The organism is Pseudomonas sp. (assembly GCF_035497915.1).
In the GTDB taxonomy this organism is placed as follows: Bacteria; Pseudomonadota; Gammaproteobacteria; order Pseudomonadales; family Pseudomonadaceae; genus Serpens.
In genome coordinates, this window is sequence record NZ_DATJCS010000011.1 from 54,899 (window position 1) to 109,752 (window position 54,854).

56 protein-coding genes and 2 pseudogenes (1 of these 58 cut by a window edge) are annotated in these 54,854 nt (G+C 65.6%); 30 read left to right on the forward strand and 28 right to left on the reverse strand.

The features are described from left to right. Positions 1–231 precede the first annotated feature (231 nt). Positions 232–831, forward strand: a complete 600-nt coding sequence (locus tag VL129_RS03465) for a response regulator transcription factor (RefSeq protein WP_325410107.1) — start codon at positions 232–234, stop codon at positions 829–831. 100 nt (positions 832–931) lie between these two features. After that, positions 932–1,447, forward strand: coding sequence for a hypothetical protein (locus VL129_RS03470; protein WP_325410109.1), 516 nt, complete (start codon positions 932–934; stop codon positions 1,445–1,447). A 51-nt stretch (positions 1,448–1,498) separates the two neighbouring features. Here VL129_RS03470 and VL129_RS03475 read toward each other — a convergent pair whose 3' ends face one another. Continuing rightward, positions 1,499–1,939 (reverse strand): Z-ring associated ZapG family protein, encoded by a 441-nt coding sequence (locus tag VL129_RS03475; RefSeq protein WP_325410111.1) that lies wholly within the window; start codon positions 1,937–1,939, stop codon positions 1,499–1,501. Positions 1,940–2,144: 205 nt separating this feature from the next. Here VL129_RS03475 and VL129_RS03480 point away from each other — a divergent pair, with 205 nt between their 5' ends. The 6 genes from VL129_RS03480 (at position 2,145) to VL129_RS03505 (ending at position 8,258) form a co-directional block, all read left to right on the forward strand. Continuing rightward, positions 2,145–2,774 (forward strand): alpha/beta hydrolase, encoded by a 630-nt coding sequence (locus VL129_RS03480; protein WP_325410113.1) that lies wholly within the window; start codon positions 2,145–2,147, stop codon positions 2,772–2,774. Positions 2,775–2,806: 32 nt separating this feature from the next. Next, the gene (locus VL129_RS03485) at positions 2,807–4,168 is read left to right on the forward strand and encodes a tryptophan--tRNA ligase (RefSeq protein WP_325410115.1); all 1,362 of its coding nucleotides are present in this window, start codon (positions 2,807–2,809) and stop codon (positions 4,166–4,168) included. A gap of 228 nt (positions 4,169–4,396) precedes the next feature. Continuing rightward, complete coding sequence (zapE, locus tag VL129_RS03490; protein WP_325410117.1) at positions 4,397–5,491, forward strand: cell division protein ZapE; 1,095 nt, start codon at positions 4,397–4,399, stop codon at positions 5,489–5,491. 329 nt (positions 5,492–5,820) lie between these two features. Continuing rightward, a complete protein-coding gene (locus VL129_RS03495; protein WP_325410119.1) occupies positions 5,821–6,012 on the forward strand; it encodes a CsbD family protein in 192 nt (63 codons plus the stop codon). 259 nt (positions 6,013–6,271) lie between these two features. Next, positions 6,272–7,897: a methyl-accepting chemotaxis protein gene (locus VL129_RS03500; protein ID WP_325410121.1), complete on the forward strand. Its 1,626-nt coding sequence runs from the start codon at positions 6,272–6,274 to the stop codon at positions 7,895–7,897. 106 nt (positions 7,898–8,003) lie between these two features. After that, positions 8,004–8,258, forward strand: coding sequence for a hypothetical protein (locus VL129_RS03505; RefSeq protein WP_325410123.1), 255 nt, complete (start codon positions 8,004–8,006; stop codon positions 8,256–8,258). A 43-nt stretch (positions 8,259–8,301) separates the two neighbouring features. On the opposite strand, the gene VL129_RS03510 is transcribed toward VL129_RS03505, so the two are convergent. The 3 genes from VL129_RS03510 to VL129_RS03520 all read right to left on the reverse strand — a co-directional run bounded on the left by VL129_RS03510 (position 8,302) and on the right by VL129_RS03520 (position 9,995). Then, the gene (locus VL129_RS03510) at positions 8,302–8,742 is read right to left on the reverse strand and encodes a DUF3597 domain-containing protein (RefSeq protein WP_325410125.1); all 441 of its coding nucleotides are present in this window, start codon (positions 8,740–8,742) and stop codon (positions 8,302–8,304) included. Positions 8,743–8,920: 178 nt separating this feature from the next. Beyond that, complete coding sequence (locus tag VL129_RS03515; RefSeq protein ID WP_325410127.1) at positions 8,921–9,289, reverse strand: SpoIIAA family protein; 369 nt, start codon at positions 9,287–9,289, stop codon at positions 8,921–8,923. An 82-nt stretch (positions 9,290–9,371) separates the two neighbouring features. Then, complete coding sequence (locus VL129_RS03520; RefSeq protein WP_325410129.1) at positions 9,372–9,995, reverse strand: hypothetical protein; 624 nt, start codon at positions 9,993–9,995, stop codon at positions 9,372–9,374. A gap of 442 nt (positions 9,996–10,437) precedes the next feature. On the opposite strand from VL129_RS03520, the gene VL129_RS03525 reads away from it, so the two are divergent. Continuing rightward, positions 10,438–11,634, forward strand: coding sequence for a sugar transporter (locus tag VL129_RS03525; protein WP_325410131.1), 1,197 nt, complete (start codon positions 10,438–10,440; stop codon positions 11,632–11,634). A gap of 100 nt (positions 11,635–11,734) precedes the next feature. Here the strand turns inward: VL129_RS03525 and VL129_RS03530 are convergent, their stop codons facing one another. The 5 genes from VL129_RS03530 to VL129_RS03550 form a co-directional block, all read right to left on the reverse strand. Next, positions 11,735–12,778 (reverse strand): hypothetical protein, encoded by a 1,044-nt coding sequence (locus tag VL129_RS03530; protein ID WP_325410133.1) that lies wholly within the window; start codon positions 12,776–12,778, stop codon positions 11,735–11,737. A 33-nt stretch (positions 12,779–12,811) separates the two neighbouring features. Then, complete coding sequence (locus VL129_RS03535) at positions 12,812–14,815, reverse strand: peptidase U32 family protein (protein ID WP_325410135.1); 2,004 nt, start codon at positions 14,813–14,815, stop codon at positions 12,812–12,814. An 86-nt stretch (positions 14,816–14,901) separates the two neighbouring features. Further along, entirely contained in the window at positions 14,902–15,783 is an 882-nt protein-coding gene (locus VL129_RS03540) for a nuclease-related domain-containing protein (protein ID WP_325410137.1), read from the reverse strand. Positions 15,784–15,849: 66 nt separating this feature from the next. Then, positions 15,850–16,176, reverse strand: coding sequence for a hypothetical protein (locus VL129_RS03545; RefSeq protein WP_325410139.1), 327 nt, complete (start codon positions 16,174–16,176; stop codon positions 15,850–15,852). 70 nt (positions 16,177–16,246) lie between these two features. Then, entirely contained in the window at positions 16,247–17,038 is a 792-nt protein-coding gene (locus tag VL129_RS03550; RefSeq protein ID WP_325410142.1) for a dienelactone hydrolase family protein, read from the reverse strand. A gap of 122 nt (positions 17,039–17,160) precedes the next feature. Here VL129_RS03550 and VL129_RS03555 point away from each other — a divergent pair, with 122 nt between their 5' ends. After that, positions 17,161–17,505: a hypothetical protein gene (locus VL129_RS03555; RefSeq protein WP_325410143.1), complete on the forward strand. Its 345-nt coding sequence runs from the start codon at positions 17,161–17,163 to the stop codon at positions 17,503–17,505. Positions 17,506–17,543: 38 nt separating this feature from the next. On the opposite strand, the gene VL129_RS03560 is transcribed toward VL129_RS03555, so the two are convergent. The 7 genes from VL129_RS03560 to VL129_RS03590 form a co-directional block, all read right to left on the reverse strand. Next, the gene (locus tag VL129_RS03560) at positions 17,544–17,876 is read right to left on the reverse strand and encodes a DUF3325 domain-containing protein (RefSeq protein ID WP_325410144.1); all 333 of its coding nucleotides are present in this window, start codon (positions 17,874–17,876) and stop codon (positions 17,544–17,546) included. Further along, complete coding sequence (locus VL129_RS03565; RefSeq protein WP_325410146.1) at positions 17,873–19,456, reverse strand: PepSY-associated TM helix domain-containing protein; 1,584 nt, start codon at positions 19,454–19,456, stop codon at positions 17,873–17,875. Before VL129_RS03565 ends, VL129_RS03560 begins: the two co-directional genes overlap by 4 nt. Beyond that, entirely contained in the window at positions 19,453–19,740 is a 288-nt protein-coding gene (locus tag VL129_RS03570; RefSeq protein WP_325410148.1) for an iron transporter, read from the reverse strand. The genes VL129_RS03565 and VL129_RS03570 overlap by 4 nt, the downstream gene beginning before the upstream one ends. A 10-nt stretch (positions 19,741–19,750) precedes the next feature. Beyond that, the gene (locus tag VL129_RS03575) at positions 19,751–21,055 is read right to left on the reverse strand and encodes a class I SAM-dependent methyltransferase (RefSeq protein WP_325410149.1); all 1,305 of its coding nucleotides are present in this window, start codon (positions 21,053–21,055) and stop codon (positions 19,751–19,753) included. A gap of 85 nt (positions 21,056–21,140) precedes the next feature. Then, a complete protein-coding gene (locus VL129_RS03580; protein WP_325410151.1) occupies positions 21,141–23,204 on the reverse strand; it encodes a TonB-dependent receptor domain-containing protein in 2,064 nt (687 codons plus the stop codon). Positions 23,205–23,446: 242 nt separating this feature from the next. Further along, positions 23,447–24,793: an ATP-binding protein gene (locus VL129_RS03585; RefSeq protein WP_325410153.1), complete on the reverse strand. Its 1,347-nt coding sequence runs from the start codon at positions 24,791–24,793 to the stop codon at positions 23,447–23,449. After that, complete coding sequence (locus VL129_RS03590; protein ID WP_325410155.1) at positions 24,793–25,497, reverse strand: response regulator transcription factor; 705 nt, start codon at positions 25,495–25,497, stop codon at positions 24,793–24,795. Before VL129_RS03590 ends, VL129_RS03585 begins: the two co-directional genes overlap by 1 nt. A 335-nt stretch (positions 25,498–25,832) precedes the next feature. Between VL129_RS03590 and ccoN the strand changes: the two genes are divergently transcribed. Both ccoN and VL129_RS03600 read left to right on the forward strand, forming a co-directional pair. Then, on the forward strand, positions 25,833–27,272 hold the full coding sequence (gene ccoN / locus VL129_RS03595; protein WP_325410157.1) for a cytochrome-c oxidase, cbb3-type subunit I: 1,440 nt from the start codon (positions 25,833–25,835) through the stop codon (positions 27,270–27,272). Continuing rightward, a complete protein-coding gene (locus VL129_RS03600) occupies positions 27,272–27,481 on the forward strand; it encodes a hypothetical protein (RefSeq protein WP_037009630.1) in 210 nt (69 codons plus the stop codon). The genes ccoN and VL129_RS03600 overlap by 1 nt, the downstream gene beginning before the upstream one ends. Positions 27,482–27,542: 61 nt before the next feature. On the opposite strand, the gene VL129_RS03605 is transcribed toward VL129_RS03600, so the two are convergent. Further along, positions 27,543–28,394, reverse strand: coding sequence for a LysR family transcriptional regulator (locus tag VL129_RS03605; protein WP_027591521.1), 852 nt, complete (start codon positions 28,392–28,394; stop codon positions 27,543–27,545). Positions 28,395–28,607: 213 nt separating this feature from the next. On the opposite strand from VL129_RS03605, the gene VL129_RS03610 reads away from it, so the two are divergent. Next, positions 28,608–29,015 carry a hypothetical protein gene (locus VL129_RS03610; RefSeq protein WP_325410163.1) on the forward strand — a complete coding sequence of 136 codons (408 nt, stop codon included), beginning with the start codon at positions 28,608–28,610 and terminating at the stop codon, positions 29,013–29,015. Positions 29,016–29,505: 490 nt separating this feature from the next. Continuing rightward, on the forward strand, positions 29,506–30,057 hold the full coding sequence (locus tag VL129_RS03615) for a porin family protein (RefSeq protein ID WP_027591522.1): 552 nt from the start codon (positions 29,506–29,508) through the stop codon (positions 30,055–30,057). A 74-nt stretch (positions 30,058–30,131) separates the two neighbouring features. Here the strand turns inward: VL129_RS03615 and VL129_RS03620 are convergent, their stop codons facing one another. Further along, the gene (locus VL129_RS03620; RefSeq protein WP_325410165.1) at positions 30,132–30,824 is read right to left on the reverse strand and encodes a GNAT family N-acetyltransferase; all 693 of its coding nucleotides are present in this window, start codon (positions 30,822–30,824) and stop codon (positions 30,132–30,134) included. A gap of 216 nt (positions 30,825–31,040) precedes the next feature. On the opposite strand from VL129_RS03620, the gene VL129_RS03625 reads away from it, so the two are divergent. Together VL129_RS03625 and VL129_RS03630 are read left to right on the forward strand one after the other, a co-directional pair. Beyond that, positions 31,041–31,517 carry a cytochrome P460 family protein gene (locus VL129_RS03625; RefSeq protein ID WP_325410167.1) on the forward strand — a complete coding sequence of 159 codons (477 nt, stop codon included), beginning with the start codon at positions 31,041–31,043 and terminating at the stop codon, positions 31,515–31,517. A gap of 111 nt (positions 31,518–31,628) precedes the next feature. Next, positions 31,629–31,880 carry an FmdB family zinc ribbon protein gene (locus VL129_RS03630; protein ID WP_325410169.1) on the forward strand — a complete coding sequence of 84 codons (252 nt, stop codon included), beginning with the start codon at positions 31,629–31,631 and terminating at the stop codon, positions 31,878–31,880. 73 nt (positions 31,881–31,953) lie between these two features. On the opposite strand, the gene VL129_RS03635 is transcribed toward VL129_RS03630, so the two are convergent. Both VL129_RS03635 and VL129_RS03640 read right to left on the reverse strand, forming a co-directional pair. Beyond that, positions 31,954–32,238: an addiction module antidote protein gene (locus tag VL129_RS03635; RefSeq protein WP_325410171.1), complete on the reverse strand. Its 285-nt coding sequence runs from the start codon at positions 32,236–32,238 to the stop codon at positions 31,954–31,956. After that, positions 32,235–32,537: a type II toxin-antitoxin system RelE/ParE family toxin gene (locus VL129_RS03640; protein ID WP_325410173.1), complete on the reverse strand. Its 303-nt coding sequence runs from the start codon at positions 32,535–32,537 to the stop codon at positions 32,235–32,237. The genes VL129_RS03635 and VL129_RS03640 overlap by 4 nt, the downstream gene beginning before the upstream one ends. Before the next feature lie 129 nt (positions 32,538–32,666). Between VL129_RS03640 and VL129_RS03645 the strand changes: the two genes are divergently transcribed. The 7 genes and pseudogenes from VL129_RS03645 (at position 32,667) to VL129_RS03675 (ending at position 36,422) form a co-directional block, all read left to right on the forward strand. Then, the gene (locus tag VL129_RS03645; protein ID WP_325410175.1) at positions 32,667–33,506 is read left to right on the forward strand and encodes a CAP domain-containing protein; all 840 of its coding nucleotides are present in this window, start codon (positions 32,667–32,669) and stop codon (positions 33,504–33,506) included. A 107-nt stretch (positions 33,507–33,613) separates the two neighbouring features. Next, a complete protein-coding gene (locus tag VL129_RS03650) occupies positions 33,614–33,877 on the forward strand; it encodes a type II toxin-antitoxin system Phd/YefM family antitoxin (RefSeq protein WP_325410177.1) in 264 nt (87 codons plus the stop codon). Next, positions 33,874–34,218 carry a type II toxin-antitoxin system RelE/ParE family toxin gene (locus tag VL129_RS03655; RefSeq protein ID WP_325410179.1) on the forward strand — a complete coding sequence of 115 codons (345 nt, stop codon included), beginning with the start codon at positions 33,874–33,876 and terminating at the stop codon, positions 34,216–34,218. Before VL129_RS03650 ends, VL129_RS03655 begins: the two co-directional genes overlap by 4 nt. A 176-nt stretch (positions 34,219–34,394) precedes the next feature. Continuing rightward, positions 34,395–35,138, forward strand: coding sequence for a class I SAM-dependent DNA methyltransferase (locus VL129_RS03660; RefSeq protein WP_325410181.1), 744 nt, complete (start codon positions 34,395–34,397; stop codon positions 35,136–35,138). 175 nt (positions 35,139–35,313) lie between these two features. Continuing rightward, a pseudogene (locus VL129_RS03665) lies at positions 35,314–35,478 on the forward strand (type II toxin-antitoxin system RelE family toxin); the annotation flags it as partial. Continuing rightward, positions 35,462–35,788, forward strand: a complete 327-nt coding sequence (locus VL129_RS03670) for a helix-turn-helix domain-containing protein (RefSeq protein WP_325410183.1) — start codon at positions 35,462–35,464, stop codon at positions 35,786–35,788. The pseudogene VL129_RS03665 and the gene VL129_RS03670, both read left to right, overlap by 17 nt. A gap of 67 nt (positions 35,789–35,855) precedes the next feature. Continuing rightward, positions 35,856–36,422, forward strand: coding sequence for a plasmid pRiA4b ORF-3 family protein (locus VL129_RS03675; RefSeq protein WP_325410185.1), 567 nt, complete (start codon positions 35,856–35,858; stop codon positions 36,420–36,422). Positions 36,423–36,610: 188 nt separating this feature from the next. On the opposite strand, the gene VL129_RS03680 is transcribed toward VL129_RS03675, so the two are convergent. The 5 genes from VL129_RS03680 to VL129_RS03700 form a co-directional block, all read right to left on the reverse strand. After that, positions 36,611–36,916 carry a hypothetical protein gene (locus tag VL129_RS03680; protein WP_325410187.1) on the reverse strand — a complete coding sequence of 102 codons (306 nt, stop codon included), beginning with the start codon at positions 36,914–36,916 and terminating at the stop codon, positions 36,611–36,613. Between the two features lie 222 nt (positions 36,917–37,138). Beyond that, entirely contained in the window at positions 37,139–37,363 is a 225-nt protein-coding gene (locus VL129_RS03685; protein WP_325410189.1) for a hypothetical protein, read from the reverse strand. 74 nt (positions 37,364–37,437) lie between these two features. After that, positions 37,438–38,304 (reverse strand): hypothetical protein, encoded by an 867-nt coding sequence (locus VL129_RS03690; protein ID WP_325410191.1) that lies wholly within the window; start codon positions 38,302–38,304, stop codon positions 37,438–37,440. Between the two features lie 348 nt (positions 38,305–38,652). Continuing rightward, a complete protein-coding gene (locus VL129_RS03695) occupies positions 38,653–39,885 on the reverse strand; it encodes a ribonucleotide-diphosphate reductase subunit beta (RefSeq protein ID WP_325410193.1) in 1,233 nt (410 codons plus the stop codon). A gap of 277 nt (positions 39,886–40,162) precedes the next feature. After that, positions 40,163–43,012, reverse strand: a complete 2,850-nt coding sequence (locus VL129_RS03700; RefSeq protein ID WP_325410194.1) for a ribonucleoside-diphosphate reductase subunit alpha — start codon at positions 43,010–43,012, stop codon at positions 40,163–40,165. Between the two features lie 671 nt (positions 43,013–43,683). Here VL129_RS03700 and VL129_RS03705 point away from each other — a divergent pair. The 4 genes and pseudogenes from VL129_RS03705 to VL129_RS17265 all read left to right on the forward strand — a co-directional run bounded on the left by VL129_RS03705 (position 43,684) and on the right by VL129_RS17265 (position 48,617). After that, the gene (locus VL129_RS03705) at positions 43,684–44,391 is read left to right on the forward strand and encodes a response regulator (protein WP_325410196.1); all 708 of its coding nucleotides are present in this window, start codon (positions 43,684–43,686) and stop codon (positions 44,389–44,391) included. A 340-nt stretch (positions 44,392–44,731) separates the two neighbouring features. Continuing rightward, positions 44,732–46,327 carry an ATP-binding protein gene (locus VL129_RS03710; RefSeq protein ID WP_325410198.1) on the forward strand — a complete coding sequence of 532 codons (1,596 nt, stop codon included), beginning with the start codon at positions 44,732–44,734 and terminating at the stop codon, positions 46,325–46,327. Positions 46,328–46,769: 442 nt separating this feature from the next. Beyond that, positions 46,770–47,759, forward strand: a pseudogene (locus VL129_RS17260) (methyl-accepting chemotaxis protein); the annotation flags it as partial. 129 nt (positions 47,760–47,888) lie between these two features. Beyond that, positions 47,889–48,617: a methyl-accepting chemotaxis protein gene (locus VL129_RS17265; protein ID WP_475491197.1), complete on the forward strand. Its 729-nt coding sequence runs from the start codon at positions 47,889–47,891 to the stop codon at positions 48,615–48,617. Positions 48,618–48,845: 228 nt separating this feature from the next. On the opposite strand, the gene dgt is transcribed toward VL129_RS17265, so the two are convergent. Continuing rightward, positions 48,846–50,312: a dGTPase gene (gene dgt / locus VL129_RS03720; RefSeq protein ID WP_325410202.1), complete on the reverse strand. Its 1,467-nt coding sequence runs from the start codon at positions 50,310–50,312 to the stop codon at positions 48,846–48,848. Positions 50,313–50,428: 116 nt separating this feature from the next. Continuing rightward, positions 50,429–50,860: a universal stress protein gene (locus tag VL129_RS03725; RefSeq protein WP_325410204.1), complete on the reverse strand. Its 432-nt coding sequence runs from the start codon at positions 50,858–50,860 to the stop codon at positions 50,429–50,431. Between the two features lie 129 nt (positions 50,861–50,989). Between VL129_RS03725 and VL129_RS03730 the strand changes: the two genes are divergently transcribed. From VL129_RS03730 to metE, 3 genes are all read left to right on the forward strand, one after another. Beyond that, entirely contained in the window at positions 50,990–51,544 is a 555-nt protein-coding gene (locus tag VL129_RS03730) for a magnesium transporter (protein WP_325410206.1), read from the forward strand. Positions 51,545–51,634: 90 nt separating this feature from the next. Next, complete coding sequence (locus tag VL129_RS03735; RefSeq protein ID WP_325410208.1) at positions 51,635–51,970, forward strand: YajD family HNH nuclease; 336 nt, start codon at positions 51,635–51,637, stop codon at positions 51,968–51,970. 292 nt (positions 51,971–52,262) lie between these two features. Beyond that, complete coding sequence (gene metE / locus VL129_RS03740; RefSeq protein ID WP_325410210.1) at positions 52,263–54,557, forward strand: 5-methyltetrahydropteroyltriglutamate--homocysteine S-methyltransferase; 2,295 nt, start codon at positions 52,263–52,265, stop codon at positions 54,555–54,557. Between the two features lie 172 nt (positions 54,558–54,729). Here metE and glpD read toward each other — a convergent pair whose 3' ends face one another. Continuing rightward, positions 54,730–54,854, reverse strand: partial view of a glycerol-3-phosphate dehydrogenase gene (glpD, locus tag VL129_RS03745; RefSeq protein ID WP_325410212.1) — the 3' end only. It continues 1,375 nt past the right edge of the window; only the last 125 of its 1,500 coding nucleotides appear in the window; its start codon lies off the right edge, out of view; it ends in the stop codon at positions 54,730–54,732.

The following is a 54,854-nucleotide window of genomic DNA, read 5'->3' on the forward strand; positions in this document are numbered from 1 at the left end:
GAAGGGGCTGCGATTGTAGCCTCGGTTCTGTCCGAAAAGTGCCTGCGCTCGGCCATGCTGCGTTGAAAGTCGGCTCGGAATGCTCATTTACGACCAGTAAACTTCGCTTCCTCGCCGCTTTCGCCTTGCCTGGCCTTCGCTCGGCTGACTTTTCGTACAGACCGAAGTTCAAGTTCGGGCCGGTCTGTTTGTGGATAGAATGACCCGCCTGCCTTATCCAGGGACTGTTCGATGTCCTCCAGATCCTGCGTCTATCTGATCGACGACGACGAACTCATTCTTGACCTGCATGCCGAGCTGCTGAGTGCGTCCGGCCTGAAGGTCCGCCGTTTCTCGTCGTCGCGCGCCTTTCTGTCGAGCTATGCCGCGACGGGCGACTCCGAGTGCATCCTTTCCGACCTGCGCATGCCCGAACTCGGTGGCCTGGAGCTGCAGGCCGAGCTGCTGGCCCGCGGTGTCGAGACGCCGCTGATCTTCATCACCGGCCATGCCGATGTCGCCACCGCCGTTGAGGCGATGCGCCGTGGCGCCTTCGACTATGTGGAGAAACCGGTGGACGGCCGCCATCTGCTGGCGCGGGTGCAGGCCGCGCTGGCGCGCTGCGCCGAGCTGCGCCAGGCCGGGCAGGCCCGTCGCGAACGCGAGCAGCGGCTGGAGCTGCTCACCGCGCAGGAACGGCGTATCGCCGAGTGGGTGGTGCAGGGCAAGTCCAGCCGGGAGATCTCCGAACTGGCATCGATCAGCGTGCGAACGGTGGAGAATCACCGGGCGCGGATCATGGACAAGCTGCAGGTCGGTTCGGTGGTGGAAATGGTCCGCGCCCTGTTGTAGACGCTGTTTCGGTGGTCGCTGGGGTGGAACTGTTGCCGCTCTCGTGGGTCGCTTTTTCAGAGCGAATGCTCCATGTGTGTTCCCATGAAGAGGCTTACCCATGAAAAGACTTATGAGCTTGTCCGTACTGGCCGCTGCGTTGTTGCCGGTTGCCGTTCTGGCCGCGCCGACGGCGGGAACCCAGGAAATCACGCTCAGTGGCGCTGGCAGCAGCGACAAGGACTTTGATAGCACGCTGCTGAATGTCCAGGGCAGCTGGGGGCAATACCTGAACGAATCGTCCCTGTGGGGCATTCGCCAGTTCGTCGGCATCTTCGATACGGAAGGTGAAAGCACCAAGTTCCAGGGTGCGACCCGGGTGTTCTACGACTACCACTTCGGCACCGGCAACACTCGGCCGTTCATTGGCGCCAGCATTGGCGGCATTTATGGCGACAACGTCGATGACACCTTCATGGCCGGCCCGGAAATCGGCCTCAAGCACTGGGTAAACGACAGTACCTTCATCACCGGTATGGTCGAGTACCAGTTTCTGTTCGACAGCGGCAGCGAGGCCGAAGATACCTACGACGACGGCACGCTCTTCTACAGCCTGGGTGTGGGTTACAACTTCTGAGCCCGGCCCTGAAACGAAAACCGGAACCCTTGGGTTCCGGTTTTCTTCGGGTCAGGGGCGCAGCCCGTAGTGTTCATCCAGCGTGCCCGGCGCGCCGGCCGGCTTGGGCGCATAGTCCTTGGGCGCACGGGAATCGAGCAGGTCCGATTCCGGGGCCTGCAGCCGCTCGCGCTTCTCCTGCTCGCTGTGCAGGGCTGACAGCAGTCGCTGGCGGGTCACTTCATCCAGCGCCAGGCGATCGATGCCCTCGGTGAGGTGTTCCTGCACATCCTGGTAGCTCTGGGTGAGCTTGCGCACCAGTGCGGCGGTGGTGTTGAAGTGGGTCACCACTTCACTCTGGTAGGTTTCGAAACGTTCCTGCAGTTCGTCGAGCTGACTCTGGGTGCGGCTCGGCGCGACACCGGGTGCCAGGCGGGAAATCAGAAAACCGATGACGACCCCGACAAGCAGGGCAATGGCCGGCACCAACCAGACCATGAGCGACTGTTCCACGAGTCCTTCCTCTATTTGCGGGTTTGTTTTACGTTAGCGACCCCAGTCTGCCCCCGAACGCCGCTCCGTACAATGCTACGAAACGCCGGGAAACACTGGTGGCGCGGCCGTCTGTCCGGCGGCGCGCCCTGTGCCGGTGGTGCCTGCACCGCCCGGACCTGAACCAAGACGAGTCGACCCCCAACCGGGTCACGGAGTTCCTGCCTTGCTCACCCGCGAAACCCCTCTGCAGCTCGACGGCCCCAGCGGCGCGCTCGAAGCCCTCTACCTGCCGGTGCCCGACGCGCGCGGCCTGGCGCTGATCTGCCATCCCAACCCGGTCAAGGGCGGCACCATGCTCAACAAGGTGGTTTCCACCCTGCAGCGCACCGCCCGCGACGCCGGCTACAGCACCCTGCGCTTCAACTACCGGGGCGTGGGCGCCAGCGCCGGCAGCCACGACATGCACATGGGCGAGGTGGACGATGCCGAGGCCGCCTGCGACTGGCTGCGCGCGCAGCATCCCGAGCTGCCGCTGAGCCTGCTGGGCTTCTCCTTCGGCGGTTTCGTCGCCGCCGCGCTGGGCGGTCGCCTGGAAGCGCGCGGTCAGCAGCTGGAGCACATTTTCATGGTCGCCCCGGCGGTGATGCGCCTGGACGAAAACGTAGCGCTGCCGCAGAGCGGCACACTGACCCTGATCCAGCCCGAGGACGACGAAGTGGTGCCGCCGGCGGCGGTCTACGCCTGGTCCGAAGCCCTGGCGCGTCCCCATGAGCTGCTGAAAGTGGCAGAATGCGGCCACTTCTTCCATGGCAGGCTGACCGACCTCAAAGAGCTGGTCAGCACCCGTCTCTGAACGGCCTGCCACACGTTCGACGGATTTGACACATGACCACGCGCATCCTTACCGGCATCACCACCACCGGCACCCCGCACCTGGGCAACTACGCCGGCGCCATCCGCCCGGCGATCGTCGCCAGCCGTGCCGCCGACGTGGATTCCTTCTACTTCCTGGCCGACTACCACGCGCTGATCAAGTGCGACGACCCGGCACGCATCCAGCGCTCGCGCCTGGAAATTGCCGCCACCTGGCTGGCCGGCGGCCTGGATGCCGATCGCGCGACCTTCTATCGCCAGTCGGACATTCCGGAAATCCCCGAGCTGACCTGGCTGCTCACCTGCGTGGCGGGCAAGGGCCTGCTCAACCGCGCCCACGCCTACAAGGCGGCGGTGGACAAGAACGTCGAGGCCGGCGAAGACCCGGACGCCGGCGTGACCATGGGCCTGTTCAGCTACCCGGTGCTGATGGCCGCCGACATCCTGATGTTCAACGCCCACAAGGTGCCGGTCGGCCGTGACCAGATCCAGCACGTGGAAATGGCCCGCGACATCGGCCAGCGCTTCAATCACCTGTTCGGTCAGGGGCGCGAGCTGTTCACCCTGCCGGAGGCGGTGATCGAGGAGGATGTGGCGACCCTGCCGGGCCTGGACGGGCGCAAGATGTCCAAGAGCTACGACAACACCATCCCGCTGTTCGGCAGCGCCAAGCAGCTCAAGGACACCATCGCCCGCATCGTCACCGACTCGAAGCTGCCGGGCGAGGCCAAGGATCCGGACAACTCCCATCTGTTCACCCTCTACCAGGCCTTTGCCACGGCTGAACAGCAGGCCGCGTTCCGCGCCGATCTGCTGGGCGGACTGGGCTGGGGCGAGGCCAAGCAGCGCCTGTTCGAACTGCTCGACAACGAGCTGGGCGAAGCGCGCGAACGCTACCATGCGCTAATCGCCAAGCCGGCCGATCTGGAGGACATTCTGCTCGCCGGCGCCGCCAAGGCGCGCCGCATCGCCACGCCGTTCCTCGGCGAACTGCGCGAGGCGGTGGGCCTGCGTTCCTTCCGCGAGCAGGTGCAGGTGGCCGGCGCGAGCAAGAAGAAGGCCGCCAAGGTCGCGCGCTTCGTCAGCTTCCGCGAGCCGGACGGCAGCTTCCGCTTCCGCTTCCTGGCCGCCGACGGCGAGGAACTGCTGCTATCGCGGCCGTTCGGCGACCCGAAGAAGACCGGCCAGATCAGCCAGCGGTTGATCGCCCAGGGACCGGATGCGCTGGAGCTGCGCGAGGACGAGGGCACCCAGTTCACCCTGTGGCTGGACGATGAATGCATCGCCGACAGCCCGAGCTTCGCCGATCCCGAGGCGCTCGACGCCGCCATGCTGCGGGTGCGCGACGCCATCGCCGGGCTGGCCGAAGGCTGACTTCGTTGTTGGTTCGGCGCCGAGCCGCTGGGGGTGGGAGCGGACTTGTCCGCGAGCTTTGGGTATGGCCTGGAAAAGAGCTCGCGAATGAATTCGCTCCTACGGGCACGCGCCGGTCGCCACTTTTCATGACCTGAGGAAAGAGCTGTCTTGAACGATCTGAGCAAATTGCCAAGCACCGAGGGCGCCGTTAAAGTGTCGGCCCCCTCCACCAACCCCCACGCTGCCATGACTCCACTCCAGCGCTATCAGGCCGATCTGCAACGCCCCGACTTTTTCCATGACGCCGCCCAGGAAAACGCCGTGCGTCACCTGCAGCGCCTGTACGACGACCTGGTCGCCGCGCAGCAGCAATCGAGTGGTCTGCTCGGCAAGCTGTTCGCCAAGAAGCCGCAGGGTCCGATCAAGGGCATCTACTTCTGGGGTGGCGTGGGTCGCGGCAAGACCTATCTGGTGGACACCTTCTTCGATGCGCTGCCCTTCGAGCAGAAGATGCGCACGCACTTCCACCGCTTCATGAAGCGCGTGCACGAAGAGCTGAAGACCCTCAAGGGCGAGAAGAACCCGCTGCCGCTCATTGCCAAGCGTTTCGCCAACGAAGCCCGGGTGATCTGCTTCGACGAATTCTTCGTCTCCGACATTACCGACGCGATGATCCTTGCCACCCTGCTGGAGGAGCTGTTCAAGAACGGCGTCTCACTGGTGGCCACCTCCAACATCGTGCCGGACGGCCTGTACAAGGACGGCCTGCAACGCGCGCGTTTCCTGCCGGCCATTGCCCTGCTCAAGCAGCACACCGAGATCGTCAACGTCGACAGCGGCATCGACTACCGCCTGCGCGCCCTGGAACAGGCCGAGCTGTATCACTGGCCGCTGGACGCCGAGGCCGAGCAGAGCCTGGAAAAGAGCTTCAAGAGCCTGCTCACCGAGAACTGCACGGTGCTGGAAAACGAGGCGCTGATCATCGAAAACCGCGAGATTCGCGCGCGCAAGGTGGCCAACGACATCGCCTGGTTCGACTTCCGCGCCATTTGCGACGGCCCACGCAGCCAGAACGACTACATCGAGCTGGGCAAGATCTTCGAGGCGGTGCTGATCTCCAACATCGAGCAGATGAACGCCCAGAAGGACGACATGGCGCGGCGCTTCATCAACCTGGTGGACGAGTTCTACGACCGCAACGTCAAGCTGATCCTCTCCGCCGAAGTGGAACTCAAGGACCTCTACACCGGCGGCCGCCTGGAGTTCGAGTTCCAGCGCACCCTCAGCCGCCTGCTGGAGATGCAGTCCCACGAGTTCCTGGCCCGTCCGCACAAGCCCTGAGTTTCGTCGCGGTCCTGTAGGGCCGGGTTTATCCCGGCCGATGTGTGGGTGGGACCGAGACCTGGCGAAGGCCCCGGCTCCGCTGGCCGGCATAAAGCCGGCCCTACAGGTGACACCCGGGCCTCTGGTGACGGGTTGCTTTTCCGTAGGGCCGCTCAGCGGAGCTGAAAATCCGCACCTCGTGTCTCGATCCCCGCCCCCGTCGGCCGGCGTAAAGCCGGCCCCACAGGGATCTGCGCGCACGCCGTCCCGCCCTTCGCCGGGTGGATGAAACCTTTCCCGACCCCGCCACTCCACTGCTGCGAACCCACCAGTGTTGGAGATTTGCCATGAGCAGTGCAGGCGACAAGGCCCGCGGTATGGGCAACGAAGCGGCAGGGAAGATCAAGCAGGGCGTCGGTGAGGCTACCGGCAACCAGGGCATGCGCCAGGAAGGCAAGATCCAGGAGCGCAAGGGCGAAGCCCAGCAGATCAAGGGCGACGTCAAGGACACCCTGAAGAAGGGCATCGACAAGGCCTGATCTTCCTTTCTTCCTCTGTCGATGGGCTTCTGGCCCATCGGCATTCCTCGTGATCCTTATTGATAGAACGGGCTGGATAGCGTTCTTGCTTTCCGGGAGTAGCGTTCGTCATATCCGAACGCTGGCGCCATTTTATTATCATTTTCCTAATGATCGCCGCGCTGTTGCCGATGAAGAACTGAGCGGCAGGCTGGCCTGCGGACCCGCTGCCCAGAAAAGAGACGAAAAAAAAGAACAACTCAGCGGAAGGCTTCTCACCATGCTTCTCAGGCGTTTCAAGGTTGGCCATCGGGCCATTGTCGGTTTTTCCATCGTGGCCCTGCTGGTCGTGCTGCTCGGCGTCTTTGCCAAGAGCCAGATGCAGGTCATCCGCAGCGCCACCGTCACCATGCAGGACAACACGCTGCCCAGCTATCGGGCCTTGGGCTGGATCAGCGAGCAGATGCTGCGCCTGCGCATCATGTCCTTCCGTCTTTACGTGGACCGCGAGGACGCCAAGCTCAAGGCCAGCCTGGCGCGTGCCGACGAGATCGCCAACGACCTCGCCAAGGCGGTGAACGACTACGAGACGCTGATCGTCAGCGAGGCCGAGCGCAGCCAGTTCCGCCTGGTGCGCCAGGCCATGCAGGACTACGTGAACATCCACAAAAGCCTGGTGGCCGCTTCCGCCCGGGGTCAGGTGGAGGAGATGAAAACCCTGCTGGGCGGCGACTACAACCGCCTGTCCATCGAGCTGGGCAAGCAGCTCAACCGCCTCATCGAGATCAAGGGCCAGATCGCCGGCGACTTCGCCCAGCAGGCCCACGACCAGTACGAACTGGCCGATATCGGCGTGCTGGTGTTCATGGGTCTCGCCGCGTTGCTGACCATCGTGCTGGCCAGCGTGCTGACCCGCAGCATTGTCGCGCCGCTGTCCGAGGCCGTGCGCATGGCCGAAGTGGTCGCCGACGGCGATCTGACCCATCCCATCCGCGTGGAAGGGCGTGACGAGCCGGCACAGTTGCTGGCCGCGCTGGAGCGCATGCAGCGCAATCTGCGCGAAACCCTGCAGCGCATCGTCGACTCCTCGACCCAGCTGTCCTCGTCCGCCGAGGAGCTGAATGCGGTCACCGAAAACTCCAGCCGGGTGCTGCAGCAGCAGAATCAGGAAATCGAGCAGGCCGCCACCGCGGTCAACGAAATGACCACCGCCGTTGACGAAGTGGCGCGCAACGCCACCGGCACCTCTGAGGCGTCCCAGGCCTCCGACCGCACCGCGCGGGAAGGGCGCGGCCAGGTGGAGCGCACCATCGAGTCCATCAACCAGATGACCCGCGAGGCCAGCAGCAGTGCCCGGGAAGTGGACCACCTGGCGGGCCAGGTGCGCAGCATCAGCACCGTGCTGGACGTGATCCGTTCCATCGCCGAGCAGACCAACCTGCTGGCGCTCAACGCGGCCATCGAGGCGGCCCGGGCCGGCGACGCGGGACGCGGCTTCGCCGTGGTGGCCGACGAGGTGCGCGCGCTGGCGCATCGCACCCAGCAGTCCACCCAGGAGATCGAACAGATGATCCAGGCGGTGCAGCAGAGCACCGACCAGGCCATGACGGCGATGCAGACCAGCAACCAGCGCGCGCAGAGCACCCTGGAAATCGCCCATGCGGCGGGCGAGGCGCTGCGACAGATCACCGAATCGATCGGTCACATCACCGAGCGCAACCTGATCATTGCCAGTGCCTCGGAAGAACAGGCCCAGGTGGCCCGCGAAGTGGACCACAACCTGGTCAACATCCGCGACCTGGCCATGCAGACCTCGGCCGGCGCCAACCAGACCAGCGCCGCCAGCCACGAACTGGCGCGTCTGGCGGTACGCCTGAACGAGCTGGTGAAGGGGTTCCGCCTGTAACACGCGGCTGGTGCCGGGCCTCGCCGCTTTCGTCGGAAGACATTTGCGGGGAGTGCCAGGCTGGGCCAGCCTCCCAGGACCACGGGCTATCCGCGAGGGCCTGGCCATGCAACGCCTGCATTGCACCTACCGAGACCACACCATCGTCGCCGACGTCGTGCAGTACGAAGGTAGTCCGCTGCCCTGGGCGGCGGGTTGCCGGATCACCGCGCCGGACGGGCGCAGCACCCGGCGCCTGCCGTTGCCCCACGACCGGGCGCTGATGGCCGAGCTGGACAAGGCCGAGCAGGTTTCCCTGGCCCATGGCAAATGGCTGGTCGACCAGCACCTGGACAACGCCCACGCGCTGTTTGCCTCCTGAGTCCGGAGGCAGCGGGCTGCGGCCACTGCAGCCCGCTGTCAGGTCACAGCAGTTCCGGCGGGATGGTGCCGCCGTGCTCGGCCAGGCGCTTCATGACTTCCTTGTGCAGCCACAGGTTCATCTGCGCCGAGTCGGCCATCTTGTCCGGCGGGCAGCCCAGTTCGGTGGCCATTTCCTTGCGGGCTTCCAGGCTGCTGTCCAGGCCGAGCAGCTTGAGCAGGTCGACAATCGAGGTGCGCCAGTTCAACTGCTCTGCATGCGTGGCCGCCATGCTTTCCAGCTTGGCGGCCACGTCGACCTGGCTGACCGGCGCGGCTGTGGCGCCGGGTGCGGCTGTCGGGCTGGGCGGCACCACGCCGGAGTCGACGGTGGTGCCGCCCGCCGCAGTGGTGGTGCCGGATGGCGGCGCGCCCGCCGGACGCTCCGCCGCGTGTGCGTCGCGGCCGATGCCGAGTTTTTCCTTGATCAGATCGAATAGGCCCATGGGTGGATCCTCCGTGGTGGTGGTTCAGATGCGACCACGGATTCGTGCGGGCATTCACTGGCTGGGTTGATATCGGTGTGCGCCACCGTAATGCATTTTGTAGGAGCGGCTTCAGCCGCGATGCTGCGCCTCAATCGCGGCTGAAGCCGCTCCTACAAAAGAGCCGGTTCGGCGCGGCTCAGGCTTCATTGAGCCAGTCTTCGGCGTCCAGCTCCTGGTCGCTGCGGAAGGCGCGAACCTGCAGGCCCGGGATCAGCGCGCCTTCCACTTCGCTGGCGGTGCGCAGCCAGGCGGTGTCAGTGAGCACGGCGCAGCGCTGGAAGCGATGGACCAGCCGGAACAGCTGCGGCAGGCGCGCCAGCTCGACGGCGAAGGCGCCCAGCGTGGGCAGGTCGAAGGCGTCCAGGCGGAAGAGCAGCCGGCCATGGCGCAGGTCGGTGGAGGCGTTGTACAGGTTGTCGAGCAGCTGGCCCATGGCCTCGCCGTCGAGCTTGCCGTAGATCTCCAGATCGACGCGGCTCTCGCCGCTGCGCTTGACCTTGAACATGATTTTCTCCCGGCTGCGTGCTACCCGGCAGGCTAGCCCATTGCGAGCAGCCTGCGGGTGCGGCCCGACCGGAGCGCGGTATTCAGCGCAGGCGGATTTCCTTGCTCTTGGCGCCGGCCGGCGGAGCAGCTTCGACGGGCGGCGGAATGTCGATATGGCGGGTGGTCGGCAGGCGCTTGAGGCGGTTCAGCACGGAAACGACCGAGTCCAGGGAGCGCAGTGTGTTGATCTCCACGTGGGGCTTTTCCAGCGGCCGGCGCGTATGAATCTGGTACTGGCGCCACCAGACCACCGTCTTGCCGGCCTGGGCAGGCAGGTCCAGGGTCAGGATGCGAGTCATCTCCGCGTAGGGAATGAAGCTGTCACCCAGGGTCACCACCTCGGCGGGCAGGTGCAGGCCGTCCTCGTCGAAGAAGGCGTCGAGTTCCGCGCGCGGTTCGACCTGCCGCTTGGCTGGCAGCAGCGCCAGCACCAGCAGGATCACCCCCAGCGCCAGGCAGGCGATGCCCGCCGCCAGTTGGCCGAACAGAAACGCCGGCACGCACGCCACCAGCAGGGGAAGCCACAACCATTTCCAGAGCTGCGTGAAGGCGTTCGGCGCGGCGCTCGGCGCGGGCAGCTCCGCAGGGTTGCGGGCAAAGCTGCCGATCGTCTCGGGAAAGATCTTGATGATGGTTTTCGGGACGGTGTCTGCGGGGGTCGTCATGCGTCGATATCCTTGAATGTCCGATGCCTGGCCCAAGGCTGCATCGGTCCTGGCCCGGCGGCGCCGGGGTCCGCCCACAGCCCGGCGTTGGCGGGATCCGTCAACGCTAATGGCTAAGTGGCAGCAAGCGAGAGTACAGGGTTGCCGAATCGGCGCAAAGACCCGGTTTTCAGAAAAATCGTGACGTTGATGCCGCACCGGGAACGCGGCTCTGCGCGGCGCTCCGGCAGGCCCGTCCGGGGGTGGAGAGTGCCCCGAAATGGGGCGTTCCTGCGCCCCGCAGGACGTGGCATCCAGGCCTCGGATCGGCACGCCTGGCGTCCCCTTGACCGTTGGGACGGCGCGGTTTGCACCGGCCTGGCCGGGCTCTTAGAATGCGCGCCTTCCCCCGCCTGCGTCCGCAGGCATTTCGGCCCTCTCTGCCGCCTGGTTTTACCCATCCATGATGACTTCGAATCCCGCCCAGCCGGGCAGTTGGCTCGGTGTGGCTGCGCTGGCCCTGGCCGCCTTCATCTTCAACACCACCGAGTTCGTGCCGGTGGCGCTGCTCACCGACATCGGCGCCAGCTTCGGCCTGCCGCCGGCGCGGGTCGGGTTGATGCTCACCCTCTATGCCTGGCTGGTGGCGCTGACCTCGCTGCCGCTGATGCTGCTGACCCGCCACCTGGAGCGGCGCCGCCTGCTGATGGGCGTGTTCGGGCTGTTCATTCTCAGCCACCTGCTGTCCAGCGTGGCCTGGAGCTACCCAGCGCTGGTGGCCAGCCGCATCGGCATCGCCTTTTCGCACGCGGTGTTCTGGTCGATCACCGCCTCGCTGGCCCTGCGCGTCGCGCCGGCAGGCCGTGAGGCGCAGGCGCTGGGCCTGCTGGCCACCGGCACCACCCTGGCCATGGTGCTGGGCGTTCCGCTCGGGCGCATGGTCGGCGAATGGCTGGGCTGGCGCATGAGTTTCCTGGGCATCGGCGGGCTGGCGCTGCTCACCGCGCTCGTGCTGGCGCGTACGCTGCCGCTGCTGCCGAGCCAGAACGCCGGTTCGCTGAGCAGCCTGCCGATCCTCTTCAAACGCCCGGCGCTGGTGGTGGTGTATGGGCTGACCGTGCTGGTGGTGACTGCGCAGTTCACCGCCTACAGCTACATCGAGCCGTTCGCCCGCGAGATCGCCGGCTTCGTCGGCAACCAGATCACCCTGTTGCTGCTGCTGTTCGGTGCCGCCGGGCTGGTGGGCTCGCTGCTGTTCAGTCGCTACAGCCCGCGCTACTCGCGGCCGTTCCTGCTCGGCGCCATCGGCGCCCTGGCATTTAGCCTGCTGCTGCTCAAGCCGCTGTCCGGCAGCCTGGGCCTGCTGGGTCTGCTGTGCTTCGTCTGGGGCATCGCCATCCTGTGCTTCACCCTGGCGCTGCAGTCGCGGGTGCTGAAATTCGCCGCGGACGCCACCGACGTGGCCATGTCGCTGTTCTCCGGGCTGTACAACCTGGGCATCGGCGCCGGCGCGCTGCTGGGCAGCCTGGTCACCCGCCAGGTCGGCCTGGACAGCATCGGCTGGGTCGGCGGCCTGCTGGCCCTGGGCGGGCTGCTGATCTGCGCGGTGGCCATGCTGCGCATTGCGCCGCCGAACCTGGGGGCGGCGCAGACGGGCTGACCGTAGGGTGGTCAACGCACCGCGTTGGCCACCGGACGTGGCATCGGTGCACTCCGTGCTGGCGGTCAAAAAAACGTCGTCGACCCCCTACCGAACGTGGTTATAGGCAGGCAGCGCAATAATCCTTACGCAGCGGGGGCAGCAGCTGGTCAAAACGCTCCAGGCAGCGCTGGTAGTGGGCCTCGGGTGATTCCCTCAGCAGGGGCTCCCAGGCGGGGTCGTCGGCCAGTTCGGGCCGCATGCCGCCGCGCAGGACCAGCAGCCACTGCTCCTCCTGCTCCCAGTCCCAGCGGCTGATGACCTCAACCTGACGGCTGATCCATTCGGGAAACAGCGGCTGCGGGGTCGGCATTTTTTCCGAGCCGATCCGCAGCAGAAACAGCAGACTCAGTCTGTTGTGCAGGTGGGCCCGTTCCAGGGCTACCGAGGGCTCCACGGCGTAGTCGCAGGCGGGGTAGCTGTGGCAGGTCCTGCCGCCGAGGCGGAAGTCCCGCAGCTCCACTCGGGGCCGTTGCCCATCCCACGCGGTGGTGTAGGGATAGGAATTGCCGTCGATGGTCACCCAGGAGTACGGCGTCTCATAGACCTCGCTGGGCGCGTGGGCGTGCAGGTCTACCCGCACATGGAAGGGGTGCAGCTCGGGTGTGGAAACGATGGGAATGCTGTGCCAGTTGCGCTCGTTACTGCCGGGCCGATGGCAGTTGTACAGCTCTTCCATGGCATTGAACGGGCGCGGGATGGGTCGCCGATGGCATTCGACGCTGAACTCGGTGGCCTGCGGCTCCGGGTGTTCGGGATTGATGCTGAAACCGAACACGTCCAGGGGGCGGTCGACGCCGGGCGGGGTGCTGAACAGCGTCAGCCCGCGCAGCATGCGGATGCAGGTGCCGTGACGGACCTCATAGGGGACGACCAGGGTGCCGGGAGCCGAGGTCGACGCGTGGAATTCCTTGGTGATCTTCTCGGGGTACAGGAGGCTCAGCAGGTCCCTCGGGGTGTGAATGGGACGGTCGCAGGCTTCCAGGTAATGCGCCACGGCGCTGGCGCGGTGGCCGGGCGGCTGGTCGATGGTGATTCGCTGGCTCTGGGTACAGGCTGCCAACGCCAGAAGGGCTGGCAGGAGCAGCAGTGCTGAACGGCGCATGGGACTTCCTTGTGCGGCGTGGGTCGGGGCGGGTCAACGCCCAGGTCTGTTGCGGATGGTTTTCTTCAGGTCTTCCGGGGTGATGCTGGCCACCACCTGGGTGGCCTGGCTGCCCGGTTGCGGCAGGTTGAGGATATGGCCCTTGATCTTGCCGATCACGTGCATCTCGCACGGTTTGCAGTCGAACTTCAGGGTCAGCACCTCGTCGCCGTGCACCAGCTGCATCGGCGCGACCTTGGTGCGCACGCCGGTCACGCCCTTGGCCTGTTTCGGGCACAGGTTGAAGGAGAAGCGCAGGCAGTGCTTGGTGATCATCACCGGCACCTCGCCGGTTTCCTCGTGGGCCTCGTAGGCCGCGTCGATCAGCTCCACGCCGAAACGCTTGTAGAACGCGCGGGCCTTGTCGTTGTAGACGTTGGCCAGGAAGGTCAGGTGCGACTCCGGGTACACCGGCGGCGGCACCGCCACCGACTTGCGCAAGCCGCGCGGATGCCGCGGCACGCGGGCGGCGGTCAGCGCTTCCACGGTGTCGCGGCGCAGGCCCTTGAGCTGCGAGGCGGGCACGAAGGGCACGAAGGGCGCCTCGATCTCCACGGCGTCGGCGTGGTAGATGGTGGTGCCCAGCTGGCCGAGCAGATCGCGCAGTTGCTCCAGCGCCTGCTCCGGCTTGTTGGCCGCGCCGAACGGGCCTTCCAGGGTCTGGGTGACGCGCACGCCGTCCTCGCTGGTGGCGGTCAGCGTCAGGCGCCGCTCGCTCAGTTCGGCCTTCCAGGTCAGGCCGATGCGCCGCTCGGACGAAGTCTTCTGCAGCGCCTGCTGCCAGTTGTGGTCCAGGTTGCGGCTCAGCGGGTGATGCGGGCGCAACTGGCGCAGGGCCGCCGGCAGCTCGTTGGGCTCCACGCGGTACTGCCAGCGCTGGGCGCCGTCCTCGATGAATTGCTGCTGCAGCTCCACCACGCTGGCGCGAAAGCCCACCACCTCGCGCTTGACCAGCACGTTCAGGCCGTCGCCGTTGGACAGCGGCTCGTGGGTCACGGCCACGAAGTCCTGCTTGCCGACCTTGAGCACCTCGCCCACCGGCAGGCCGGTGAAGGTCGGCGAGTCGAAGGCGCCGATGTCTTCCTTGCGGTCGGTGACGAAGTAGTCGGTGCTGCCGCGGTGGAAGGTCTTGTCCGGATCCGGGACGAAGAAGTGCTCGGTGCGGCCATGGGAGGCGCGCTCCAGGTCCGGGCGTTCGAGGAGGATGTCGTCCAGGCGCTGGCGGTAATAGGCGGTGATGTTCTTCACGTAGCCCATGTCCTTGTAGCGGCCTTCGATCTTGAAGGAACGCACGCCGGCCTCGACCAGCGCGCGCAGGTTGGCGCTCTGGTTGTTGTCCTTCATCGAGAGCAGATGCTTGTCGTAGGCCACCACGCGGCCCTGGTCGTCCTTCAGGGTGTAGGGCAGGCGGCAGGCCTGCGAGCAGTCGCCGCGGTTGGCGCTGCGGCCCGTCTGCGCATGGGAGATGTAGCACTGCCCCGAGAAGGCCACGCACAGCGCACCGTGGATGAAGAATTCCAGGGTGGTGTCCACCGCCGCGTGGATGGCGCGGATTTCCGTGAGGTTCAGCTCGCGGGCCAGCACCAGCTGGCTGAAACCGGCGTCGCCGAGGAAGCGCGCCTTCTCCAGGGTGCGGATGTCGCACTGGGTGCTGGCATGGATCTCGATGGGCGGGATGTCCAGCTCCATGATGCCCATGTCCTGGATGATCAGCGCGTCCACGCCGGCGTCGTACAGCTGGTGGATCAGCGCGCGCGCCGGCTCCAGCTCGTCGTCGTGCAGGATGGTGTTGAGGGTGACGAACACCCGCGCATGGAACAGGTGGGCGAATTCCACCAGCTTGGCGATGTCCTCGACGCTGTTCTCGGCGTTGTGCCGCGCCCCGAAGCTCGGCCCGCCGATGTACACGGCATCCGCCCCGTGCAGAATCGCCTCGCGGGCGATGGCCGTGTCGCGGGCGGGGCTGAGCAGTTCGAGGTGGTGCTTGGGCAGGGACATGGCGATCAGGCTTCGGGGGGCACGAAAAAGGGCGGCCATTGTAGCGGCAAAGCGTCGCGGGGGCTGACTGGGATTCGCCCGGCGGCTCAGCGAACTTCTTCGGCCTTAAGGCTGACCATTTTGCCGAGTTGGAAGGCGATGCGTTCCTGCGCCTTGGGATCGAGGCTCTGCTGATACTTGAACAGGCCGTGGCTTTTCGGATTGATCACCGCCACCGACGGACGCGCCTTGGTGGTTTGCGACACGAACCAACCCGGCAGTGCGACCACGGGATTGACGGAGACCGGTTCGCCCAGCCGGCCGGACAATTCCTTTGCGAGCGCCTGGCTGACGGCTTGCGCCTGCTCGATGGGCAGACGCTCCTTCGCACCGCCGGCGAACTGAATCGCTTGCCCGTCGTAGAGGGCTCGGGCGCTGTCCTTTCCCTTGGTGTCGGTGGGCTTGGAGCGGTACTTGGTTTCCACGGCGAACACGCCCCCGGGGCCGAGCAGCACGTGGTCGATGTTGCCGCGCGGCAGCGGAATATCGTGAAAGAGCTGCCAGCCCTCGGCCAGTAACGGGCCGAGCAGTTGCGCGGTAGCCAATTCCCCCTCGTAGCCCTTGCGGGTGGCGGACAGCTGTTTGGCCAGTCGCAGGGTGCGAATGACCGACCAGCACAGGGTTCCCGCCATACAGACGAGGAAAAAGATCGAAGAGTTGTTGAACCGTATCTGCTGCGGATCGATCCAGGATTGCAGCTGCACGCTGACCGCGAAACCACCCACCAGTACCGCGATTGCGATGGTCGACAACAGATCGAACGCCAGATCCAGGCGCTTTTCGCTCAGGGAGTGAGCGGGGTTGCGTAGCAGATCTTCCGTCAGCGGTGAGCGCCGACGGGCTGAGCGTTCACGCTGGATATGGATGAACAGGGTGGCGACAGGAGCCATCAGGCACAGCAGGAACAGGAGCAACACTGCCAGCGACATGGTGCGTACTCAGGTGGGGGTGGTTCGGCGGGATGCTAGCTCTTTGCTGCTATCCATGCCGAGCCCTCAATGCAGATAAACCACCGCCATCACCACCCCGCCCGCCAGGCTCACCAGCAACAGCAGGGCGTTGGCGATGCGTTGCCGCCCGGCGCGCAGCCCTGCGAAGGCGCAGGCAAATGCGCTCAGCAGCAGCAAGGGCGCGCACACCAGCATCACGCCGAACAGGATGTTCAGCGGCAGGCGCCAGTCGGTGTTGCCCTGGCCCTCCAGTTCCAGCAGGAAGCCGACCAGATGCACCGTGGCCAGCAGGATCAGCGGCACCAGGCAGAGCTGGATAAACGCGAGCAGCGCGAAAGGGGTGGGTTTCTTTTCCCGGAGACTGAGCGGCATGGGTAGTCCTGCAGGCGAAAACGGCGACGCCGCTAGTGTCGCCGATCCCGCCGGTAATGCCAAAGTGCAACTACTGACGGGCCTGGTTCTCGAACGCCTGATCCAACCAATCATTCATCGCCTTGAACGCCCGCTCGGCCACCACCGGGTGGTACTCGTTGCGCCCCGGCACGCTGGCGTAGGGGTCGGTGAAGGAGTGCACGGCGTTGCCGTAGCTGACCAGTTGCCAGTCCACCTCGGTCTGCCGCATCGCGGCGACGAAATCGTCCACCTGCTGCTTGGGCACCGCCGGGTCGTCGGCGCCGTGCAGCACCAGCACGCGGCCCTGGATGTTGCCGTTGTCGGCGGGATTCGGCGTGTCGAGATTGCCGTGGAAGGACACGAAGGCCTTCAGCGGCGCGCCGCTGCGGGCCAGTTCCAGGATCGCGCCGCCGCCGAAGCAGAAGCCGATGGCGCCGACCTGCTGCGTGTTCACCCGGTCGGTGCGCTTAAGCAGCTCGTCCAGCGAGGCCTGCACGCGCTTGCGCATCAGCGGGCGATCCGCGCGCAGCGGGCCGACCGCCTTGCCGGCCTCATCCGGGCCGCTGGGCCGTACGTCCTTGCCATACAGGTCGGCGATGAACACCACGTACTTGTCACTGGCGGCGCGGGCGGCCTTCTCCGCGGCGCGCTCGGTGGCGCCCAGCCAGTTGGGCACCATCAGCAGGCCGGGGCGCGGGGTGGTCACCGCGTCGTCGTAGACCAGCAGGCCTTGATAGGGCTGGCCGTCGATCCGGTAGTCGATGCGCTCCACCCGGGTCTCGGCGTGCGCCAGGCCGAGGGGTGACGTCAGCAGCAGGGCAATCAGCGTGTTCCTGTTCATGGGTGGGTCTCCGTGCGGGGCTGACAGAAACCCTAGCAGTGCAGCCCGGAGCCGCGCGGGAACTGGCCGGGGGTGGCGCGGCCTATGTTCAACAGGCCGTCATCGAAAGGAAGGGTTTCGCCATGAGCGCATACGACATCGAAAGCTGGTGCAAACCAGGCCCGCAAGAGCAATCCGAACCCATGGGGCAGATGCACTTCTTCATCAGCGAAACCGACCACCTGAACCTGGAGCAGGCCGAGGAGCGCCTGCGGCAAAGCGGCGAGAAGGAAGCCTGGATCGATGTCGATCCGCACTCCTTCGACCTCAAGCCCCCGCCCGAATGCGGGCCGCTCGCCGACTACCGCCTGCGCGTCTACCTGCGCGACGACGACCAGCGCGGGCAGTTCCACATCGTCGGCCACCGGGCCAGCGACGGGGCGACGGTGTACACCAACGCGCTGATGATCGACATGCTGATGGAATGAGGCCGCCGTGGCGAGCGGCGGCCGGACGGTTGTCCGTCCTACAGCGCCAGCACCGCGCAGGCGGCGGCGCCCAGCACCGGCAGGCCGAGGGCCACGCGCGGCGCATAGGGCAGGAGCAGCAGCAGCGCCAGACCGGCCAGCGAGATCATGCCGAACCCGGCCACCCAGGCCATGCCCGCCGGCCAGATCAGGCCGCAGCCGGACACGGCCAGGGCCAGCAGCGCCCCGCCCAGCGGGGTGCAGGCCCGGCGCAGTCGGGCGGGCAGGCGCGGGCTGGCGAGCTGCTTCCAGTGACGTTCCATGCCCAGGCACAGCAGCAGCATGCCGGCATAGGCCAGGGTCAGGCTTAGCGCTAGGGCGAGGGCGCTCATGGTTGGGCTCCGGCAAGGCGTGTGGCACGTGGTTTGGCCACAGGTTCGGTGCTGGCCAGTGCGGGGATCTTCCACGCCAGCCAGCCCAGCGACAGGCCGAGGAGCACGCTGGTGACCTCCACGCCGAGGCGCAGGCTGTCGCTCGGCAAGGACGTCAGCAGGCCCGGCAACGGCAGGGCGATGCACAGCGCGGCCGCCAGGTAGACCTGTTCGCGCCAGGCCGGGAACACCGGGCGCAGGGCGGCATGCAGCAGCGCGAGCAGCCACACCCCGAAGAACACCCGTACCTCCCAGTCGCCGCGCGCGGCCAGTTCCGCCGGCAGCAGGCGGTTGGCCCACAGCAGCGCCACGCAGGCCACGCACAGGCCGGCCACGCTGGCGATGTTCAGGCGTTCGGCGATGCTCAGGAAGGTGCGTGAACCCTTGGCCTGCTTGCGCTGCTTGACGGTGTACAGCACCAGGCCGCTGGCGATCATCACGCAGCTCACCAGCCCGCAGAGGAAGTACAGCCAGCGCATCGGATAGCCGCCGAACTGCGCGAAGTGCAGGCCGGCCATCACCCGCTGGGTGAGCTGGCTGGCGCGCGACGGCGCCGGCGCCTGCAGCAGCTTGCCGCTCACGCCGTGGAACACCAGGCCTTCGCCCTTGGTCAGCTCGATGCGGCTGCCCAGCAGCGGGCGCACGGTCACGCGGGCATCGGCCTGGCCGGGGTTGCTGACCGACAGCGCCGAGAGCATGCCGGCGCCGTAGTGCGCCTCCCCCTTGGCGATGAACTCCGCCAGCGGCAGCAGCGGCGCGTCCGCGAGCGGGCGCGCGCCACGGCCTTCGCCCCGCAGGGCGCCCTCCGGACGACCTTCTCCACGGCGCTCGCCGGCTTCCTGCTGGCTCACGCCGCGCGCCTCGCGCTGCATGGCCTGGCGGTCGCCGTCGTACAGGGCGTCCATGGCGGCCGGCATGTAGATCAGGAAGAAGATGACCAGGCCGGTGTAGGTGATCATCAGGTGGAACGGCAGCAACAGCACGGCGCTGGCGTTGTGGCCGTCCAGCCAGGAGCGCTGGCCCTTGGCCGGGCGGAAGGTGAAGAAGTCCTTGAAGATCTTCTTGTGGATGACGATGCCGCTGATGATCGCCACCAGCATGGCCATGGCCGCGAAACCCACCAGCCAGATGCCGAGGTTGCGCGGCATGTGCAGCGTGAAGTGGAAGCGGAAGAAGAAGCTGCCGCCGGCGGTCTGCCGGGCGTCGAGCGCCTCGCCGGTGTGCGCGTCGAGCAGGGTGCGCTCGCCGCGGCGCTGGTCGCCATGGCTGACGCTCAGCACCGGTGAACGCTCGGTCGGCAGGCCGATGTTCCAGGTGGCGGCGTCCGGATGCTCGCGCTCCAGCCAGCGCTGGGCGGTTTCCGCCGCGGCGCTCTGCGTGGCCGGGCTGGCGGGCAGCTCCGGCTGCATCCACCAGTTCAGCTCGCGGTCGAACACCGCCAGGGTGCCGGTCAGGAAGATGGCGAACAGCACCCAGCCCAGCAGCAGGCCGCACCAGGTGTGCAGCCAGGACATGGATTGCGTCAGGCTGCGCGGCTTCATGCCAGCACCTCCAGCAGGTGCGGCCAGAAGCCGATCAGCGCCAGCGGCAGGCTCAGCGCCACGCCCAGGGCCAGCCGGCGCGGCGAGTGCACCGCGAAGGCCCAGAGGATGAACGCCGTGTAGAGGGCGAACGACAGCAGGGTCGTGGCCATGACCGCGTCATAGCGCCCGAGCGGCAGCAGGCGCGCCAGCGCGGCGGTGGCGGTGTAGGTGAACAGGTAGCCGCCGGGGATGGCGGCCAGGCACCGCCAGAGGATGGGCCACGCGGGATGGGACAGGCGCATCGGAATGTCCTTAGTCATGGGAAAAGGAAAGGGGACGGTGAACCGCCGTGGCGCAGGCATTCACCACGTCGATCCGCAGATCCTGCCGGTCGAGCCAGCGCTGCAGGGCCTGCGCGGTGGCGGCGCTGTCATGGGCGTCTTGCCGCAGGGGGTGGGCGTAGCCTTGCCACATCAGCATCTGCAGCGACTGCATCAGCAGCGCCGGTTTGCCGCTGTAGATGGGAAGCTGGCTCAGCGCGTCGACGCGGGCCGGGCCCTGCGCCAGGCGCTCCAGCAGCGGACTGAACAGCTCGCTCGGGCCGTTGATGGCGCCGATCGGCGTGCGGAACTCGACCGCGCCGCTGCCGGGCGCCTGGGGCAGTCGCGCCAGGCGCAGTGCGCCCAACGCGGCCAGGTGCGCCTCGGCCGACAGGGCCACGGGCTGCTTCTGGAACAGGTCGCGCCGCTGGTGCTGATGGCGCGCCAGGTCCTTCACCAGCTCGCGCACCGACGGGATGCGGATGCCGGCCAGCACCGGCTGAATGGCGCCGGGAACGGACAGGCTTTCCAGGTTCTCGAACGGGTCGGCGCTGGCCAGGTAGGTCAGGCCGGCCCGGGACACCTGGCGGTGCAGGTCGGCCGAGTGCTGGGGGCTCCAGTGATCGTTCAGCAGGTCATGGGCCAGATAGGCCGCATCCTGCCGCTGCAACGCCTGCAGGCGCGCGCCGACGTCGGGCTGGTCATGAAAGATGCCGGCGCCGTCCAGCCGGTCCAGCAAGGCAAGCCCGGCCTGCACGTTCTGCGTGGCCGAACCGGTCAGGTGGTGCGCCAGCTCGTTGAGCAGCTTCTGCGCCGGCAGCATCCGGGTGGCTCCCGGATGACACTGGTAATGCAGGTAGAAGAGTCCCGCCGGCTTCAGGAAACGCCCGACCAGCGCCAGCACATCGCGCTGCTGCGCAGCGGAAATCCACGACCAGACCCCGTGGCTGACGATCAGGTCGAAGAACAGGCTGTTGCTGCGCGCAAAGCTGGAGAAGTCGGCGTGAATGAAGCGCAGGTTGGTCAGCCCCAGCTGCTGCGCCGCCCGCCGCGCCACGGCCAGGTGCCGCGCGTTGACGTCCACGCCGACGAACTGGGCGTGCGGTTGCGTGGCCGCGTTGACCAGCAGATTGACGCCCACTCCGCAGCCGAGCTCGCAATAGGCATACGGCCCGCTGAGGTCGGGTGGGGCGGCGCCCTGTGCCAAGGCCTGGGTGGCCAGCCAGAGCGGCTGGAGCTCCCGGTGGAAATGCGCGGGGTAGGCCGTGTCCGTCACATACCCGTCGTGTTTGATCATGCTGATACCTCGGAACGCCTCGGGCTGGCCGCGAAACGCACGACACCCCCTGGCGGAGACCGGCAGGGGGTGTCGGGGGCGGGACTCAGAAGCTCTGGGTCAGGCCGATGATGAAGCGGCGGCCATCCAGGTTGAACGCGTAGTCCTCGTCGGTGGTGACCTTCTTGTTGGCCACGTTGTACACGCCCGCCTTCAGCATCGTGTTCTTGGCGGGTTTGAACACCACGCCCGCGTCCACGAAGCTGTAGGCCGGGTAGGTGACGCCGTTGCTGGCCGAACCGCTGGTGCCGGTCTGCCAGCGACCGCTGGTTTCGCCGCGGTAGTTGTACTGGGTCCACAGGTTCCACTGCTGGGTGACCTGCCAGTCCAGCGAGGCGTTGAACATGTGCTTGGCCATGTCGTTGAGCGGCTCGCCCTTGTACGCGCCGGACTTCTGCTCGGTCTCGGTGAAGGTGTAGCTGTGGCGGTAGTTCAGGTTGTCGAGGATGCGGTAATCCAGGGTCCACTCGACGCCGCGCAGCTCGGCTTCGTCGATGTTCTCGTAGGCGGTGTAGCCGTACTGGTGGGCCGGGTACGAGGTGCCGTTGTAGATGCAGGACTGGTTCTGCAGGCAGACGCGACCGGTACGGTTGATCTTGTCCTCGAAGTCGGTGACGTAGGCGGTGACGGTGGTCAGCAGGCCCAGGTCGTGATCCTCGTAGGCAAGGCCGATCTCACGGTTCAGGCTGGTTTCCGGCGTCAGCTCCGGGTTGCCGATGATCACGCCGCCCATGGAGGTGGCGCCGAAATCGGTCGCGCTCTGGCGCAGGCTCGGCGCCTTGTAGCCCGAGGTCACGCCACCCTTGACGGTGAAGCTCTCGTTCAGGTGGTAGACCGCGTAGACCTTCGGGCTGAAGTGGTCGCCGAACTTCTGGTTGTCGTCGTAGCGGCCGCTGAAGGTCAGCATCAGGTCGTCGGTGAGGTTCCAGTTGTCCTCCAGGAACACGGAGTTCTGGTAGCGCTCCATCTCCACCACGGCGTCGGCCACCGGTACGACCGGCGGTTTCAGGCCGTTGGTGGCGCCGTCGGTGAGGGTTTCTTCCTTGCGCGTCAGGCCGCCGGTCAGGGCGTGGTTGCCCAGGAAGTAGGTGCCCTGGGTATTCACGGTCAGCACATCGAATTCGATGCCGTTGCCGGTGTTGGCATTGACCCGGCTCGGGTTCTCGCTGGTGTCGTAGTTGATGTAGGAGTTCACCAGCAGGTCGTCGAAGCGGCCTTCATGGGTGAGGTAGTAGTTCTTCTGGATCGACTCGCTGTACGACGGATCATCCGTCGGATCCAGGCTCTTGCCGGGGTTGGCCGTGCGCTCCTGCTCGGTCTGGGTGTAGCCCAGGGTCACCAGGTTCCGCTTGTCGATGTTCCAGCCCAGCTTGGCGCCGGCGCTCCACTTGTCATAGTCGGGGTCGCTGGCGGAGCTGTCGCCGCTGCCGACGAACTCGCTTTCATCCTGGTGCTGGAAGGCACCGGTCAGTTGCAGGGACAGCACGTCCTTGAGCAGCGGCATGTTCAGGTAGGCGCTGGTCTGGTGGCCGTCTTCGTTGACTTCGTTGCTGCTCGGGGCGTGGGTGTACTCGGTGGTGATGCTGCCGGAGAACGTGTTGTGCACCTTCTTGGTGATGACGTTCACCACGCCGCCCATGGCATCGGAGCCATACAGCGAGGACGCCGGGCCACGGATCACTTCGATACGCTCGATGGCCTCGAGCGGCGGCAGGAAGTTGATCGGCGTGCCGGCCTGGCCGCCGTTGAGGCCGAAGGCGTCATTGCCCTGCATGGGACGGCCATCGACCAGGAACAGGGTGTAGTCGGCGGTCATGCCGCGAATACGGATCGACTGCTCGACGCCGCCACCGGAAATCTGCACCCCGGCCACGTTCTTCAGCGCGTCGGTGACGTCGGTGTAGGACTTCTTCTTCAGTTCCTCGGCGGTGATCACCGAGATGGTCGCGGGAGCATCCTTGACGCTCTGTTCGAAGCCGGAGGCCGAAACGACCACCGGGCCCAGCACCTTCTCCTGGGCCGTGACGGAGCACGCCAGGGAGGCCAGCGTGGCGGCCAGCAGGGTTCTTTGGAACACGGGACGAGCGGTGTGGCGGGTAATGCGTGACATGGTTGCTCCCAATTCTTGATGTGTTCGCCATGGCCCTGTCAGCGCTCGCCGGTGGTTCGCGATGCCTCTTCTCGCAGGCGAAGGACCCTAAGGCCTGCGACTGCTCCCCTGAGAAGCGGCGCCTCGATCCGGGCGTGTTCGGCTGTGAGCCTTGATGCTTGGGGTGGCCCATCGACATGGGGCGTCCCGCGGCGGGAGCAAATGCTATTCGTTCTCAAATGGGAGTAAAGTGCATTTACAATCTATACAGATTGCAGCCGAACGACCTGGCGTAGCCCCGGCTGCCCGTTGCGGGCGTGCAGGGTTCCACCTTGCAGCTGGATCAGGCGCCGGGCGATGGCCAGGCCCAGGCCGTAGCCGTCGCCGCCGGGGCGCGAGGCATTGAGGCGGGCAAAGGGCTGGAAGATGTTCTCCAGATCCTCCTCCGGCACGCCGGGGCCGTCGTCGGCGATGCACAGTTGCCAGTCGTCACCGTCGCGCCGCGCGGTGAGCCGCACGCTGCCCCGCGGCGACGAATGGCGAATGGCGTTGCGCAGGATGTTTTCCAGCGCGTGGGCCAGGGTGTTGAGATGGCCCAGCACCTGGCAGCCGTCCGGAATCTGCGCCTGCAGGCGCGCCCGGGGCCAGCCGGATTCGAAACAGGCGTCGTCGCACAGCAGCTCCCACAGCGCCGCAATGTCCACCGGCTCGCAGGGAAACTGTGGCTGTTCGCTGTCCAGCCAGGCCAGTTCCAGCACCGCATCGACCAGCCGCTGCATGCCGTTCACTTCGCGGTCCACGCGGGCGCGCAGTTCATCGCCGTCCAGCGGGCTTTCACAGGCCACGCGCAGGCGACTCAGCGGCGTGCGCAGCTCGTGGGACAGGTCGCGCAGCAACTGCCGCTGCTGGGTGACCGAGCCGCGCAGCCGCCCGGTGAGGTGTTCCAGCGAGCGGCCGAGGGTGCCGAGTTCGTCCTGGCGGCGCACCAGCTCGGCGGGCACCAGGGTTTCCAGCGGCTGGGCGGCCAGTGCGCGGGCCTTGTGGCTCAGGCGTTCCAGCGGCGAGATCAGCAGCCGGTACAGCCGCGCGCCGAACAACAGCGACAGCAGCACCGGCAGCAGGTAGACGCCCAGCGCGGTCAGCAGGGCCTGGTGCTGCCAGGGATGAAAACGATCCGGCAGGCGCAGGACCAGCAGGTCGCGCTGCTCGCCGAACGGCACGCTGACAATCGGCAGCGCCTCGGCGCGGCGGCTGATGGGCCGCTCGTAGTCACGGGCGCGGCGCAGCCGGTCAATATCCTCGTCATCGAGCTCGCGCGGCGCCAGGGGCTGCAGATGGTGATCGACCAGCACCGCCCAGCCGGGCTCGCGTTGCAGCAGCGCGTCGCGCCATTGCAGAAGCGCCGGCTCGCCGCGCCGCTGGGCGTCGGCGGCCTCGGCGGCGTAGCGTTCCAGCGTCTGGCGCGCCTCCGCGGAGAGAAACGAGGTCTGTCGATTGATATGGGCGCCGAGGTAGTGGCTGGCGCCGATCATCGCGACACAGAACGCCGCCAGCAGCACGCTCAGCCGCCAGAACAGCGAGTGGCGGCCGGGAATCGGGCGAGTGGGCATCAGCTGTCCAGCCGGGTGAGCAGGTAGCCCTTGCCCCAGGCCGCGTCCAGGCGCAGTCGGACAATCTCCTCGCGGGCCAGCTTGCGGCGCAGGTTGCTGACGTGCATGTCCAGGCTGCGGTCGTGTTGCGAATACCCCCGATGCAGCACCTGCTGGTAGAGGAACGGCTTGCTGAGCACCTCGCCCGCCGAGCTGTGCAGCAGGCGCAGCAGACGGTACTCGGTCGGTGTCAGGCCGACCCAGCGCTTGGCGTGGCGCAGGTCGCAGCGCTCGTCATCGAACAGCAGGTCGCCGTCGGCCTGCGGCAGCGGCTGCTCCCGCTCGTAGGCCACCCGGCGCAGGATGGCGGCGATGCGCACCTGCAGTTCCTCGATGCTGAACGGCTTGGGCAGGAAATCATCGGCGCCGCAGTCGAACCCCTGGATGCGGTGCACCTCGTCGCCCAGCGCCGACATCATCAGCACCGGCGTGCGGCGCTGGCTGCGCAGCCGGGTCAGCACCTCCAGGCCGTCCAGCTTGGGCAGCAGGATGTCCAACAGGATCAGGTCGAACGCGCAGTCGCGCGCCAGGGTCAGACCGGCCGCGCCCTCCTGGGCGAGGGTGACCCGATAGCCGCGATGCTCCAGCGAAGCCTTCAGGTGGGCCGCCAGCACGGGATCGTCTTCAATGGCCAGGAGGTGGTGCGCGTGGGCAGAGGACGACATAGGGGAGGGCTCGGCAGCAAATGGGAATGATTATACGTGTGCCGGTGGCGCAGGAAAGGCTGCCTCGCAGAGGTCGCGGTGCTTGATTCTGATCATGGGGCGCAGCAGCCGCGGGCGGCTAGGATGGCGGTGCATGGGTGATAAATAAGAATTAGTAAAGTTATATTCAAATATTATTAGTTTGTTTTGATTTAACCGGATCGACACACTAGCCAGGCCTGTCAGTCGGAAGGTCTGCGCTGCCGCATGGGCGTGTCTGACCAGGGGTACCGGCCGCAGAGCCGGCCCGACGAGTCGTGCTGACAGGCTTCCCAGCGTGCATAGGACTCCCGGTAATGATCCCCGCAGACGATTCCTTTCCTTCCCCTTCCTACAACTACGCCGTCGTACGTCAATTCACCCTGATGACCCTGTTCTGGGGGGTGGTGGGCATGGCCATGGGCGTGGTCATCGCGGCCCAGCTGGTCTGGCCGGAGCTCAATCTCGGCCTGCCCTGGACCAGCTTCGGACGCATCCGGCCCATCCACACCAACCTGGTGATCTTCGCCTTCGGCGGCGGCGCGCTGTTCGCCACCTCCTTCTACGTGGTGCAACGTACCAGCCGGGCGCGGCTGGTCTCGGACGGCCTGGCCCGCTTCGTGTTCTGGGGCTGGCAGGCGGCCATCGTGGCCATGCTGATCAGCTATCCGCTCGGCTACACCACCTCCAAGGAATACGCCGAGATGGAATGGCCGATCGCCCTGTGGATCACGCTGGTGTGGATCGCCTACGCCTACCTGTTCTTCGGCACCATCGCCCGGCGCACCGTCAGCCACATCTACGTGGGCAACTGGTTCTACGGCGCCTTCATCGTGGTGACCGCCATGGTGCATGTCGTCAACCACATCGCCACCCCGGTGAGCTGGCTGAAGTCCTACCCGGTGTATTCCGGCGCCACCGACGCGATGATCCAGTGGTGGTACGGCCACAGCGTGGTCGGTTTCATCCTCTCGGTGGGCTTCCTCGGCATGATGTACTACTTCGTGCCCAAACAGGCCGAGCGGCCGATCTACTCCTACCGGCTGTCCATCGTGCACTTCTGGGCGATCATCTCGCTGTACATCTGGGCCGGCCCGCACCACCTGCACTACACCGCGCTGCCCGACTGGGCGCAGACCCTCGGCATGGTGATGTCGGTGATTCTGCTGGCGCCCAGCTGGGGCGGCATGATCAACGGCATGATGACCCTCTCCGGGGCCTGGCATAAACTGCGCGACGACCCGATCCTGCGCTTCCTGGTGGTCTCGCTGGCGTTCTACGGCATGTCCACCTTCGAAGGCCCGATGATGGCGGTGAAGACGGTCAACTCGCTGTCCCACTACACCGACTGGACCGTCGGCCACGTGCATGCCGGCGCCCTCGGCTGGGTCGCGATGATCAGCATCGGCACGCTCTACCACATGATTCCCCGCCTGTGGGGGCGCGAGCGCATGTACAGCAGCCGGCTGATCAGCGCGCACTTCTGGCTGGCGACCATCGGCACCGTGCTGTACATCGCCTCGATGTGGGTGAACGGCATCACCCAGGGTCTGATGTGGCGCGCGGTGAACCAGGACGGCACGCTGACCTATTCGTTTGTCGAGGCGCTGGAAGCCAGCCACCCCGGCCTGATGATCCGCCTGTTCGGCGGCGCCATCTTCGCCAGCGGCATGTTGCTGATGGTCTGGAACAGCTGGCGCACCGTGCGCGCCGGTCAGGTGAACCCGTTACCCCTTGCCCTGGAGGCTCGTGCCTGATGATCTTCGTGCTTCTTTCCGTGCTGGTCGGCGGGCTGTGCCTGGCCGTGCTGCGCACCCCCGACGCCGACCTGCGCCAGGCCGCCCTGCAGCCCTTCGCCGACGATCCGCCGGCGGCGCGACAACTGGAACAGGAAACCGGCTTGCGCTGCGAGCGCGTGGTCGAGGTGCCGTTCGAAGACCCGCGACCTTTCCATCTGGAGGCCTGAGTTTTCCCCCACGTCCAGGGACGGACGCTCCCCTTCGCGCCGCATGCGGCGCGTTTTTTGTTCAGAGCAGCGGCGACCAGTCGCCCGACTCGCCGACAACGTCCCGCACGCAGTCGATGGCGCGGGCAACGGTTACCGAGCAGCGCTCGCGGGCGTAGATCAGGTAGACCGGGTAGGTGAACTCCGGCGCCAGCGGAACCCGTTCGAGCACGCCGCTCTCCAGGTAGCCCTGCACCACGCGGCTGCGAAAATAGCCGCTGCCGCCGGCTTCCAGCAGGAACTGCAGGGCCAGCGGGCCGAGGTCGAAGCTCAGCGACGGATGCGCGAGGTCATGCAGGGCCGCGTCGTGCCGGCGACGGAACTCATCGCCCCAGTCCACATACACGTAGGGCGCCGGTTGTCGCGGGTTGCGTACCTGGATGAGTTTTTCCTCCATCAGCAATTCGCTCTGCAGGCCCGGCCCGTACAGCGGCTGGTAGACCAGGACGGCATCCAGCCTGCCGTCCTCCAGCTCGCGCACCAGGCTCGCTCCGGCGCCACTGCGGCTATGCACCTCCAGCCCCGGCAGCGCCTGGCGCAGGGCGCAGACCCACTTGAGCATCAATGGAGCGCACAGGCTCGGCTCGCCGCCCAGGTGCAGCGTTTCGGCACGTTCGGCCGGCAGCGGCAACACCTGCTGCGCCTCGTCCCAGGCCTGCACCATGCGGCTGGCGAACTCCACGAACGCTTCGCCATCGGGCGTCAGCCGCGCACCGGAACGATTGCGCACGAACAGGCTGCAGTCGAGCTGGCTTTCCAGCGTCTGCACGCGCGCCGTCACCGCCGCCTGGGTCAGGTGCAGACGTTCCGCCGCGCCCACGAAACTGCCGCAGCGCACGATCTCCAGAAAGGTGCGTGCCAGATCGACCGCCATACCGACCCCCGGCTTGAAATGAGGCGGCGAGTATACGCCCGCCGGGCCGCAGGATCAGGTTGAGCTGGCAATCGCTGGCCAGCGCCAGGCCGGCCGCGGAGGAGGGCATATGGGAATGCACGATAGCCACCCGTGCGCCCCGCTCGGTACCGCTCAACAATCCCACCGCCGTGCCGATAGAGGGTTAAGGTGGCTCTTTCCGGGGTGTACGTCATGCTCAGCATTCCTTCCAGCAGCACTGGAGTGGGTCCGGGCCGTCCGGCTGACGTGTCGCGAGACAGCGCGCAGGCGGACGACGCGTCGGCCGTCGGTCGCTTGCACGGTTTCGCCACGACGCCCGGGGAACGCGCCCGGGGCGAGGCGCGGAGTGTGTCGTCGGAGTTCATCGAGCGCCTGCGGGAACAGATTGCCGAACTGCAGGAGCGGCTCCGCGAACTGCACCAGCAGTTGGACCGACTGCTGGCCAGCGGGAGCGACGCGGCGAGCAACGAGGCGGCGGTGGCGGCCCTGCAGTTGCAGATCGCCGACCTAACCGCCGCTCTGCAGGCGACCACCGCCGCTCTGCTGCAGGCGCTTCAGGATGGCGGCGGCGCGAACCACACCTTCAGCACCACCGCCTGAGCGGGTAGCAGGTTGGTCGCCGGCATGATCGGCATGCCGAGCGATGGCGGCGGCGCCTCCCCCCATCTCCGTACGTTGGTGGCGGTCATCGTCGTCGCTGCGCCAGTCCGGTTGCTGGCCGCCATCGGCACCCGCCCTGGCCGGCCGGCCGGCCGGCGGGCAGCATGCAAGCCGCTGCCTCATCTGCTGATCGCCGGCATTGGCGGGCTCTGAGGTCTTTTGCTGATCGGAATCTACTGATTTGCGGTCGCGGGCCCTTTCGTTCCCGCCGATCACCCGTGGGTGCTATGGCGCGCCGGGCGGACAGGCAACTGGCTGAGTCGCCCCATACAAACCGTCCGTGACGGATTGATAAATGAGCGAGGGCCGCTATCGACCGTGAACTGCGTCACGAGCTGCGGCCTGGGCGGGGCGATGAGTGTTGAGCACAAAACAGCCATGAAGTCACAATGCCATCACTGAGGAAGTACTTGCCTGTTATGGAGAAATGATGAACGCAATCAAGACCTTGGGCTTAATGACCACCGGTGCCTTTGTGCTGGCCTGTGGCATTGCCCAAGCCGATGAAACGCCGCGCGTGTATGTAGGCGTGGGCTACTCGCACATGACGCTGGACGGGGGCACGGCCGACTACACGCTGCCCATCACGACCTTCCACGCGGGGGTCGAGATCGCGCCCAACCTGAGCGTCGAAGGCCGCTACGGCATCAACGCCGGGGATGACGAGCAGTACGACTCGGGCGTGCTGGTGACGTACGAAGTCAAGAGTTATTGGGCCGTCGTGCTCAAGGGCCGGGTGCCGGTCACCGACGCCTTCTCGTTCTACGGCATGGCCGGTGTGAACAGCCTGTCAGTCGACTTCCACGGGCAGAGCTTGGGCTGGCCGCTGTACACGCTCAGCGGCTCGGCCGAAGAAACCGGAACCACGCTGGGTGCCGGTGGCGAGCTGAGACTGGGTGATTCGCTGGCGCTGACCGTCGAATACCAGCGGATGCATGAAGACGTCTCCGGCTACAATCTGGGACTGAACTACCGCTTCTAAGCGGGGTTCGATAGGCGTGCACCGGCGGCGGTCAGCCAGGCGCTGTCCGCCCCACCCACGCCGCGTGGCGGGCATCAATGCAAGCGCGTCGCCCGCCGTTCCTCCACATAGGCCTGCGCCTGGCGCGCCAGTTGGTCGAGCAGGCGGTCGCGTTTGCGCTCGGCGTCGCCCATGGCGTCGCGGCCATGCTGCTTGAGCAGATAGCTGTGGATCTGCCGCACCTCGGTGGACTGGAAGATCGGCTCAAGATCCTGCACCGCCAGCGCGCCGTGACTGGCCTCGCGGCGGGTGTTGAGCACCACCTGCGGGCCGTGGGCGGCAAGGGCCTGGAAACCCAGCGCCTCGAAGAACGGCGCCTTGCCGGCCACGCACGCCACCTGCGCGTGGGGATAGCGGGCGATCATCTCCGCCACCAGCGCACTGCCAATGCCGTGCTGGCGGTGGCTGGCCTGCACCGCCAGGTAGAGCAGCGCGCAGGCCTGCGGATCGTCCACATAGGGCAGGTACAGGGCAAAACCCAGCACCCGCGCCGGGTCCTCGTCGTCCAGCGCCAGCATCAGTTTCGGCTGGCCCGGCTGCGCGCCGTCCATGCGCTCCAGGTAGCGATGCACCTCGAAGCCCACCACGTACTGATAGAGCTGATACAGCGGATTGCTCGGCGTCAGCGACACCGGGCTGATGTCGCTCAGGTAATCCACCACCATCTGCAGCACCTGGGCTTTCAGGGACTCGGGCGGCGGGGTGTCCAGGTGGGCGAGGGTGAACATGCAAGGGCTCCGGAGGGCGCGGGCGGGAGAGGGCGGCATTGTACCGGGCGTGAGGCGTGCGCGCCGCGCCCGGGCCCGCAGGGTCGCTGCGCTGCTAGTCTGATCGGACGGCGACTCGAACGGAGCGGCCCGCGGGCGGGCGGAAATTGGCGACGTCGAGCGCTCTCCCGGGCGTGCCAGGCGCGCGTCCTTTCCGGCGTCAAGCGAGGCGATGTCATGAAGCCCCTACTGTTTGCCCTGTTGAGCGCGGTTCCCCTCAGTGCGGCCCTGGCGGCCGACCCCGAAGTGCCCTATCCCGAGGACTATCGAAGCTGGCACCACGTCAAGAGCATGGTCATCGAGCAGGGGCACCCGCTGTTCGAGAGCTTCGGCGGCATCCACCACCTGTATGCCAACGCCCCGGCCCTGCAAGGCTACAAGGCCGGCAAGTTCCCGGATGGCGCGGTGATTGTCTTCGATCTGCTGGAGGCGCAACGCGCCGACAGCGCGCTGACCGAAGGCCCGCGCAAGGTGCTGGGCGTGATGCACAGGGACGCGGCGAAATACCCCGGCACCGGCGGCTGGGGCTTCGAAGGGTTTGCCGCCGGCGACCCGGCGCAACGCGTGGTGGGTGACAAGGCCGAGAGCGCCTGCTTCGCCTGTCATACGCCGGAAAAGGATCACGACTATGTGTTCAGTCGCCTGCGCGACTGAAGCGCTGCGCCGCAACGGCCGGGTCGGCATGCCCGGCCCCGCCGAGGCTTAAGCCGTAGCGGACGAAGCGGTAGAGTAGGGCCGCCCGTAACGCCCATAAGGAGAGCCTGCATGCCCACCTACGACTACCGCTGCGAAGCCAACGGCCAGGTCTACGAAGTCCACCACCCGATGGCGCTCAGCCCGAAGACCTGGGGCGACCTGCGCGCCGCCTGCTGCTCGCTGCCCGACGATGCCGCGATTCCCGACAACACCCCGGTCACCAAACTGATGAGCGCCGCCGGGGTGGTCAATAGCCGCGTCCTGAAGAATCCCGAAGCGCCGGCCTGCGCGCGCGGCGGCTGTGCTGGCAACTGCCTGTGACCGGTAGGGTGGAAGACTCGCGCAGCGATCTTCCACCCAAAGAACTACGGGATACCTCGTTAGCCACGCTGCACTACCGAAGCCTCACCGTCGGCTCGAGCCCCAGCGCGCGCAAAACCGCGAGAAAGGTTTTGAGCGTCGGGTTGCCGCCCTCGCTGAGTGACTTGTAAAGCTGCTCGCGGGCCAGCCCCGTTTCCTTGGCCAGTTCGCTCATCCCGCGCGCCTTGGCGACGATGCCCAGCGCCTTGGCGATATAGGCGGCGTCCCCCGTTTCCATCGCATCCGCGACGAAAATCGCGATGGCTTCGGGGCTGTCCAGCGCCTCGGCAGGATCGTAGGCATACAGTTGTTCGGTCATGGCTGCGTTCTCCACGCCAGTGCAAGGCGCTTCGCTGTCTCGATGTCGCGTTGCTGGGAGGCTTTGTCGCCTCCGCATAACAGGATTACCAGCTCGTTGCCGCGCTGCTGGAAATAGATCCGATACCCGGGGCCGTAGTGAATCCGAAGCTCGCTGATGCCACCGCCAACAGGCGAAACGTCACCCGCAAGGCCGTTGGCTAGGCGGAAGATCCGTGCCGCGATGGCGGCTCGCGCCCGGCTGTCCCCGAGTCGGCGTTCCCACGCCCTGTAGGTTTCCGTTTGTTTGATCTCAAGCATGCGCTAATAGTGATTTATAAATCACAAAAGGCAAGCCGGATCGCCCGAGCGGTTGGCGGGGCAACCAAATCCACCGGAAACCCCGCGCCCTTTGCCGGATCACAACTGCATCCGCAAAAGGAGATTGCCATGCCCGCCCGCGCACCGATGCTTGCCTTTGCCCCGCTGCTGGCCCTGCTGTTCATCGCCAACGTGGCGGCCGATGAAACGCAGCAACTGATCCAGGCCATCAATGATTACCGTAGCGAGGTGAACGGCTGCGCCGACGCCCCCGCCACGGCGCTGCCGCCGCTCAGGGCCGATGCGCGGCTGGTCAGCCCCGACGAGGATTGGGAGGCTTCACTGGAGCGCAATGCCTACCCGCTGCAAAGCGCCGAAGCCATTCGCCTCAGCGGGCCGCCGGACGCCAAGGCGGCGATGAAGGCGCTGCGGGAAAGTTTCTGCCGCGTGCTGCTCGATCCGCAGTACCTGGATATCGGCGTCAGCCAGGTCCAACAGAACTGGCGCATCGTCCTGGCGCGACCGCAACAGCAGGCCCGACTCGGCGACTGGCAACAGGAAGGCCGGCGCCTGCTGGAACTGATCAATGCCGCACGCGGACAGGCGCGGATGTGCGGCAAACAGGCCCAGCCGGCGACCGAGCCGCTGGGCTGGAACGACGCCCTGGCCAGCGCCGCCGACACCCACAGCCGCGCGATGGCCAGCGGCAACTTCTTCGCCCACCGCGACAAGGACGGGCGAATCCCCGGCGACCGCGCCGAGCTGGCCGGCTACAGCGCCAGCCTGATTGGCGAAAACCTCGCCGCCGCGCACATCAGCGCCCAGCAGGTGCTCGACGGCTGGCTGGCCAGCCCCGAACACTGCGCCAACCTGATGAACCCCCAGTTCCGCGAAATGGGCGCGGCCTATGCGCAGGACGACAACAGCGACGCGGGGATCTACTGGACGGCGGTATTCGGGGCGCCGTAGGAGTCGGGTTTGGCAGACTAAATTTGGTCTGAATTTGGTCTATAGTGCTGCGCAACGCATCGCTGGCTACCCGCTGACATGGGGTGGTAGTGCAAAGAGGAGTCCTTATGCGAGTTGAAACGATCAGCTACCTGAAGAAACACGCGGCCGACCTGCAGCTCGACGAGCCGATGGTGGTAACCCGCAATGGCGTGCCGGCCTACGTGGTGGAGTCCTATGCCGACCGCAAGCGCCGCGACGAGACGGTCGCGCTGGTGAAACTGCTGGCCATGGGCTCCCGCGAATATGCCCAGGGCAAGCACTCTTCTGCAGACGAGCTGAAGGCTCGCCTGGCAGGCCGATTCATCCAGGATGGCGACGCGAACGAATGAGCACATTCAGCGTTCGCTTCACCGAAACCGCATCACAAAGCATCGAAGATCAGGTTCACCACCTGGCCGTGTACTTGGGCACAGAAGCCGCTCTCAATCAGATCGTCGCGCTGGTCGACACCATCACCTCCAGGCTGGCGGGTGCGCCTTTGGCCTACCCGTCCAGCCAGCAGGCCAGCGAGCTGGGCATACTTCAGTATCGTGAATTCAACACTCACGGCTATCGGGTCTTCTACGAAGTCTTCGCAGCGGATAACGCCATCGCAGTCGAGCTGGTTTTGCGGCAAACGCAAAGTGTCGAACAGGCGTTGATTCGTTACTGCCTGGTCAATCCCTGGTAGAAGCCTTCCTCTTTCGGCATCGCTAGGGGCGCCCGGTGGACGGGCTCGCACAGGTCGATCACGGGAAAGGTCCAGTGGCTCAGCCTGCTGTTCCGTCTGTTCGGCACGCCCCGCTTGAGGCGCACGAGGGCTCAGGCCGGTATGATGCCCGGCCATTTTTGGTGAGCAGCCCCACCATGCCCGGCAACGCCCTCTACACCGACCTGTCCGGTTACTACGACCTCATGTGCGCCGATATCGACTACCAAGCGCAGAGCCACGGCGTGCACCGGCTACAGCAGTTGTTCGGCAACGCGGGCAACCGGCATCTGGACCTGGCCTGCGGCACCGGCCCGCACGTGCGGCACTTCCTCGATGCCGGCTACCGCAGCAGCGGCCTCGACATCAACCAGCCCATGCTGGACCGCGCGACCGAGCGCTGCCCGCAAGCGCAGTTCTCCCTGCAGGACATGTGCGGCTTCACGGTGAGCGAGCCGGTCGACCTGATCACCTGCTTCCTCTATTCCATCCACTACAGCGGCGGCATCGAGCGGCTCCAGGCCTGCATCGCCAGTGCCCACGCCGCGCTGGAGGAGGGCGGGGTGTTCTGCTTCAACGCCGTCGACAAGGACCGCATCGACAACGCACTGTTCGTCGCGCACAGCGCCGAGCACGCGGACGGCCAGTTCCACTTCAGCTCCGGCTGGCACTACGGTGGCGCGGGCGAGCGGCAGTCACTGAAGCTGCGCATCGCCCGGACGGTCGCGGAAGAAACCCAGGTCTGGCACGACGAACACCCGATGGTCGCGGTGAACTTCGCCGAACTGCAGGCGCTGCTGCAGCCGTACTTCGAGGTGCATGTGCTGGAGCATGACTACGAGAAGATCGTGCCGTGGGACCAACGCTCCGGGAACGCGCTGTTCGCCTGCGTAAAAATCTGAAAAGAAGCGCTGCCGGCCAGCGCATCCGGTAGACAAGGCCGCGGCCTTTCACACTGTCCTGAACATCACTCGGCGTAGGGTGGAAAACTCGCGAAGCGATTTTCCACCGTGGAGGTCCAGGCGCCTTGCTTCGGGGATGCGCGCTGTTTGGGAGGCGGGGCCATGCCCGCACTAAGCCCTCGCTCACATGCCCAACGTCCAGAACGTCAAGGCGCTCGCCCATCACCAGTACGGCTACAGGCTCCGGGTAGGCAACTACCGCATCCTGTTTGACTGGGACGGCGGCGTGAAAATCGTCAGCATCGAAGAGGTCAGGAAGCGCGATGAACACACCTACTAACGTGCAGATCATCCATGGAGCGGACGGCCGTCCCGCCTTCGTCGTGGTGCCTTACGCCGACTACATCGCCAGCCACCCTGTCGAGGATCTGGTACCCAACGAGGTCGTCGGCTACATGGTCAAGGACGGCATGACCGCCATCGCCGCCTGGCGCCGGCATCTGGGGTTGACCCAGGCCGAGGTGGCCGAGCGCCTCGGCATCTCGCAGTCCGCCTACGCGCAGCAGGAAACCGCCGAACGCCCCCGCAAGGCGACGCGCGAGCGAATCGCAAAGGCCCTGGATATTCCGGCGCCGCTGCTGAACCTGTAAAACCCGCGCAGTCGTAGTGCGGGTAACCCGCCATGCATGAACACACCTGAATATCACGAGGCCGGCCATGGCTAGAACCGCCAGTACATCCAAACCCGCACCTGATCTGTTGTTGCTACACATCAAACTGAAGGGAATCACGCCAACGATCTGGCGTCGTTTCGCGGTACCCGAAAACATTACATTGGGCAGGTTGCACCATGTCATTCAGGTCGTGATGGGCTGGGACGATTTCCATATGCATGAGTTTGAAATTGCCGGCGAGCGATATGGCACGCCCGATCCCGAAGGCTGGGGGCCGGAAGTCAAGTCGGAAGCCCGCAAGACAGTGATCAAGGCGTTGAATGGCAAGAAGACGTTCGACTATATCTACGACTTTGGCGACGATTGGCGCCACCACATCAAGATAGAAAAGAAGCTTCCCGCCGTTGCGTGCCCTCGGGTGCCGTACTGCATCGATGGAGCCAATGCTTGCCCGCCGGAGGACGTCGGTGGTGGGCCGGGTTATGAGGATTTTTTACAAGCAATGGCCGACCCGGAGCATCCCGAACATGACGCGATGCTGGAATGGTATGGGGAAGCCTTCGATCCGGCGGCATTTGACTGCGAGCGCGTGAATCGGCTGTTGGAATGACAGGTCTATTATTCGGGGTGTTGATGTCATTGCCGTATTGATGAAGCGCACGCAGGAGGAGCAAGGACAGATTTATTTTCTCTCAATATGCCGAGCAGCAAAGCAGGAAAAATAAATCTGTCCCCTTTTTTTCAGGGTGGAAAACTCGCGAGGCGATTTTCCACCGTGGAGGTCCAGGCTATCTGGCCTTAGGGAATGCGCTGTTTGCGTGTGAAGTTTGAGATGCGGGTAATAGGGGTGGATTTAAATAAATCTGTCCCCTTATTCACTGAGTAGGTTTTGCCGTTCAGCCCTTGGTGGGTGTAATCCACCATGCCTTCGTAGAGGCCATAGAACTCCAGCAGCTCGGGCGGCTCTCGCACCAGTTCATAAACCAGCATGCCAGCGGCGAAGACCAACAACCCCAGCACATGGAACAGTTTGCCCATGCTCTGGTTATAGGTCCGTAACAGCGTGTCGAGTTCGGAGCTTTGGGGAGGCGAGGGCAGTTGCATGATGTGGCTTTCGAGGGGGGCAGGATTATGCCGGCCCTTGGGCCGGCAATGGCAAGCGGCGTGGAGTCTGCCTAGTGGGGATGAAAAATAAATCTGTCCCCGTTTCTCTAGAATTGTTTGAGGTTTTGGGTGGTTAAAATAAATCTGTCCACTTTTCTATTCTGTCCCCTTTTCTATTCTGGAGCGTCAAGGACTGCGTTCCCACGCGGAGCGTGGGAATTATCATTGGCTATTTTTACTTTCCGCCAGCTTTCGGATGGCTTCGATATTGTCATGTATTGAGGAGAGGACAAACCAGCCTCCCGCAATAGTACAACCAATGAAGAACCCGAACAGAGCGCCGAAATATTCCATAGGGCCGGCCATCATGGAAAGCCCGGCAATCGTGCAAGCGATGATCGCTATCCATGCAAAGAAATCCACAATCGTGATGACTAAATTCTTCATGATCCTTCCTTTTGATTCGTGGGGATGATGAAATAAATCTGTCCCCTTTTTCTTTTGTTCCCGTTTGCTTTTTATCAGCCCTTGGAATGGGTGCCTAGGCTAGTTGCATCATTTGTATTTGGTACGGGGCATATTAGCTGTCCGTTGCAGATTTTATTAAGCTCTTCGTCGGTAAAGCGAGAGAGTATATGAAGCCCCATATCGTTTATCATCGCTGCTATGCTGTCATTTATGATGAAGATAATTTCTTCTTGGTTTTCTGATTCTATTGGAGGGCCGTATATTTCGGTAAATGTTTTCAGTAGGGCATTCTTGCGCTCTATTTTGCTTTGTTTTACTTCTTCAGTGCTGGGCATGTCTAGAATGATGTATTCTGTTTTTTTCTTGTTAGTCTCTATTGCGTCTTGGTAATCGTTGAATTTGTCCCTGTACAAGAATCTTATTTCTGTAATTATTTTTTTGTCTTTGCAGTCGGCGGGGTAATAAACTGCTTTGCTAAATAGTGCGTCTTTTATTTTTATTGGTGTGTAATAGGTGTTTTCATTGAATTTTTCTTCAGGGTACTCCGTTGAAATTTTTTTGTACTCCGAAAACAGGCTGAGGTTCCTCAGTCCTTTTGGGATTGGTGTGTCTTTAGAGAATCTGTCTTCGTTCTTGTATTTCTCTACATCGCTTTTTAATGAGCTGATTTCAGAGTCTTGCTTGCGTATGGCTTCTGCCTTTTCGGCTAGCTCGTTTTCAAGATTAAGAATTTGGGATCTATGGCTTTCTTCCTTTTTTGTTAGGTTCTCCCTGTGAGTTGCTAGATGCTGTTCTAGGTTTTTAATTTTGTTTATATTTTGCTTTTCAATGATGGGGGAGGCGACGGTAATGAAAAATGCGGCGGTAGATGCAGTTGCAATGGCTGCGATTGCAATAGGATGGCTTTTCCAATCTTTCATCTTGACTTCCTATATTGAAATTACCGCGCCGGCCGAGGGTTTCGGGTAAAAAGAGGGTGAATTTAGATTAAATAAAAGTATGTGCAGGGATCTGGCTTTTTTCAGCAGCTCTTGCCAGATATGCGCAGTTGAGCGGTGCAGATAATAAATATATTCGAAGCTCTGAGTTATTTTTCTTGTTTCATAAATGGTCTTTAATTTGTTCTGCAAATCTCTAGTTGTTTTGTTGGTAGTCTCAGACATTTGTCCTCCATAAAAAACCCCGAACTACGCGGGGCTTTTTATTCAGCTCTTCCTCTACATCCATGGCGGGCGTAGGTCGAACCGTATCGCAATGTCAGGTGGCCATCAATCCCACGAAAGCGCCCCACCGGTCTGGTACTCGATGACGCGCGTCTCAAAGAAATTCTTCTCCTTCTTGAGATCCATGATCTCGCTCATCCACGGGAACGGGTTGGTGGTGCCCGGATACTGCTCCGGCAGGCCAATCTGCGTCAGGCGGCGGTTGGCGATGAACTTCAGGTAGTCCTCCATCATCGCGGCGTTCATGCCCAGCACGCCGCGCGGCATGGTGTCGCGGGCGTATTCGATTTCCAGCTGGGTGCCCTGCAGGATCATCTGGGTCGCTTCGTCCTTCATGTCGGCGTCCCACAGGTGCGGGTTTTCGATCTTGATCTGGTTGATCATGTCGATGCCGAAGTTCAGGTGCATGGATTCGTCGCGCAGGATGTATTGGAACTGCTCGGCGGTGCCGGTCATCTTGTTGCGGCGGCCCATGGAGAGAATCTGGGTGAAGCCGCAGTAGAAGAAGATGCCTTCCAGCACGCAGTAGTAGGCGATCAGGTTGCGCAGGAACTGCTTGTCGGTCTCGACGGTGCCGGTGGTGAAGGTCGGGTCGGAGATCGAGCGGGTGTACTTGAGGCCCCAGCTGGCCTTCTTCGCGACGCTGGGAATCTCGTGGTACATGTTGAAGATCTCGCCTTCGTCCATGCCCAGCGATTCGATGCAGTACTGGTAGGCGTGGGTGTGGATCGCCTCTTCGAAGGCCTGGCGCAGGATGTACTGGCGGCATTCGGGGTTGGTGATCAGGCGGTACACGGCCAGCACCAGGTTGTTGGCCACCAGGCTGTCGGCGGTGGAGAAGAAGCCCAGGTTGCGCTTGACGATGCGGCGCTCGTCCTCGGTCAGGCCGTCGGCGCTTTTCCACAGGGCGATGTCGGCGGTCATGTTGACCTCCTGGGGCATCCAGTGGTTGGCGCAGCCGTCCAGGTACTTCTGCCAGGCCCATTCGTACTTGAAGGGCACCAGCTGGTTGAGGTCGGCGCGGGCGTTGATCATGCGCTTCTCGTCCACGCGCACGCGGGCGCTTTCGCCTTCCAGTTCGTTGAGGCCTTCCTGGATGTCCAGCTCGTCCAGCGCGCGCTTGGCGCGGGCCACGGCGTCGGAGTCGCCGGCGCTGACGGTGCGGGCCTGCTCGACGGAGCCGCCGACGGCATGGTCGAGGGCGTCGGTTTGCACGGCGGCGGACTTGGCGGCGGGGGTGGTTTCTTCAGGTTGGTCGAATTCGTCCCAGCTCAGCATGAGGTGTGCTCCTGATGGGGGGACCGGGGTGGGGCCGGTCGGTAAAGGGTGGCTTTTGGTGGGCACGCAAAAGCGAAATCTTGTTGGGGTTGCCCCCTCTCCCCCGGCCCCTCTCCCGCGAGGGGAGAGGGGAGGGGTTCGTTCCTGCCTAGCGTGCAGCTGAGCGAGTGGATGCAAGGCGCCCGTCGGTGAGGAGCCCCTGAGCGTACTGTTGTACGCGATGGGGGCCGAACCGGCGGGCAACGCCGCAGACGCCGTTCAGATGCGCGCGATTCACTTATTGGCAGGCTTCGCAATCCGGGTTGTCGATGGAGCAGGCCTTGGGCACCGGGGCCGGCGCGGGGGCGGCTTGCTGCAGGCTTTCATCGATCACCGAGCTCACGGCGTTGAGCTTGCCGGTGGTGATGGTCGACTTCTCGGTGCTGGTGGCGGCCAGGGCGCGGAGGTAGTAGGTGGTCTTCAGACCCAGGTACCAGGCCATGCGGTAAGTGACGTCCAGTTTCTTGCCCGAGGCGCCGGCGATGTACAGGTTCAGCGACTGGGCTTGGTCGATCCACTTCTGGCGGCGGCTGGCGGCTTCGACGATCCACTTGGTGTCCACTTCGAAGGCGGTGGCGTACAGCGCCTTGAGGTCGGCCGGGATGCGTTCGATCTGCTGCACGGAGCCGTCGTAGTACTTGAGGTCGTTGACCATCACCGGGTCCCACAGGCCGCGGGCCTTGAGGTCGCGCACCAGGTAGGGGTTGATGACGGTGAACTCGCCCGAGAGGTTCGATTTCACGTACAGGTTCTGGTAGGTCGGCTCGATGGACTGCGACACGCCAACGATGTTGGAGATGGTCGCGGTCGGCGCGATGGCCATGATGTTCGAGTTGCGGATGCCGCCCTTTACGCGCTCGCGCAGCGGCGCCCAGTCCAGGCTCTCGGTGCGGTCGACCTGGATGTACTGCTCGCCACGGGCGTCGATCAGGCGCTGCAGGGAATCCAGCGGCAGCACGCCCTGGCTCCACAGCGAACCCTCGAAGGTCTGGTAGGCGCCGCGCTCGTCGGCCAGGTCGCAGGAGGCCTGGATGGCGTAGTAGCTGATCGCTTCCATGGAGCGGTCGGCGAACTGCACGGCGGCGTCGGAACCGTAGGCGATGTGCTGCAGATACAGGGCATCCTGGAAGCCCATCAGGCCCAGGCCCACCGGGCGGTGCTTGAAGTTGGCGTTACGCGCCTGCGGCACGCTGTAGTAGTTGATGTCGATGACGTTATCGAGCATGCGCACGGCGGTGCGCACGGTGCGCTCCAGCTTGGCGAGGTCGAGCGCGCCATCGACGATGTGGTTCACCAGGTTCACCGAACCCAGGTTGCACACGGCGATTTCGTCGGCGTTGGTGTTCAGGGTGATCTCGGTGCACAGGTTGGAGCTGTGCACCACGCCGACGTGCTGCTGCGGGCTGCGCAGGTTGCACGGGTCCTTGAAGGTGATCCACGGATGGCCGGTCTCGAACAGCATCGAGAGCATCTTGCGCCACAGGTCCTTGGCCTGGACGACCTTGTGCAGCTTGAGCTTGCCGTAGCCGGCCATGGCTTCGTAGTACTCATAGCGCTCTACGAAGGCCTTGCCGGTCAGGTCGTGCAGGTCGGGCACGTCGGAGGGCGAGAACAGCGTCCAGGGGCCGTCCTGGAACACGCGCTTCATGAACAGGTCGGGCACCCAGTTGGCGGTGTTCATGTCGTGGGTGCGGCGGCGGTCGTCGCCGGTGTTCTTGCGCAGTTCGAGGAATTCCTCGATGTCCAGGTGCCAGGTTTCCAGGTAGGCGCACACCGCGCCCTTGCGCTTGCCGCCCTGGTTGACGGCCACGGCGGTGTCGTTGACCACCTTGAGGAAGGGCACGACGCCCTGGGATTTGCCGTTGGTGCCCTTGATGTAGGCGCCCAGCGCGCGCACTGGGGTCCAGTCGTTGCCCAGGCCGCCGGCGAACTTGGAGAGCAGGGCATTATCGCGGATGGCGTTGTAGATGCCGCCCAGGTCGTCCGGCACGGTGGTCAGGTAGCAGGAGGACAGCTGCGGACGCAGGGTGCCGGCGTTGAACAGGGTCGGCGTGGAGGCCATGTAGTCGAACGACGACAGCAGGTTGTAGAACTCGATGGCGCGTTCGTTCTTCTGCGGTTCTTCCACCGCCAGGCCCATGGCCACGCGCATGAAGAACACTTGGGGCAGCTCGAAGCGCACGCCGTTCTTGTGGATGAAGTAGCGGTCGTAAAGGGTCTGCAGGCCCAGGTAGGCGAACTGCTGGTCGCGCTGGTGATCCAGCGCGGCGCCCAGTTTGGCCAGGTCGAAGGTCTTCAGCTGCGGGTCGAGCAGTTCGAACTCCACGCCCTTTTCCACGTAGGCGACCAGCGCGGGGGCGTACAAGTCGGCCATCTCGTGGTGGGTGGCGCTGTCGGCCACGCCGAGGAAGCTCAGCGCTTCGCCGCGCAGGCTGTCGAGCAGCAGGCGAGCGGTCACCTGGCTGTAGTTGGGTTCGCGTTCCACCAGGGTGCGCGCGGTCATCACCAGGGCGGTGTTGACGTCCTTGAGGGACACGCCGTCGTAGAGGTTCTTCAGGGTCTCGCGCTCGATCAGCGCGCCGTCCACCTCGGCCAGGCCTTCGCAGGCTTCGCGGACCAGGGTCTGCAGGCGGCCCAGGTCCAGCGGGCGCTGGCTGCCGTCGTCCAGGGTGACGCGGATGCTCGGGTGCGGCTGGGCCACGCTCAGGCGAGTTTCGGCGGCGCGCTTGCGCTCCTGGGAACGGGCTTCGCGGTACAGCACGTAGTCGCGGGCGACCTTCTGCTCGCCGGCGCGCATCAGCGCCAGTTCCACCTGGTCCTGGATGTCTTCGATATGGATGGTGCCGCCCGACGGCATACGGCGCGCGAAGGTGGCGGTCACCTGCGCGGTCAGGTTGGCCACGGTCTCGTGGATGCGGCTGGAGGCGGCGGCGTTGCCACCTTCCACGGCCAGGAAGGCCTTGGTGATGGCCACGCTGATCTTGTCGTCGGTGTAGGGCACCACGGTGCCGTTACGCTTGATGACCTTCAGGCTGCCGGGCGCGGTGGCGCTCAGTTCCGGGCTGATGGCGGTGCTGTCGGTTTGCATGGGCTGCTCCACGTTTCCAATTCTTCTTCCGCGTAACGGCAGTGGCCGTTCGCCGGGCAAAAAAAACGCCGTGCCAGGGAAAAATTCACCGGCAAAGTGGCGTGATAAGGGGATCGGTCGGCATACGGCGTGAACGGCCTTCCTGGCTCCCGGGACCACAACATCTGGTGGCTTGCCTCCAACGCCCGCCTGCGCGGTGTGCTGTCGGCAGCGGCGAGACGGGCTCGCCACAGTATCCCGCCGGGCCGTTTCAGCCCCTTGACGGGTTCGATTCCTTTCGTTCTCTCGGGTTCCGCCAAAACACAACATGTAGTGTGTTCTGCCTGGTGCGGCGCAAGATAAAGGCAGTCGAGCGGAAAGACAAGCCACCTCACGGAGGCCTTCTGTGGATAAGCCTGTGGGTTTCCTTTGCACACCCCGCTGCAATGGGCGTGGCGGCTCGCTCAGCGCTTTTCATCGTTTTGTGAGGGATTTCTCCCTCTATATGTAGTGGTGCGGAGCCGGCTTTTCTGTAGGGCCGGGTTTATCCCGGCCGGCGTGGGGTGGGTGTGAAACCGTGGCGAATGCCTCGGCTCCGCTGGCCGGCATAAAGCCGGCCCTACAGGGTGGCACCCGGGCCGCCTTGCCTTTGGATACAATGCCGGCCATTCGCAGAGCCAAGGAGAGTTGTCATGCCGGACCGCTGCCACATCCTGATCGTCGAGGATGACGCCCGCCTGGCGGAGTTGACCCGCGACTACCTGGAATCCCAGGGCCTGGCGGTGAGCGTGCAGGCCGATGGCCGGCGGGCGGTGAACCAGATCCTCGCCGAGCGCCCCGCGCTGGTGGTGCTGGACCTGATGCTGCCGGGCGAGGATGGCCTGTCGATCTGCAAGCGGGTGCGCGAGCAGGGCTATGACGCGCCGATCCTCATGCTCACCGCGCGCACCGACGACCTCGACCAGGTGCAGGGCCTGGAAATGGGCGCCGACGATTACGTGTGCAAGCCGGTGCGCCCGGTGGTGCTGCTGGCGCGCATCCGTGCGCTGCTGCGCCGCCGCGAGACGCCCGCCGAGACGGTGCAGCGCCTGAGCTTCGGCACGCTGCAGTTGGACCATGCCCGTCGCGAAGTGACCCTGGGCGGCGAGCGCGTCGAGCTGACCGGCGCCGAGTTCGACCTGCTCTGGCTGCTGGCGCTGAACGCCGGGCGCACGCTGTCGCGCGAGGAGATCTTCACCCAGCTGCGCGGCATCGAATACGACGGCCAGGACCGTTCCATCGACGTGCGCATCTCGCGCATCCGCCCCAAGCTCGGCGACGACCCGGTGACCCCGCGGCTGATCAAGACCATCCGCAGTAAGGGCTACCTGTTCGTGCGCGAGGTGGCGGAGGAGCTGTAGGGCGGCCAGCGTTGTTCTCCGCCATGCGCGGTGGCAATGAACCTGTAGGAGCGGCTTCAGCCGCGACGGGGCCGCCCCAGAAGCATCGCGGCTGAAGCCGCTCCTACAAAAGCAGTCAGTCGCCGCAGCGGGCGGACGCCGATCTCCTGTAGGGCCGGCTTTATGCCGGCCGCCGGCGGTGGGACCGCCACCGAAGCCGGGAATTGAACTCCGCTGGCCGGCATAAAGTCGGCCCTACAGGGTGCCCCAGCGCCACAAGGCCACTCCCAGCCATGCAGGGCGATGCCGATCACCTTGGGGCCGGGTAGACTCCCGCCCATTCTCGTCAGGAACGCTCCCCGTGAACTCCATCTTCCTGCGTATCTACGCCGGCATGCTGGTTGCCCTGGTGCTGGTGGGACTGCTGGCGGTCGGCAGTCTGGAACTGGTCAATGCGCTGCGCCACGACCATTACCGCGAGCAGCTGGCCCAGGGTTCGTTCCGGCTGATGGCCGACAACCTGGCCGGCATGGACGCGGTGGAGCGCACCCGGGCCATGGCCCTGTGGGGGCGGCTGCTGGGTACGCCGCTGCATCTGGAAGCGCTTTCCGCGATCCGCCTCGACTCCCGGGCACGCAGCCGGTTGCTGCGCGGCCAGGTGCTGGTCGAGCAGCTGAACCCCTCGCTGATCTACAGCCTGGTCAGCGAGAAGGAGCGGCTGGTGCTCACCGCGACCGTGGAGCAGGTCAGCGAGCAGCTGGCGCGTGCCACGCTGTTCCTGATCAGTGACGAATTGCGCCGCTATCCAGCGCCCGAGCAGCGTCAGCGCCTGGCCGAGCTGGTGGAGGCCAAGGGCTTCGGCTACCCGGTGCACCTGCGCGCCATGGACCAGATGACGCTGGATGTCGATCAGCGCCGGCGCCTGGTCGAGGGCGACACGGTAATGGCCATGGTGAGTGGCGGCGAAGCGATCCGCGTGATGGTCGGCCAGGTGGATACGCCGTGGATTCTGGAAATCGGCCCGCTGTATCCGCTCAATCCCTATCCGCCGCAGTTGCTGGCGCTGTTCACCGTGCTCGGCCTGACGCTGATCGGCCTGACCCTGTACGCCCTGGTGCGTCGCCTGGAGTACCGCCTGCGCGGCCTGGAGTCGGCGGCCACGCGCATCGCCGCCGGCCGCCTGGAGGCGCGCGTGCCGGAAGGCGAGGCCGACTCGGTGGGCCGGCTGGCCGCCGCCTTCAATGCCATGGCCGAGCATGTGCAGCGGCTGATCAGCGTGCAGCGCGAGATGGTGCGCGCCGTGTCCCACGAGCTGCGCACCCCGGTGGCGCGCCTGCGCTTCGGCCTGGAGATGGTCGAGGACAGCGAGGAGCCGGCGCAGCGGCGCAAGTACCTGGAGGGCATGGACCACGACATCCAGGAGCTGGACCGTCTGGTCGACGAGATGCTGGTCTATGCCCGCCTGGAGCAGGGCTCGCCGCAACTGGACTTCCAGGAGGTCGAGCTGCCGGCGCTGCTGGAGCGGGTGATGGACGAAGCCGCGCCGCTGCGTGTCGAGGTGCGCCTGGAGCGCGGCATCTGGCAGCCGGCCGAGGATGGCGGGCTGATCGAGGCCGAGCCGCGCTACCTGCAGCGTGCGGTGCTGAACCTGGTGAGCAACGCCCTGCGGCATGCCGAGCGGCGCGTGCGGGTGAGCTACAGCATCGCCGGGGACGTCTGCCGTGTGGATGTCGAGGACGACGGCCCCGGCGTGCCCCGCGAGGCCTGGGAACGCATCTTCACCCCCTTCCTGCGCCTGGACGACAGCCGCGCCCGCTCACTGGGCGGGCACGGCCTGGGACTGTCCATCGTGCGGCGCATCATCCACTGGCATGGCGGGCGCGCCTCGGTGGGGCGTGGCGGCCTCGGCGGCGCGCGTTTCAGCCTGACCTGGCCGCGCCGGCAGGTGGGAGCCTGAGCCTGCCAGAAGGAGATGACGAACGGATCACAAAAAAATGGCGTCAACGTTGCCGAATCGCTCAGGTGACAGCCACGGGTGCCGATAACCCCTGAAGGCCTGGCGGCGTTCAGCCAGGAAAAAAGTGGTCCTGTTTATGGAGTCGTTGACCATGTCCCCTTCACGTCTGTCCATCGCCTGGAAAATCACCCTGCTGGCGGGTTTGTGCCTGGTGCTGATCGTCGCCGTGCTGATCGGCGCCTCGTTGCAGCAGACCCAGCGCAGCAGCGCGCTGGTCAAGGAAGCCGGCAGCGCCATGTTGGAGGAGGCGGCCAGCGAGCGCGTCAGCGCCTATGGGCAGACCCAGGCGCTGCGTATCCAGCGCCTGTTCATGGACACCTACCAGTACGGCAGCGGCATCCTCGGCCAGGTGCAGCTGATGCGCGAACAGTCCATCGCGCGCATGGACAGCGCGTTCGATCTGCGCGAAGACCTCGTGCGCCTGGCCGGTAGCGCGTTGCGGAACAACGCCGACCTGTTCGGCCTCTACCTGGTCTTCGAGCCCGATGCGCTGGACGAGAAGGACGCCCTGTTCGCCGAGCGCGCCGAGTTCGGCGCCAACGAGACGGGGCGTTTCAGCATCTACTGGTCGCGTGCCGGCGAGACGCTGGAGCACGAGGCCATCGGCGAAGCGCTGATCAACGACGTCACGCCGGGCAAGAACGGCCTGCCCTACAACAGCTGGTACCGCTGCCCGGTGGAGCGCCAGCGAGTGTGCGTGATCGATCCTTATGTGGATGTGGTGGACGACAAGGACATCCTGATGACCTCGGTCGCCTTCCCGCTGCTGCGCGACGGCAAGGTGGTCGGGGTGTTCGGCGTCGACATCAGCCTGAACAGCCTGCAGGACCTCGCCAGCTCCGCCAACCAGACGCTGTATGGCGGCCAGGGCAACATGGGCGTTGTCAGCACGGCGGGCCTGCTGGCCGGTTACAGCGGCAACGCCGGTTTGCTCGGCGAGCGCTTCGTGGCCGCCTATCCGGGCCAGGACGATCTGCTGCGCCGTATCGCCCAGGGCAAGCCACAGGTGCGCCAGAACGGCGAGATGATGGAAGTGCTGCACCCCTTCGCGCCGATTCCCGACAGCCCGCCGTGGTCGGTGCTGCTGGAGATTCCGCAGCGCATCATGCAGGCTCCGGTGCTCAACCTTGAGCGCCAGCTGGACCAGCGCCGGCTGAGCGACAGCCTGGTGTCGCTGACCCTCGGCCTGCTGGCCACCGGCGTCGGCCTGCTGCTGATCTGGCTGGCCGCGCGCAGCGTGACCCGGCCGATCCTCGCCGTGGCGGACATGTTCAAGGACATCGCCAGCGGCGAAGGCGACCTGACCCGCCGGCTGGACTACGCGCGCCAGGACGAGCTGGGCACGCTGGTCGGTTGGTTCAACCGTTTCCTCGACAAGCTGCAGCCGATCATCGCCGAGGTGAAACAGGCGGCGCGGGAGACCCGCGCCACCGCCGACCAGTCGCTGGCGCTGGCTTCGCAGACCAACGAGGGCATGCAGCGGCAGTTCCGCGAAGTGGACATGCTGGCCACCGCCGCCCAGGAAATGAGCGCCACCGCCCAGGACGTGGCGAGCAACGCCGCCAGGGCCGCCGAGGCCACGCGCGGCGCCGAGCAGGCGGCGAGCCTGGGCCGCGAGGTGATCGCCCGCACCACCCGCGATTTCGAATCGCTGATGCGTGATCTGCAGGGCGCCATGCAGCACATGACCGGCCTGAGCCATAACAGCGAGCAGATTGGCAGCGTGCTGGAGGTGATTCGCGGCATCGCCGAACAGACCAACCTGCTGGCGCTCAATGCGGCCATCGAGGCGGCCCGCGCCGGCGAGGCGGGGCGCGGCTTCGCGGTGGTGGCCGACGAGGTGCGCGGCCTGGCCCAGCGCACCCAGGAATCGGTGGGCGAGATCCAGTCGGTGATCGAGACCCTGCAGACTGATACCCGCGGTCTGTCCGTATCGATGAAGGACAGCTTCGAGCAGGCCCAGGACAACGTCGGCCAGGTGGCCGAGGCGGTCACGGCGCTCGGGCGTATCGGCGAGGCGGTCGGCGTGATCCACGACATGACCCTGCAGATCGCCAGCGCCGCCGAGGAACAGAGCGCGGTGGCCGAGGAGATCAGCCGCAACGTCGCCGGCGTGCGCGGTGTCACCGAAACCCTGACCGGCCAGGCCGAGGACTCGGCGCGCATCAGCCAGTCGCTCAACGGCCTGGCCAACCAGCAACAGGCGCTGATGGACCAGTTCAAGGCGTAGGGCCGGCGGGCCGGCCTGCTTTTCTGTGGGGCCGGCTTTACGCCGGCCGGCGGGGTTGAGGTATTCCCTCATGGGGCCGGTTGGCGTCGGCCGTTGGCCGGGATAAACCCGGCCCTACACGGCTCGCGCTCTTCTGTAGGGCCGGCTTTGTAGGAGCGGCTTCAGCCGCGATGGTGGCGGCACAGAAGCATCGCGGCTGAAGCCGCTCCTACAGGGTCCGAGGCGTCCCTACAACGCCGCCAGGGTGTGGTACTCGTCCTGCGCCAGCTGGTCGGTCATGCCGCTGACGAAATCCTGCAGCAGCCGGCAGCGGTGGTAGAACTCCCACAGCGGCTCGCTCGCGCTTTCCTCCACCGCCGCCAGGTAGGCGCGCAGCAGCTGGCTGGGCAGTCGGCGGGTGAGCATCTGCAGATGCGGCGAGCCGCGCGGCCGGCCGGCGGCGAGCTCACGGAAATCCTCGGCCCTGGCGCGCAGCAGTGGCGCGTAGAAGTCCAGCAGCCCCTGCAGGATGCGATAGCCCTGCAGGTGCAGGGTTTCCACCTCGCGGTGGCAGAAGACCCGTTCGGCGGCCACGGCCTTGAAGGTCTGCACGATGGCCGATTCCGGGCTGCCGTCCTCCAGCAGGGCGCGGTCCAGGGTGCCGGCGCGCACCGCGTCGATCTGCTCGATGAACTGCGCCGCCGCGTGCTGGATCAGTGGATGCACCATGTTCACCCGCAGCCAGATGAAGAACTCGCCGGTCTTGTTCACCGACTCCTGGCTGGCGCGCTTGAGCGCGTAGTCCAGGCGCTGGCGGAAGGACTGCCCGCCGTCCAGCGGCTGATCGGCGTCGGCGTGCTCGCGGTACTTGGCGAGCAGCGCGTCGGCCAGTTGCCGCAGGTCGAAGAAGCCCTTTTCCACCGAGTCCTCGATGTCCGCCAGGCAGTAGGCGATGTCGTCGGCCGCTTCCATGATGTAGACCGCCGGGTGGCGACTGCCCGGCGCCATGCCCAGGGTGGCCCACAGGTCGTAGATGAACGCCTGTTCGGACAGGTAGAAGCCGGGCTTCTTGTTCAGGTAGGCGCCCGGCGTGCCCTTGTCCGGGCGCGGGCTGTCCGCGCAGCGCACGTACTTGAGCACGGCGGCGGTCTGCGCGTAGGTCAGGTTCAGGCGCAGCAGGCGGAACACCAGGCGGATCGCCTGGGCGTTGCCCTCGAAGGTCTTCAGGTCGCGCAGCAGGCGCGCGGCCGCCTCGTCATCCGCCGCGACGCGGGGCAGGGCGTCGCGGAACAGCGTGTCCAGGTGCTTCTCGAACCACTCGCCGATGGCGAATTCGCCGAAATGCCCGAACGGCGGGTTGCCGATGTCGTGGATCAGGCAGGCCATCTCCACCAGGGTTTCCAGCACGCCGTCCAGCCCCTCCAGGCCGTGCTCGGCGGCGCGCGCGCCGAGCTGCTTGTACAGGGTGCGCACGATGTAGCGCCCGGCCTGCTGCACCTCCAGCGAATGGGTCAGGCGGCTGCGCACGGCGGCGTTGCGTTCCAGCGGGAACACCTGGGTCTTCTGCTGCAGGCGGCGTACCGCCGCGCTGTGCACGATGCGGCCGCGGTCGCTTTCCAGCTGGTCGATCAGGTAGGCGAGGTCCAGCTCGGCCGGTTCGCGGCGAGTGTAGGGGCGGGCGGCGGAAAGCGTGTCGCGAAAGGTTGCAGCGGCCATGAATGTCCTCCAGCGGGGAGGAGCGAGCCTAGCACGGGCGTTCCAGGCACCGACAGGCGCCGGCGCTCACCCCTCTCCCTTGATGGGAGAGGGGCGGGGGAGAGGGTGACCGGGCGTTACTTGACCAGCAGCACCGGTACCGGCACCTCATGCACCACGCGGGTGGCGACCGAGCCCATCAGCAGGCCGGAGAAGTTGCCCAGGCCCCGGGTGCCCATCACCACGGTGTCGCAGTTCAGCTTCTCGACGGCCAGGCCGATCTGTTCGGGGATGTTGCCCTGCGCGGTGTGGCGGCTGTGGGTGATGCCGGCGGCCTGCAGCTGCGCGGCCGGCCAGTCGAGCAGGTGCTGGGCCTGGCTGGTTGCGGACTGCTCCATGCGCTCGATGAGCTCACCGGTCACGTATTCGCCGTAGACGATGGGCGGCTGCTGCACGTTGAGCAGATGCACTTCCAGCGTGGCCGAGTGCTCGCGCGCGAAGTCGATCAGGTAGTGGATCGCCCGCTTGGAGCTGTCCGACCCGTCGAATGCCACCAGTACGTTGCGCATTATTCAGTCTCCTGTTGTGTCTATAGGCACAGGATAGTCCACGGGCCTGTCCGGCCGTAAGCGCGGGATGGGCGTGACACCGTGTCGATTTGCCGCAGGGAGGCCTCCGCAACCGCTCTAGGAGGCGCCATGAACCGCCACTACTACATCAGCGACAACCTCGACGAGCTGGAACGGCTGGAACAGGAGCTGGAAACCAGCGGCATTCCCGTCGAACAGATCCATGTGCTGAGCGAGCAGGACGCCGAGCTGGAACACCACCGCGTGCACCAGGTGTCCTCGGTGATGAAGACCGACCTGTTCAACCTGAGCTGGCGGGGCGCGCTGGTCGGCCTGGCGCTGGCCGCGCTGGTGCTGCTGGTCGCCTGGTGGGCCGGCTGGACGGCGACCCGCGCCGGCTGGGCGCCGTTCGTGTTCCTGGCGCTGGTGCTGTTCGGTTTCTCCGTCTGGGAGGGCGGCTTCTTCGGCTTCCAGCGGCGCAACCAGCATTTCCAGGCCTTGCAGAAAACCCTGGAGGAGGGCCGACATGTGCTGTTCGTGGACGTGGAGCCGGAGCAGGAAGTGCCGCTGGGCGCCGTCATCGCCCGCCACGCCGGCCTGCGCGAGGCTGGCACCGGTCCGGCCCTGCCGCACTGGCTGAGCGCCGGACAGCAGCGCCTGAATCGCTGGCGCCGGATGATCTGAAGATGGATTGACGCCGCGGGCCGGGCGACGTCAACTACGCCAGCCGCCCGCACCGGGCGGCGGTTTCCGTCACCTGATCGAGCACTGCGCATGAGCACCAGCAAATCGAACATTCCCTACAGCCAGCGTGAGCAGGGTTACCGGGAAAAGGCCCTGAAGATGTACCCCTGGGTGTGCGGCCGCTGCGCCCGCGAATTCTCCGGCAAGCGCCTGAGCGAGCTGACGGTCCATCACAAGGACCACAATCACGACAACAACCCCGAGGACGGCTCGAACTGGGAACTGCTCTGCCTGTTCTGCCACGACAACGAGCACTCGCGCTACACCGACAACCAGTACTTCGCCGAGGCCACCCCGGGCGGCGACAAGGGCCCGAAGGAAACCTTCAAGGCCTTCGCTGGTTTGGCGGATCTGCTGAAGAAGTAGGCGGAGCTTCCTGTAGGGCCGGCTTTATGCCGGCCGACGGAATCGAGTTCCGCGCCGTGGCTGTGGCCAGGCGCGGCGTCGGCCGCGATGCCTTGTGCCGCCCCATCGCGGCTGAAGCCGCTCCTACAGAAACCGGCCGGTCGCGGCGGAACAGCAAACCTCGCGGCCTCGGTCGGCATCGCGGACCGCACGGTCGTTCATGAATTAATCTCGTGTTGTTCAATAGAATCTTGAGTTTGTTTCAGCTTTCCAGCGCGCCGAGAATGCCGGCCACTGTTACTGGAGAGCACAGATGGCTATTGCCCACACCCTCGGATTCCCCCGCATCGGCCGCGACCGCGAGCTGAAGAAAGCCCTCGAAGCCTACTGGCAGGGCGCGCTGGACGCGGCCGGCCTGCGCCAGGTCGGTCGCGACCTGCGCGCCGAACACTGGCAGCTGCAGAAGGACGCCGGCATCGACCTGCTGCCGGTCGGCGATTTCGCCTGGTACGACCAGGTGCTCACCCATTCGCTGATGTTCGGCGTGGTCCCCGAGCGCTTCCGCCCCCACAACGGCGGCCGGCCGAGCCTGGACACCCTGTTCGCCATGGCGCGCGGCGTCAGCGGCGGCTGCTGTGGCGGCGCCCACGCCCAGGAAATGACCAAGTGGTTCGACAGCAACTACCACTACCTGGTCCCGGAGTTCACCGTCGACCAGGCGTTCCAGCTGAGCTGGGAACAGTTGTTCGAGGAAGTCGCCGAAGCCCGCGCGCTGGGCCATGCGGTCAAGCCGGTGATCATCGGCCCGCTGACCTACCTGTGGCTGGGCAAGGTGCGTGGTGAGGCGTTCGAGCGCCTCGACCTGCTGGAGCGCCTGCTGCCGGTGTACGGCGAAATCCTCCAACGCCTCAAGGCGCTGGGCGTGGAATGGGTGCAGATCGACGAGCCGATCCTCGGCCTCGACCTGCCTCAGGCCTGGAAGGCCGGCTTCGAGCGTGCCTACAACCTGCTGCAACGCGAGCCGTGCAAGAAGCTGATCGCCACCTACTTTGCCGGCCTGGAGGACAACCTGGCGCTGGCCGCCGGCCTGCCGGTGGATGGCCTGCACGTGGACCTGGTACGCGCTCCCGAGCAGTTCCCGGTGGTGCTCGACTGGCTGCCGGCCTACAAGGTGCTGTCGCTGGGCGTGGTCGATGGCCGCAACGTGTGGCGCACCGACCTCGACAAGGCCCTGGCCGTGCTCGAGCAGGCCCAGGCGCGCCTGGGCGAGCGGCTGTGGGTGGGCTCCTCCTGTTCGCTGCTGCACAGCCCGGTCGATCTGGCCCGCGAGGATCGGCTGGATGCCGAGCTGAAGGGCTGGCTGGCCTTCGCCGTGCAGAAATGTGCGGAGATCGCCTTGCTGGCCGAGGCCCTGCGTGATCCGCAGTCGGCGCGCGTGCAACAGGCGCTGGCCGACAGCCGCGCCGTGCAAGCGGCGCGCGCGGCCTCGCCACGCATCCACGATCCGGCGGTGCAGGCGCGTCTGGCGGCCATCCGCCCCGAGGACAGCCGGCGCCAGTCGCCGTTCGCCTGGCGCATCGCCGCGCAGCGCGAGCACCTGAGACTGCCGCTGTTCCCGACCACCACCATCGGCTCCTTCCCGCAGACCGCCGAGATCCGCCAGGCGCGCCAGGCGTTCCGGCAGGGCACGCTGTCGGCGCCCGAGTACGCCGAGGCCATGCGCGCCGAGATCCGCCACGCCGTGCGGGTGCAGGAACAACTGGGGCTGGACGTGCTGGTGCATGGCGAGGCCGAGCGCAACGACATGGTCGAGTACTTCGCCGAGCAACTGGACGGCTACGCCTTCACCCGCTTCGGCTGGGTGCAGAGCTACGGGTCGCGCTGCGTGAAGCCGGCGATCATCTACGGCGACCTCAGCCGGCCGCGGCCGATGACCGTGGAATGGATCCGCTACGCCCAGCGCCAGACCGCCAAGGTGATGAAGGGCATGCTGACCGGCCCGGTAACCATGCTGATGTGGTCGTTCCCGCGCGACGACATCTCCCGTGAGCAGCAGGCCCGCCAGCTGGCGCTGGCGATCCGCGATGAGGTGCGTGACCTGGAGGCCGCCGGCATCCGCGTCATCCAGATCGACGAAGCGGCCTTCCGCGAGGGCCTGCCGCTGCGCAAGGCCCGCTGGCAGGCCTATCTGGACTGGGCCGCCGAAGCCTTCCGGCTGACCGCCAGTGGCGTGCGCGACGAGACGCAGATCCACACCCACATGTGCTACAGCGAGTTCAACGACGTGATCGCCTCCATCGCCGCCATGGACGCCGACGTCATCACCATCGAGACCTCGCGCTCGCAGATGGAGTTGTTGGAGGCCTTCCGCGCCTTCGCCTACCCGAACGAGATCGGCCCGGGCGTGTACGACATCCATTCGCCGCGCGTGCCGGACGTCGAGGAGATGGTCGCGCTGCTGGACAAGGCCGCCGAGCGGATTCCGGTCGAGCGCCTGTGGGTCAACCCGGACTGCGGCCTGAAGACCCGCGGCTGGCCGGAGACCGAGGCGGCGCTGGTCAACATGGTGGCGGCGGCGCGCCGGCTGCGTGAGCGCCACGCCGCCTGACGTCGGTCGCCAGCATTGCCCCTGTAGGGCCGGCTTTATGCCGGCCGACGGAGTCCGTAGGGTGGAAAACTCGCGCAGCGATCTTCCACCGGCCCGGGTGCATGCGCACCGGCGGTAGACAAGGCTTCGCCGTTGTCTACCCTACGGCTCTCTTGCCGGCCCGCACCTCCAGTCAGCGCATCTTCATCGGCTCCCGCTGCAGGTAGGCGTCCAGCCCCGCGCACTGTTCCGCTTCGAGGAACAGCCCCAGCTTGCCGCGCCGCCAGAGGATGTCCTCGGCGCTCTGCGCCCATTCCT

Bases quoted from the DNA above. Each gene is read 5' to 3' on its own strand.
- VL129_RS03605 (WP_027591521.1), bottom strand. From the start codon at position 28,394: ATGGCGGTCGATCTGGCACGCACCTTTCTGGAGATCGTGCGCTGCGGC.
- VL129_RS03500 (WP_325410121.1), top strand. From the start codon at position 6,272: ATGCTTCTCAGGCGTTTCAAGGTTGGCCATCGGGCCATTGTCGGTTTT.
- VL129_RS03725 (WP_325410204.1), bottom strand. From the start codon at position 50,860: ATGCGCAACGTACTGGTGGCATTCGACGGGTCGGACAGCTCCAAGCGG.
- VL129_RS03495 (WP_325410119.1), top strand. From the start codon at position 5,821: ATGAGCAGTGCAGGCGACAAGGCCCGCGGTATGGGCAACGAAGCGGCA.
- VL129_RS03705 (WP_325410196.1), top strand. From the start codon at position 43,684: ATGCCGGACCGCTGCCACATCCTGATCGTCGAGGATGACGCCCGCCTG.
- VL129_RS03670 (WP_325410183.1), top strand. From the start codon at position 35,462: ATGAACACACCTACTAACGTGCAGATCATCCATGGAGCGGACGGCCGT.
- VL129_RS03565 (WP_325410146.1), bottom strand. From the start codon at position 19,456: ATGAAGCCGCGCAGCCTGACGCAATCCATGTCCTGGCTGCACACCTGG.
- VL129_RS03675 (WP_325410185.1), top strand. From the start codon at position 35,856: ATGGCTAGAACCGCCAGTACATCCAAACCCGCACCTGATCTGTTGTTG.
- VL129_RS03510 (WP_325410125.1), bottom strand. From the start codon at position 8,742: ATGGGCCTATTCGATCTGATCAAGGAAAAACTCGGCATCGGCCGCGAC.
- VL129_RS03700 (WP_325410194.1), bottom strand. From the start codon at position 43,012: ATGCAAACCGACAGCACCGCCATCAGCCCGGAACTGAGCGCCACCGCG.
- VL129_RS03545 (WP_325410139.1), bottom strand. From the start codon at position 16,176: ATGCCGCTCAGTCTCCGGGAAAAGAAACCCACCCCTTTCGCGCTGCTC.
- VL129_RS03635 (WP_325410171.1), bottom strand. From the start codon at position 32,238: ATGACCGAACAACTGTATGCCTACGATCCTGCCGAGGCGCTGGACAGC.
- VL129_RS03580 (WP_325410151.1), bottom strand. From the start codon at position 23,204: ATGTCACGCATTACCCGCCACACCGCTCGTCCCGTGTTCCAAAGAACC.
- VL129_RS03625 (WP_325410167.1), top strand. From the start codon at position 31,041: ATGAAGCCCCTACTGTTTGCCCTGTTGAGCGCGGTTCCCCTCAGTGCG.
- VL129_RS03655 (WP_325410179.1), top strand. From the start codon at position 33,874: ATGAGCACATTCAGCGTTCGCTTCACCGAAACCGCATCACAAAGCATC.
- VL129_RS03660 (WP_325410181.1), top strand. From the start codon at position 34,395: ATGCCCGGCAACGCCCTCTACACCGACCTGTCCGGTTACTACGACCTC.
- VL129_RS03515 (WP_325410127.1), bottom strand. From the start codon at position 9,289: ATGTTCAAGGTCAAGCGCAGCGGCGAGAGCCGCGTCGATCTGGAGATC.
- VL129_RS03585 (WP_325410153.1), bottom strand. From the start codon at position 24,793: ATGCCCACTCGCCCGATTCCCGGCCGCCACTCGCTGTTCTGGCGGCTG.
- ccoN (WP_325410157.1), top strand. From the start codon at position 25,833: ATGATCCCCGCAGACGATTCCTTTCCTTCCCCTTCCTACAACTACGCC.
- VL129_RS03505 (WP_325410123.1), top strand. From the start codon at position 8,004: ATGCAACGCCTGCATTGCACCTACCGAGACCACACCATCGTCGCCGAC.
- VL129_RS03570 (WP_325410148.1), bottom strand. From the start codon at position 19,740: ATGCGCCTGTCCCATCCCGCGTGGCCCATCCTCTGGCGGTGCCTGGCC.
- VL129_RS03540 (WP_325410137.1), bottom strand. From the start codon at position 15,783: ATGTCGCTGGCAGTGTTGCTCCTGTTCCTGCTGTGCCTGATGGCTCCT.
- VL129_RS03520 (WP_325410129.1), bottom strand. From the start codon at position 9,995: ATGACGACCCCCGCAGACACCGTCCCGAAAACCATCATCAAGATCTTT.
- VL129_RS03465 (WP_325410107.1), top strand. From the start codon at position 232: ATGTCCTCCAGATCCTGCGTCTATCTGATCGACGACGACGAACTCATT.
- VL129_RS03680 (WP_325410187.1), bottom strand. From the start codon at position 36,916: ATGCAACTGCCCTCGCCTCCCCAAAGCTCCGAACTCGACACGCTGTTA.
- VL129_RS03645 (WP_325410175.1), top strand. From the start codon at position 32,667: ATGCCCGCCCGCGCACCGATGCTTGCCTTTGCCCCGCTGCTGGCCCTG.
- VL129_RS03695 (WP_325410193.1), bottom strand. From the start codon at position 39,885: ATGCTGAGCTGGGACGAATTCGACCAACCTGAAGAAACCACCCCCGCC.
- metE (WP_325410210.1), top strand. From the start codon at position 52,263: ATGGCTATTGCCCACACCCTCGGATTCCCCCGCATCGGCCGCGACCGC.
- VL129_RS03685 (WP_325410189.1), bottom strand. From the start codon at position 37,363: ATGAAGAATTTAGTCATCACGATTGTGGATTTCTTTGCATGGATAGCG.
- VL129_RS17265 (WP_475491197.1), top strand. From the start codon at position 47,889: ATGCTGGCCACCGCCGCCCAGGAAATGAGCGCCACCGCCCAGGACGTG.
- VL129_RS03735 (WP_325410208.1), top strand. From the start codon at position 51,635: ATGAGCACCAGCAAATCGAACATTCCCTACAGCCAGCGTGAGCAGGGT.
- VL129_RS03550 (WP_325410142.1), bottom strand. From the start codon at position 17,038: ATGAACAGGAACACGCTGATTGCCCTGCTGCTGACGTCACCCCTCGGC.
- VL129_RS03525 (WP_325410131.1), top strand. From the start codon at position 10,438: ATGATGACTTCGAATCCCGCCCAGCCGGGCAGTTGGCTCGGTGTGGCT.
- VL129_RS03650 (WP_325410177.1), top strand. From the start codon at position 33,614: ATGCGAGTTGAAACGATCAGCTACCTGAAGAAACACGCGGCCGACCTG.
- VL129_RS03535 (WP_325410135.1), bottom strand. From the start codon at position 14,815: ATGTCCCTGCCCAAGCACCACCTCGAACTGCTCAGCCCCGCCCGCGAC.
- VL129_RS03555 (WP_325410143.1), top strand. From the start codon at position 17,161: ATGAGCGCATACGACATCGAAAGCTGGTGCAAACCAGGCCCGCAAGAG.
- VL129_RS03730 (WP_325410206.1), top strand. From the start codon at position 50,990: ATGAACCGCCACTACTACATCAGCGACAACCTCGACGAGCTGGAACGG.
- VL129_RS03600 (WP_037009630.1), top strand. From the start codon at position 27,272: ATGATCTTCGTGCTTCTTTCCGTGCTGGTCGGCGGGCTGTGCCTGGCC.
- dgt (WP_325410202.1), bottom strand. From the start codon at position 50,312: ATGGCCGCTGCAACCTTTCGCGACACGCTTTCCGCCGCCCGCCCCTAC.
- VL129_RS03610 (WP_325410163.1), top strand. From the start codon at position 28,608: ATGCTCAGCATTCCTTCCAGCAGCACTGGAGTGGGTCCGGGCCGTCCG.
- VL129_RS03530 (WP_325410133.1), bottom strand. From the start codon at position 12,778: ATGCGCCGTTCAGCACTGCTGCTCCTGCCAGCCCTTCTGGCGTTGGCA.
- VL129_RS03640 (WP_325410173.1), bottom strand. From the start codon at position 32,537: ATGCTTGAGATCAAACAAACGGAAACCTACAGGGCGTGGGAACGCCGA.
- VL129_RS03620 (WP_325410165.1), bottom strand. From the start codon at position 30,824: ATGTTCACCCTCGCCCACCTGGACACCCCGCCGCCCGAGTCCCTGAAA.
- VL129_RS03560 (WP_325410144.1), bottom strand. From the start codon at position 17,876: ATGAGCGCCCTCGCCCTAGCGCTAAGCCTGACCCTGGCCTATGCCGGC.
- VL129_RS03575 (WP_325410149.1), bottom strand. From the start codon at position 21,055: ATGATCAAACACGACGGGTATGTGACGGACACGGCCTACCCCGCGCAT.
- VL129_RS03470 (WP_325410109.1), top strand. From the start codon at position 932: ATGAAAAGACTTATGAGCTTGTCCGTACTGGCCGCTGCGTTGTTGCCG.
- VL129_RS03615 (WP_027591522.1), top strand. From the start codon at position 29,506: ATGAACGCAATCAAGACCTTGGGCTTAATGACCACCGGTGCCTTTGTG.
- VL129_RS03690 (WP_325410191.1), bottom strand. From the start codon at position 38,304: ATGAAAGATTGGAAAAGCCATCCTATTGCAATCGCAGCCATTGCAACT.
- VL129_RS03630 (WP_325410169.1), top strand. From the start codon at position 31,629: ATGCCCACCTACGACTACCGCTGCGAAGCCAACGGCCAGGTCTACGAA.
- VL129_RS03485 (WP_325410115.1), top strand. From the start codon at position 2,807: ATGACCACGCGCATCCTTACCGGCATCACCACCACCGGCACCCCGCAC.
- zapE (WP_325410117.1), top strand. From the start codon at position 4,397: ATGACTCCACTCCAGCGCTATCAGGCCGATCTGCAACGCCCCGACTTT.
- VL129_RS03590 (WP_325410155.1), bottom strand. From the start codon at position 25,497: ATGTCGTCCTCTGCCCACGCGCACCACCTCCTGGCCATTGAAGACGAT.